48 protein-coding genes, 4 tRNA genes and 2 pseudogenes (1 of these 54 cut by a window edge) are annotated in these 57,671 nt (G+C 40.0%); 37 read left to right on the top strand and 17 right to left on the bottom strand.

The window, feature by feature from the left end; translation table 11 throughout:
• The 8 genes from ychF to dnaB all read left to right on the top strand — a co-directional run.
• Positions 1-414: the final stretch of a redox-regulated ATPase YchF gene (gene ychF / locus V7121_RS04480; RefSeq protein WP_335497293.1), read on the top strand. Its footprint begins 687 nt before the window's first position; only the last 414 of its 1,101 coding nucleotides appear in the window; the start codon falls outside the window, past its left edge; the stop codon is at positions 412-414.
• A 166-nt stretch (positions 415-580) separates the two neighbouring features.
• Complete coding sequence (gene rpsF, locus V7121_RS04475; RefSeq protein WP_335497294.1) at positions 581-868, top strand: 30S ribosomal protein S6; 288 nt, start codon at positions 581-583, stop codon at positions 866-868.
• A 63-nt stretch (positions 869-931) separates the two neighbouring features.
• Positions 932-1,453: a single-stranded DNA-binding protein gene (gene ssb / locus V7121_RS04470; protein WP_335545856.1), complete on the top strand. Its 522-nt coding sequence runs from the start codon at positions 932-934 to the stop codon at positions 1,451-1,453.
• Positions 1,454-1,505: 52 nt separating this feature from the next.
• Positions 1,506-1,745, top strand: a complete 240-nt coding sequence (gene rpsR / locus V7121_RS04465; RefSeq protein ID WP_066389897.1) for a 30S ribosomal protein S18 — start codon at positions 1,506-1,508, stop codon at positions 1,743-1,745.
• A gap of 124 nt (positions 1,746-1,869) precedes the next feature.
• Complete coding sequence (locus V7121_RS04460) at positions 1,870-2,814, top strand: YybS family protein (RefSeq protein ID WP_335497298.1); 945 nt, start codon at positions 1,870-1,872, stop codon at positions 2,812-2,814.
• Between the two features lie 25 nt (positions 2,815-2,839).
• Positions 2,840-4,813, top strand: coding sequence for a DHH family phosphoesterase (locus tag V7121_RS04455; protein WP_335497300.1), 1,974 nt, complete (start codon positions 2,840-2,842; stop codon positions 4,811-4,813).
• Positions 4,810-5,259 (top strand): 50S ribosomal protein L9, encoded by a 450-nt coding sequence (gene rplI / locus V7121_RS04450; protein ID WP_335497301.1) that lies wholly within the window; start codon positions 4,810-4,812, stop codon positions 5,257-5,259. The genes V7121_RS04455 and rplI overlap by 4 nt, the downstream gene beginning before the upstream one ends.
• Before the next feature lie 169 nt (positions 5,260-5,428).
• Complete coding sequence (gene dnaB, locus V7121_RS04445) at positions 5,429-6,781, top strand: replicative DNA helicase (protein WP_335497302.1); 1,353 nt, start codon at positions 5,429-5,431, stop codon at positions 6,779-6,781.
• A gap of 160 nt (positions 6,782-6,941) precedes the next feature.
• On the opposite strand, the gene V7121_RS24890 is transcribed toward dnaB, so the two are convergent.
• The gene (locus V7121_RS24890; protein WP_420490699.1) at positions 6,942-7,790 is read right to left on the bottom strand and encodes a nuclease-related domain-containing protein; all 849 of its coding nucleotides are present in this window, start codon (positions 7,788-7,790) and stop codon (positions 6,942-6,944) included.
• Between the two features lie 273 nt (positions 7,791-8,063).
• On the opposite strand from V7121_RS24890, the gene V7121_RS04440 reads away from it, so the two are divergent.
• From V7121_RS04440 to rlmH, 14 genes are all read left to right on the top strand, one after another.
• A complete protein-coding gene (locus V7121_RS04440; protein ID WP_335497305.1) occupies positions 8,064-9,356 on the top strand; it encodes an adenylosuccinate synthase in 1,293 nt (430 codons plus the stop codon).
• A gap of 172 nt (positions 9,357-9,528) precedes the next feature.
• A tRNA-Lys gene (locus tag V7121_RS04435) sits at positions 9,529-9,604 on the top strand.
• Positions 9,605-9,640: 36 nt separating this feature from the next.
• Positions 9,641-9,712 (top strand) — tRNA-Glu (locus tag V7121_RS04430).
• Positions 9,713-9,777: 65 nt separating this feature from the next.
• Positions 9,778-9,854 (top strand) — tRNA-Asp (locus tag V7121_RS04425).
• Between the two features lie 7 nt (positions 9,855-9,861).
• Positions 9,862-9,934 (top strand) — tRNA-Phe (locus V7121_RS04420).
• 382 nt (positions 9,935-10,316) lie between these two features.
• On the top strand, positions 10,317-11,741 hold the full coding sequence (locus tag V7121_RS04415; RefSeq protein WP_335545853.1) for a peptidoglycan DD-metalloendopeptidase family protein: 1,425 nt from the start codon (positions 10,317-10,319) through the stop codon (positions 11,739-11,741).
• A gap of 221 nt (positions 11,742-11,962) precedes the next feature.
• Complete coding sequence (yycF, locus tag V7121_RS04410) at positions 11,963-12,673, top strand: response regulator YycF (RefSeq protein WP_335497307.1); 711 nt, start codon at positions 11,963-11,965, stop codon at positions 12,671-12,673.
• 4 nt (positions 12,674-12,677) lie between these two features.
• Positions 12,678-14,507 (top strand): cell wall metabolism sensor histidine kinase WalK, encoded by a 1,830-nt coding sequence (gene walK, locus V7121_RS04405; RefSeq protein WP_335497308.1) that lies wholly within the window; start codon positions 12,678-12,680, stop codon positions 14,505-14,507.
• Positions 14,504-15,826 (top strand): YycH family regulatory protein, encoded by a 1,323-nt coding sequence (locus V7121_RS04400; protein ID WP_335497309.1) that lies wholly within the window; start codon positions 14,504-14,506, stop codon positions 15,824-15,826. The genes walK and V7121_RS04400 overlap by 4 nt, the downstream gene beginning before the upstream one ends.
• Positions 15,813-16,610: a two-component system regulatory protein YycI gene (locus tag V7121_RS04395; protein ID WP_335497310.1), complete on the top strand. Its 798-nt coding sequence runs from the start codon at positions 15,813-15,815 to the stop codon at positions 16,608-16,610. The genes V7121_RS04400 and V7121_RS04395 overlap by 14 nt, the downstream gene beginning before the upstream one ends.
• 6 nt (positions 16,611-16,616) lie before the next feature.
• Positions 16,617-17,411 carry an MBL fold metallo-hydrolase gene (locus V7121_RS04390; protein WP_335497311.1) on the top strand — a complete coding sequence of 265 codons (795 nt, stop codon included), beginning with the start codon at positions 16,617-16,619 and terminating at the stop codon, positions 17,409-17,411.
• Between the two features lie 271 nt (positions 17,412-17,682).
• Positions 17,683-18,924 (top strand): S1C family serine protease, encoded by a 1,242-nt coding sequence (locus V7121_RS04385; protein ID WP_335497312.1) that lies wholly within the window; start codon positions 17,683-17,685, stop codon positions 18,922-18,924.
• 147 nt (positions 18,925-19,071) lie between these two features.
• Positions 19,072-19,230, top strand: a complete 159-nt coding sequence (locus V7121_RS04380; RefSeq protein WP_335497313.1) for a CxxH/CxxC protein — start codon at positions 19,072-19,074, stop codon at positions 19,228-19,230.
• A gap of 101 nt (positions 19,231-19,331) precedes the next feature.
• A complete protein-coding gene (rlmH, locus tag V7121_RS04375) occupies positions 19,332-19,811 on the top strand; it encodes a 23S rRNA (pseudouridine(1915)-N(3))-methyltransferase RlmH (RefSeq protein WP_335497314.1) in 480 nt (159 codons plus the stop codon).
• A 543-nt stretch (positions 19,812-20,354) separates the two neighbouring features.
• On the opposite strand, the gene V7121_RS04370 is transcribed toward rlmH, so the two are convergent.
• Positions 20,355-21,542: an amidohydrolase gene (locus V7121_RS04370; RefSeq protein WP_335497315.1), complete on the bottom strand. Its 1,188-nt coding sequence runs from the start codon at positions 21,540-21,542 to the stop codon at positions 20,355-20,357.
• 173 nt (positions 21,543-21,715) lie between these two features.
• Here V7121_RS04370 and hprK point away from each other — a divergent pair, with 173 nt between their 5' ends.
• A complete protein-coding gene (gene hprK, locus V7121_RS04365; RefSeq protein WP_335497316.1) occupies positions 21,716-22,651 on the top strand; it encodes an HPr(Ser) kinase/phosphatase in 936 nt (311 codons plus the stop codon).
• Between the two features lie 91 nt (positions 22,652-22,742).
• On the opposite strand, the gene V7121_RS04360 is transcribed toward hprK, so the two are convergent.
• Positions 22,743-24,047 carry a purine-cytosine permease family protein gene (locus tag V7121_RS04360; protein ID WP_335497317.1) on the bottom strand — a complete coding sequence of 435 codons (1,305 nt, stop codon included), beginning with the start codon at positions 24,045-24,047 and terminating at the stop codon, positions 22,743-22,745.
• Complete coding sequence (locus tag V7121_RS04355; RefSeq protein ID WP_335545852.1) at positions 24,034-24,939, bottom strand: DUF2877 domain-containing protein; 906 nt, start codon at positions 24,937-24,939, stop codon at positions 24,034-24,036. The genes V7121_RS04360 and V7121_RS04355 overlap by 14 nt, the downstream gene beginning before the upstream one ends.
• A 263-nt stretch (positions 24,940-25,202) precedes the next feature.
• Between V7121_RS04355 and V7121_RS04350 the strand changes: the two genes are divergently transcribed.
• The 4 genes from V7121_RS04350 to arcC all read left to right on the top strand — a co-directional run bounded on the left by V7121_RS04350 (position 25,203) and on the right by arcC (position 30,363).
• Complete coding sequence (locus tag V7121_RS04350; protein WP_335497319.1) at positions 25,203-26,144, top strand: acetamidase/formamidase family protein; 942 nt, start codon at positions 25,203-25,205, stop codon at positions 26,142-26,144.
• A 186-nt stretch (positions 26,145-26,330) separates the two neighbouring features.
• Entirely contained in the window at positions 26,331-27,875 is a 1,545-nt protein-coding gene (gene fdrA / locus V7121_RS04345) for an acyl-CoA synthetase FdrA (protein ID WP_335497320.1), read from the top strand.
• 2 nt (positions 27,876-27,877) lie between these two features.
• Complete coding sequence (locus V7121_RS04340) at positions 27,878-29,323, top strand: DUF1116 domain-containing protein (RefSeq protein ID WP_335545850.1); 1,446 nt, start codon at positions 27,878-27,880, stop codon at positions 29,321-29,323.
• A 59-nt stretch (positions 29,324-29,382) separates the two neighbouring features.
• The gene (gene arcC, locus V7121_RS04335) at positions 29,383-30,363 is read left to right on the top strand and encodes a carbamate kinase (RefSeq protein WP_335497322.1); all 981 of its coding nucleotides are present in this window, start codon (positions 29,383-29,385) and stop codon (positions 30,361-30,363) included.
• A gap of 42 nt (positions 30,364-30,405) precedes the next feature.
• On the opposite strand, the gene V7121_RS04330 is transcribed toward arcC, so the two are convergent.
• From V7121_RS04330 to V7121_RS04295, 8 genes and pseudogenes are all read right to left on the bottom strand, one after another.
• The gene (locus V7121_RS04330; RefSeq protein WP_335545848.1) at positions 30,406-32,112 is read right to left on the bottom strand and encodes a PucR family transcriptional regulator; all 1,707 of its coding nucleotides are present in this window, start codon (positions 32,110-32,112) and stop codon (positions 30,406-30,408) included.
• Between the two features lies 1 nt (position 32,113).
• Complete coding sequence (locus V7121_RS04325; protein WP_335497324.1) at positions 32,114-33,010, bottom strand: alpha/beta hydrolase; 897 nt, start codon at positions 33,008-33,010, stop codon at positions 32,114-32,116.
• A 228-nt stretch (positions 33,011-33,238) separates the two neighbouring features.
• Positions 33,239-33,526 (bottom strand): annotated as a pseudogene (locus V7121_RS24885) (3D domain-containing protein); the annotation flags it as partial.
• Positions 33,527-34,113: 587 nt separating this feature from the next.
• On the bottom strand, positions 34,114-35,715 hold the full coding sequence (locus V7121_RS04315; protein WP_335545845.1) for an amidohydrolase: 1,602 nt from the start codon (positions 35,713-35,715) through the stop codon (positions 34,114-34,116).
• A gap of 85 nt (positions 35,716-35,800) precedes the next feature.
• Positions 35,801-37,633: a hypothetical protein gene (locus V7121_RS04310; RefSeq protein WP_335545844.1), complete on the bottom strand. Its 1,833-nt coding sequence runs from the start codon at positions 37,631-37,633 to the stop codon at positions 35,801-35,803.
• A gap of 326 nt (positions 37,634-37,959) precedes the next feature.
• Positions 37,960-39,402, bottom strand: a complete 1,443-nt coding sequence (locus tag V7121_RS04305) for an amino acid permease (RefSeq protein ID WP_335497330.1) — start codon at positions 39,400-39,402, stop codon at positions 37,960-37,962.
• A gap of 176 nt (positions 39,403-39,578) precedes the next feature.
• Complete coding sequence (locus tag V7121_RS04300) at positions 39,579-41,570, bottom strand: hypothetical protein (RefSeq protein ID WP_335545842.1); 1,992 nt, start codon at positions 41,568-41,570, stop codon at positions 39,579-39,581.
• Between the two features lie 15 nt (positions 41,571-41,585).
• Positions 41,586-42,812 (bottom strand): ATP-grasp domain-containing protein, encoded by a 1,227-nt coding sequence (locus V7121_RS04295; RefSeq protein ID WP_335545841.1) that lies wholly within the window; start codon positions 42,810-42,812, stop codon positions 41,586-41,588.
• A gap of 304 nt (positions 42,813-43,116) precedes the next feature.
• Here V7121_RS04295 and V7121_RS04290 point away from each other — a divergent pair, with 304 nt between their 5' ends.
• Positions 43,117-43,674 (top strand): GNAT family N-acetyltransferase, encoded by a 558-nt coding sequence (locus V7121_RS04290; RefSeq protein ID WP_335497334.1) that lies wholly within the window; start codon positions 43,117-43,119, stop codon positions 43,672-43,674.
• Between the two features lie 80 nt (positions 43,675-43,754).
• Here V7121_RS04290 and V7121_RS04285 read toward each other — a convergent pair whose 3' ends face one another.
• Positions 43,755-44,672, bottom strand: a complete 918-nt coding sequence (locus V7121_RS04285) for an aldo/keto reductase (RefSeq protein ID WP_335545839.1) — start codon at positions 44,670-44,672, stop codon at positions 43,755-43,757.
• 310 nt (positions 44,673-44,982) lie between these two features.
• Between V7121_RS04285 and V7121_RS04280 the strand changes: the two genes are divergently transcribed.
• Positions 44,983-46,527, top strand: coding sequence for a flavin monoamine oxidase family protein (locus V7121_RS04280; RefSeq protein ID WP_335497336.1), 1,545 nt, complete (start codon positions 44,983-44,985; stop codon positions 46,525-46,527).
• Positions 46,528-46,593: 66 nt separating this feature from the next.
• On the opposite strand, the gene V7121_RS04275 is transcribed toward V7121_RS04280, so the two are convergent.
• Together V7121_RS04275 and rluF are read right to left on the bottom strand one after the other, a co-directional pair.
• Positions 46,594-47,133 (bottom strand): helix-turn-helix domain-containing protein, encoded by a 540-nt coding sequence (locus tag V7121_RS04275; RefSeq protein ID WP_335497338.1) that lies wholly within the window; start codon positions 47,131-47,133, stop codon positions 46,594-46,596.
• A gap of 27 nt (positions 47,134-47,160) precedes the next feature.
• On the bottom strand, positions 47,161-47,868 hold the full coding sequence (gene rluF, locus V7121_RS04270; protein WP_420490601.1) for a 23S rRNA pseudouridine(2604) synthase RluF: 708 nt from the start codon (positions 47,866-47,868) through the stop codon (positions 47,161-47,163).
• A 299-nt stretch (positions 47,869-48,167) separates the two neighbouring features.
• Here rluF and V7121_RS04265 point away from each other — a divergent pair, with 299 nt between their 5' ends.
• The 3 genes from V7121_RS04265 (at position 48,168) to V7121_RS04255 (ending at position 51,579) form a co-directional block, all read left to right on the top strand.
• On the top strand, positions 48,168-49,355 hold the full coding sequence (locus V7121_RS04265) for a L,D-transpeptidase family protein (RefSeq protein WP_335545837.1): 1,188 nt from the start codon (positions 48,168-48,170) through the stop codon (positions 49,353-49,355).
• A 435-nt stretch (positions 49,356-49,790) separates the two neighbouring features.
• A complete protein-coding gene (locus tag V7121_RS04260) occupies positions 49,791-50,966 on the top strand; it encodes a ParM/StbA family protein (RefSeq protein WP_335497341.1) in 1,176 nt (391 codons plus the stop codon).
• A gap of 13 nt (positions 50,967-50,979) precedes the next feature.
• Complete coding sequence (locus V7121_RS04255) at positions 50,980-51,579, top strand: hypothetical protein (RefSeq protein ID WP_335497342.1); 600 nt, start codon at positions 50,980-50,982, stop codon at positions 51,577-51,579.
• A gap of 80 nt (positions 51,580-51,659) precedes the next feature.
• Here V7121_RS04255 and V7121_RS04250 read toward each other — a convergent pair whose 3' ends face one another.
• A complete protein-coding gene (locus tag V7121_RS04250; RefSeq protein WP_335497343.1) occupies positions 51,660-51,785 on the bottom strand; it encodes a DUF4023 domain-containing protein in 126 nt (41 codons plus the stop codon).
• A 160-nt stretch (positions 51,786-51,945) separates the two neighbouring features.
• Here V7121_RS04250 and V7121_RS04245 point away from each other — a divergent pair, with 160 nt between their 5' ends.
• Positions 51,946-52,896: a phosphotransferase gene (locus tag V7121_RS04245; RefSeq protein ID WP_335545836.1), complete on the top strand. Its 951-nt coding sequence runs from the start codon at positions 51,946-51,948 to the stop codon at positions 52,894-52,896.
• A 40-nt stretch (positions 52,897-52,936) separates the two neighbouring features.
• On the opposite strand, the gene pepT is transcribed toward V7121_RS04245, so the two are convergent.
• A complete protein-coding gene (gene pepT, locus V7121_RS04240; protein WP_335497345.1) occupies positions 52,937-54,169 on the bottom strand; it encodes a peptidase T in 1,233 nt (410 codons plus the stop codon).
• Between the two features lie 280 nt (positions 54,170-54,449).
• On the opposite strand from pepT, the gene V7121_RS04235 reads away from it, so the two are divergent.
• The 4 genes and pseudogenes from V7121_RS04235 to V7121_RS04220 form a co-directional block, all read left to right on the top strand.
• Positions 54,450-55,073 (top strand): TetR/AcrR family transcriptional regulator, encoded by a 624-nt coding sequence (locus V7121_RS04235; RefSeq protein ID WP_335545834.1) that lies wholly within the window; start codon positions 54,450-54,452, stop codon positions 55,071-55,073.
• 86 nt (positions 55,074-55,159) lie between these two features.
• Positions 55,160-56,044, top strand: a complete 885-nt coding sequence (locus tag V7121_RS04230; protein ID WP_335497348.1) for an ABC transporter ATP-binding protein — start codon at positions 55,160-55,162, stop codon at positions 56,042-56,044.
• A 6-nt stretch (positions 56,045-56,050) separates the two neighbouring features.
• Positions 56,051-56,848: an ABC transporter permease subunit gene (locus tag V7121_RS04225; RefSeq protein ID WP_335545832.1), complete on the top strand. Its 798-nt coding sequence runs from the start codon at positions 56,051-56,053 to the stop codon at positions 56,846-56,848.
• 15 nt (positions 56,849-56,863) lie between these two features.
• Positions 56,864-57,671 (top strand): annotated as a pseudogene (locus tag V7121_RS04220) (ABC transporter permease subunit); the annotation flags it as partial.

The raw sequence follows: 57,671 nt of genomic DNA, 5'->3' as shown, positions 1-57,671 counted from the left end.
GCGGCTGATAACGCTGAAGTTATCGTGATTTGTGCGAAAATTGAAGAAGAAATTGCTGAACTTGAAGGCGAAGAAAAGCAAATGTTCTTATCGGAATTAGGAATTGAAGAATCCGGTCTTGACCAATTAATTCGTGCTGCTTATCATTTGCTGGGCCTAGCAACTTATTTTACAGCAGGTGTTCAAGAGGTTCGCGCTTGGACATTCAGAAAAGGAATGAAGGCCCCTCAATGTGCCGGAATTATTCACTCGGATTTTGAACGAGGCTTTATCCGTGCAGAAATTGTTTCTTATGATGACCTATTAGCTGCCGGCAGCCATACCGCAGCAAAAGAAGCCGGTAAAGTTCGACTAGAAGGAAAAGAATACGAAGTAAAAGACGGCGACGTCATCCACTTCCGCTTTAACGTCTAAAATTACTAGCTCTGCATATTTTGCAGAGCTATTTTTATTAAGAATAACTCATTCCTGTGAAGGACATTGCATTTGTATTATTTGTATGCTATAATTTCAACTTGTGAGTAATTAATAATTGCTCCTTGCCCATATGGGCCGTTTAGACCAAAAGGAGGTGACTGTGATGAATAAGTACGAAATCATGTACATCATCCGCCCAAATATTGAAGATGAAGCGAAAAAGGCTCTTGTTGAGCGTTTTAATTCTATTCTTCTTGAAAACGGAGCGGAAACTGCTGAAACAAAGGATTGGGGTAAGCGTCGTTTAGCATACGAAATCAACGATTTCCGCGACGGATACTACGAAATCACTAAAACAACATCTTCAGCTGCTGCAGTACAAGAATTTTCTCGTCTTGCAAAAATCAGCGAAGATATCATTCGCCACTTAGTAATTAGAGAAGACGCTTAATATAGATCTTGGTAGAAATGTTTCACGTGGAACATTTTTCCAAATAAAAAGGAGTTGATTCTGATGATGAATCGTGTCGTACTTGTTGGCCGTTTAACAAAAGATCCTGATTTGCGTTATACACCAAATGGGGTCCCTGTTGCTACTTTTACTTTAGCAGTTAACCGTACATTTTCTAATCAGCAAGGTGAACGTGAAGCAGACTTTATTAACTGTGTTATTTGGCGTAAACCTGCTGAAAATGTGGCTAACTTCTTGAAAAAAGGCAGCCTTGCAGGTGTGGATGGCCGAATTCAAACCCGCAACTATGAAGGACAAGATGGTAAACGTGTCTATGTTACCGAGGTACAAGCTGAAAGTGTTCAGTTCTTAGAACCTAGAAACGCATCTGGTGGCGGTGGCGGAAGAAGCGACTACGACCAATTCGGTGCTCCTCCGAGGGAACCACAAGTTGGTTCTTATGGCGGCGGCAATCAGAATCAACGTCAAAATCAAAACGCGAATAAAGGTTACACAAGAATGGATGAAGATCCGTTTGCTGGTAATGGTCAAATTGATATTTCCGACGACGACCTTCCATTCTAACTTAACCTTAATTGAACGATAACTTTTAATAAAGAAAAAGGAGGGAATTTTCATGGCAGGAGGACGTAAAGGCGGTCGCGCAAAACGTCGTAAAGTGTGCTATTTCACAGCAAATGGTATCACTAAAATCGACTATAAAGATGTAGATCTACTTAAGAAATTTATCTCTGAACGTGGAAAGATTTTACCACGTCGTGTAACTGGTACTAGCGCTAAATACCAACGTAAATTAACAGTTGCAATCAAACGTTCACGTCAAATGGCATTACTTCCATTTGTTGCAGGTGAATAAGAAATAGATGTAAAAGGCAGTAAGGGTTCTCCTTGCTGCCTTTTTATTATCCTCATAAACTTGTCTTGAACCAATTATCTCGGGTAAAATAAAGATTAGTTTTGTAATATATAGGGGTGAAAGTGTGATCGATGTACGCAAGTTAACAGAGGGAGCTGTCCTCTTGGCAGCTTTTGCTGCACTGCTATTAATAACCATAAGTGTTCCGCCCTTAGGGGTAATTTTAGTCCTAGTCATACCGCTCCCATTTATTATCTTTTCTTATAAAAATAACTTGAAACTAATTGTTGCATTCGTTGTGGCGGCAACCTTTATTTCATTTATTGCCGGTTCATTAATGGGCTTAGGGATGATGCTTCTTTACGGATTTGCAGGAGTGGTGATTGGTTATTTGCTCCAAAAAGGCAAGAGTCGGACGTTTATTTTGATTGCCAGCTCGCTTACCCTTTTGGCCGGACTAGTAATTATGTATGCGTTCGTAGTCGGCTTTATGAAAATGGATATCATCCATGAACTAACAAAGGCATTAAATGAATCAGTTAAAAACTCTGAGGAAATGCTGAAAGCAATGGGAAGAGCAGACCAAATTGAAAAGATAAAAGAGCAAAATAGCTTGATGCTAAAGCAAATTAAAACACTTGCACCAAGTGGCCTTATCTTTTCTTCTATAGCTTTTACCTTTTTAATTCAGTGGCTTTGTTTCCCTATCGCCAAAAGGTTTGGAGTAAACGTGGAGCCATGGGGGCATTTTCGTAATCTTGCCCTTCCTAAAAGTCTTTTATGGTATTACTTAATTGCCTTAGGGGCGATGCTCCTATTTCATCCTCAAGAGGGTACCTACATCTATTCTGTCTTAATCAATGCTAGGTCAGTAGTAGAGACAATGATCCTCGTGCAGGGAGTTGCGCTTTTGTTTTTTCTTTTTCATCAAAGGTCTGTTGCAAAGGGACTTGGCGTGTTTGTTGTAATTCTTACTTTCATGATTCCATTGGTCCGTTATATAATAATGTTATTAGGCATTACAGATTTAGGCTTTAACTTTCGAAAGCAATTTGAAAAGAAAGAGTAAGATTCACGACTAGGAGCTGAAAATTTTGCCTGCATTTTTAGAAAAGCGGACCATTCGCTACCCTTTTTATGGGTTAATAGCTGTCACGGTGGTACTGCTCATTATCCTGTATTTATATAACTGGATATTAAGTGTAGCAGGGCTGTTATTAATGATTTTCCCCATTTACTTCATGTTTGTCGTCGATCGCCGCCAAAGAAAGGAAATGGAGGAGTATATCTCAACCCTCTCCTACCGGGTTAAACGAGTCGGCGAAGAAGCGCTGATGGAAATGCCTATCGGGATAATGCTCATTAATGATGAATATTATATTGAGTGGACAAATCCATTTCTTGCTTCCTGTTTTGATGAGGATACCTTAGTCGGCAGATCGCTTTATGATGTGGCAGATACCCTGATACCGTTAATTAAACAGGAAGTAGAAACCGAGATTATTACACTGCATGAACGAAAATTTCGTGTCATCCATAAACGTGAGGAACGGCTTATCTACTTTTTTGATGTTACTGAACAAAAAGAAATCGAGAAGATGTACCAAAATGACCGGACGGTTATTTCAATCATCTTTTTAGATAATTATGATGACTTAACCCAGGGTATGGATGACCAAATGCGAGGCAGCGTCAATAATATGGTGACATCCATCCTAAATAAGTGGGCACAGGATAATGGCATCTTTTTAAAAAGAATTAACTCAGAACGGTTTATTGGTGTGTTTAGTGAAGAAATTCTTCAAAAGCTGGAAAAAGGTAAATTTACAATTCTTGACGAAGTTAGAGAAATGACTTCCAAACAAAATGTATCGTTTACCTTAAGTATTGGTGTTGGAACGGGGGTAACTTCCCTGCCGGAATTGGGAGTGTTAGCCCAATCAAGCTTAGACCTTGCCTTGGGACGAGGCGGTGACCAGGTGGCCATTAAGTTGCCAAGCGGCAAGGTGAAGTTTTATGGCGGCAAAACCAATCCGATTGAAAAGCGTACAAGAGTGAGAGCACGAGTGATTTCACATGCCCTTCGCGATTTAATTATGGCCAGTGATAAAGTTATCATCATGGGGCATAAAGGCCCTGACATGGACTCAATTGGTGCCAGTATTGGAATCTATAAAGTGGCGCAAATGAATCAAAAGGATGCCTATATCGTCGTCAACATGCAGGAAGTGGATAATGGGGTTAAACGGCTAATGGCAGAAATTCGCCAGCAAGAGCATTTGTTTGCCCATTTTATTGGGCCGGATGAGGCGCTTGAAATCGCTAGTGATAAGACCTTGCTTGTAGTCGTTGATACGCATAAACCGTCGATGGTTATTGAAGAGCGGCTGCTCAATAAAATTGAGCATAAGGTTGTCATTGATCATCATCGCCGCGGTGAAGATTTTATCGCCAATCCATTACTTGTCTATATGGAGCCCTATGCTTCGTCAACCTCAGAGCTGGTAACAGAATTTCTTGAATATCAGCCCAAACGGGGTAAAATTGAAATGATTGAAGCTACTGCCCTGTTAGCGGGGATCATCGTTGATACAAAAAGCTTTACGTTACGAACAGGCTCAAGGACGTTTGATGCAGCCTCCTATTTAAGAGCACATGGAGCAGATACCATCCTCGTTCAAAAGTTTTTGAAGGAAGATGTGGATACATATATAAAGAGGTCCAAGTTAATTGAATCTGTTACTTTTTACCGTGATGGAATTGCGATTGCAAAAGGAACAGAAAACGACTTTAATGATCAAGTGATTATTGCCCAGGCAGCAGATACCTTGCTAACAATGGATGGAGTGACAGCCTCCTTTGTCATTTCAGCGCGCGGCGAAGGGGTCATTGGTATCAGTGCAAGGTCGCTTGGAAACATCAATGTCCAGGTCATTATGGAAAGCCTAAAAGGCGGTGGGCACCTCACAAACGCAGCTACACAACTAACGGGACTATCCATAACAGAGACAGAAGGTAAATTAAAGCTAGCGATTGATGAATATTTTGAAGGAGTGAAAAAAGAATGAAAGTAATTTTTTTAAAAGACGTAAAGGGTAAAGGAAAAAAGGGCGAAGTGAAGAATGTAGCTGATGGCTATGCTCATAATTTTTTATTAAAACAAGGGTTAGCAAAGGAAGCAAATAACGCGAATATCAGTACGCTTGATGCCCAAAAGAAAAAAGAAGCCAAGCAAGCTGAGGAAGAATTAGCAGAGGCAAAAAAATTAAAAGAAGCTTTGGATCAAATTACAGTTGAGCTTGCCGCTAAAGCTGGTGAAGGCGGCCGCTTATTTGGCTCAATTACGACCAAGCAAATTGCGGAAGAATTACAAAAGAAACATGGTATCAAAATTGATAAGCGAAAAATGGAATTAACCGATGCGATTCGCACGCTTGGCCACACCAAGGTTCCAGTTAAACTCCATCACGAGGTGGTCGCAACGCTAACCGTTTCTGTGACTGAAGTAAAATAAAAATTTTCCCAGTGCGAATTCGCCCTGGAACATGATAGAATATAAAAAGTAATCAACACGAATGTGATCGGTCTTAGCTGGTCACTTTTTTCTTTTATCCTTAGGATATGATAGTTTTTAACTTTAATAATAAATTGCATCCTCTTCATGATAGGAGGTTTTTTGATAAATGAATGATTTATATGCAGATCGCATGCCACCGCAAAATATAGAGGCCGAGCAGGCTGTTTTAGGGGCTATTTTCTTAGAGCCATCCTCTCTCGTACTTGCTTCAGAGATTCTAATCCCTGAAGATTTTTATCGTGCTTCACATCAAAAAATATTTAATGTCATGTTGTCGCTCAATGATCAGGGTAAAGCGGTTGACCTCGTTACCGTAACAGAGGAGTTATCCGCAGCGAAGCTGATTGAAGATACGGGCGGGGTTAGTTATTTAGGTGAATTGGCCGCTTCTGTTCCAACGGCAGCAAATATTGAGTATTATGCGAGAATAGTAGAAGAAAAATCATTACTTAGAAGATTAATACGCACAGCAACGAGCATTGCATCGGACGGCTATTCCCGCGAGGATGAAGTTGAGGCGCTGTTAAGTGAAGCAGAGAAAAATATTATGGCCGTCGCACAGCGAAAGAATGCTGGAGCTTTCCATAATATTAAAGATGTCCTTGTTCGTACGTATGACAATATTGAGGAAATGCATAACCGTGTCGGCGATATTACAGGGATTTCCACTGGATTTGCTGAACTGGACCGAATGACAGCTGGATTCCAGCGAAATGATTTGATTATCGTTGGAGCCCGTCCTTCCGTGGGTAAAACCGCCTTCGCTTTGAATATCGCTGCCAATGTAGCAACTAAAACGGGTGAAAATGTCGCGATTTTCAGTCTTGAGATGGGTGCTGAACAGCTGGTTATGCGTATGCTTTGTTCGGAAGGAAACATCGATGCACAAAGGCTTCGTACGGGTTCTTTAACCGATGATGACTGGGGCAAATTGACGATGGCGATGGGAAGTCTCTCAAACTCGGGGATATTCATCGATGATACGCCAGGGGTTAGAATCAGTGATATCCGTTCCAAATGTCGCCGTCTCCAGCAAGAGCACGGCTTAGGCATGATTTTAATAGATTACTTGCAGTTGATCCTAGGAAGCGGTCGTTCGGGTGAGAACCGTCAGCAGGAAGTTTCTGAGATCTCACGGTCGTTGAAGCAATTAGCGCGTGAGCTGAAGGTCCCTGTAATCGCCCTTTCCCAGCTTTCCCGTGGTGTCGAGCAGCGTCAAGACAAGCGCCCGATGATGTCCGATATTCGTGAATCAGGTTCGATTGAGCAGGATGCCGACATCGTAGCATTCTTGTATCGTGATGACTACTATGACAAGGAATCAGAGAATAAGAATATCATCGAAATCATTATCGCCAAGCAGCGTAATGGTCCAACCGGAACCGTTTCGCTCGCCTTCGTAAAAGAATACAATAAGTTCGTCAACCTCGAGACACGGTACGATGCTCCGGGGGCATAGGCTAGCCAATTTTTAATTGGCTAGCTTTTTTTATTTTAGTTGACAGTGTTTAAGGGTTGGAGGACAGGCCAGTGGAAGCTAATCGTGCCTGTTATCAGTTAAGAAAAGAGTCAAAAGTAACGAATGATAAAATCACCTCTAAATCGGCAATTTTAACTGCTCAATATTTACTATAGTAAGAAGAACGGCCATTCCTATTTAGTTTATAGTTCCTCCCCAGGATCCTCCTTATAGTCTTCTCCGATTTAATAATCCTACACCAATCATGAACTAATTTTGTAGTAATTTTTTGATCAGGAAAAAGTAGCAACAATTCAGTTACACTTCGTAAAACTGCAGACTCCACTCCCTCCGTGCAACCACAATTGCCACACACTAAGATCCCACCCATACAATCAGTAAAAAAGCAGTCACAATTTGGGCAAAGAGGTCCCTTTTTCAGTCCTTCATAATGGTAATTTGGTAGATGTGGATAAGGGGATTCTACGATATGAAGAGCAACTAATTGTTCAGCCAATTTGTAGTGTTTTTTATTAAGATTGACTGGCCTTGTGTTTAGTTTTTTCAAAAAGCGGTTCAATTGTGAATGAAAAACAAGCGATGGATTTATTGAGGTGATATATAAATGAAATTCGGGGTTAATAAAAATGAGATACGATTCAAGCGGAAAGTGATAGCCTAGGTCGTGGAGCAAAGATCGAAATAAAAGCTCACACCGTCCCAATTGGTGGACTGGATTCTTGGTTTCCCTTTTAGTACAGGTCAACCATTTATCATCTTCAACATAGTAGTCCCCTTCAAAATTTTTAACATCTAACGGGTAAATTTTATCTTGGGATATAAGTAAAGTATCAATTTGAAATTTTGAATGGTTATGCTCCAATAATAAATCATGGAGGACCAGCCACCCCTCTGACAACCCTTCCAACCATTTATCACTCTTTTGCTCTCCTTCAAACCCCTTTTTTAGCACTGTATAGTTACGAAAGTCCTCATCTGATAACTGCATGCGAGCATTTAAAGATCTTAACAAGGTAATTGTCAGTGGTTCTATTCTAGATTTAAATATCATATTCCACATCCTTTTATTATTTTAGTAAACTATAATTCTATTTTATGGAAAAAAATCCAAATACACAAGATAGATTCATATATTAATATTTTACGAACATAATATAATATTTTTATATAAATGTTCGTGTTTTGTTTGCTTTTACCCATGAAAGTTGGTAAACTTGTCTATGGAAATTAGTAAAGTGTATTTAATTTGGAGGTGCCTTATATGTCATCAGTAGTAGTTGTTGGGACGCAATGGGGAGATGAAGGTAAAGGGAAAATTACAGACTTCCTTTCTGAAAATGCCGAGGCAATTGCCCGTTATCAAGGGGGAAATAATGCAGGCCACACCATAAAATTCAACGGAGAAACGTACAAATTGCACCTAATTCCATCAGGAATTTTTTATAAAGAAAAAATTTGTGTCATTGGAAACGGTATGGTGGTTGATCCAAAGGCACTTGTGACAGAACTAGCCTACTTACATGAAAAAGGCATTACAACTGATAATTTACGGATTAGTAACCGTGCCCATGTGATTCTTCCTTATCATTTAAAATTAGATGCAGTGGAAGAGGAAAGTAAGGGTGCGAATAAAATTGGCACAACGAAAAAAGGGATTGGCCCTGCATATATGGATAAAGCGGCCCGCGTTGGGATTCGAATTGCTGACCTCCTTGAACGAGATGTGTTTGAAGAAAAACTTGAGCGTAACTTAAAGGAAAAAAACCGTCTGTTTGAGCGAATTTATGAGACAACTGGATTTACGAAGGAAGAAATTCTTGATGAGTACTTTGAATACGGTCAACAAATTAAGCAATATGTTTGTGATACATCCGTTGTCCTGAATGATGCATTGGATGATGGGAAACGCGTCCTCTTTGAAGGTGCACAAGGTGTTATGCTTGATATTGACCAGGGGACTTATCCATTCGTAACATCATCTAATCCAGTTGCTGGTGGCGTTACTATCGGTTCTGGGGTTGGACCTTCTAAAATAACTCATGTTGTTGGTGTGTGTAAGGCTTACACCTCTCGTGTCGGTGATGGACCTTTCCCAACTGAATTACATGATGAAGTTGGCAGTCAGATTCGTGAAGTCGGCCGTGAGTATGGTACCACAACAGGTCGACCACGCCGAATCGGCTGGTTTGACAGTGTCGTTGTCCGCCATGCTCGCCGTGTGAGCGGGTTAACAGACCTGTCCCTTAATTCCATTGACGTATTAACTGGAATTGAGACATTAAAGATCTGTACAGCTTACAGTTACAAAGGTGAACTGATTACTGAATACCCTGCAAGCTTGAAGATCTTAGCAGAATGTGAACCAGTTTATGAAGAGCTTCCAGGTTGGACAGAGGATATTACCGGAGTGAAAACCCTGGATGAACTGCCTGTAAATGCACGTCATTATGTGGAACGTGTTACACAACTCACTGGAATTCCGTTGACAACGTTCTCTGTAGGGCCAGATCGGAATCAAACCAATGTAGTCCGCAGCCCATGGAGACAAATATAAAAGCGGAAGCAGTTAGTTGTAGTTCGAGAATAAATTTACTTAATGAATGAAGCCCTCATTTTAGAGGGCTTCAACTCTTTTTAAAATACTTTCAAAAAAAGTATTGCAATTAGTAGTTCGTCCATGCTATTATAAAAAGCGTCGTCACAATACGACAGATTAAAACAAGTACGAGCCATTAGCTCAGTTGGTAGAGCATCTGACTTTTAATCAGAGGGTCGAAGGTTCGAGTCCTTCATGGCTCACCAAAGTTTTTTGCCTTAGCAAAATAACTTTCAATATATGGCCCCTTGGTCAAGCGGTTAAGACACCTCCCTTTCACGGAGGTAACACGGGTTCGAGTCCCGTAGGGGTCATGGCTTTTGATTGCTGGGAAGAAACTGGCAAGGACGGTTTTTTTACTGGCAATCAATTAAATTTTGGTCTGGTAGTTCAGTTGGTTAGAATGCCTGCCTGTCACGCAGGAGGTCGCGGGTTCGAGTCCCGTCCAGACCGCCATATAAGTGGCTCAGTAGCTCAGTCGGTAGAGCAAAGGACTGAAAATCCTTGTGTCGGCGGTTCGATTCCGTCCTGAGCCATAAAAAGGGAAGCTTGCAGATGCAGGCTTCTTTTTTTACCGTTGTAACCTGATTGTAATATACATCCTCTATTCTCCAACAAATCCTTGGCTCTTGTCGAAAATTGTAATAATGGACACCTCCCCCAACAGAACTACAACAAACCTGAATTTAATAGGATTCCTCGCCTGTATTAATCAAAGAAAAACAGGAAGATTCGACTAACATATTTCATGAATAGGTAGGAAAATGTCAGCGTTTATACATTTTTGTTACATTATTGAGACTATTAATCTATTGACGAAAAATTATGTTAAAGTATAGAAGGTCAAAAATTCTGGGAAATTCTTAAATAGTTAAATTAATAGATTAAGAGGGTTATACCGTGGTTTAGGGAGGAAAAATGTTATTTTTAAATAAGATCTCACGAACAAAAAAGCTAATACTCAAAACGACAATAGTTACCACCATGGCGTCGTCACTAATTGCCTTTAGTAATGGTCCAGTCGTATTTGCAGATTCATCTAAATCATCAAAAGATTATCAAGTATATTTGGACGGTACATATATTGGCAATTTTACTGATAAGGCAGTAGTCAATAAAATTATTGCAGAAAAAGTCAATGATTCTAATCTTAATCTTGGGCGGCAAGTGCAGGACATTCCGTACCAAGTATTCCCGCCTGCTGAAAATAATCTAGAAACCGTTCCTACCATCAAAAGCATCTTCCAACTGCAAACAGAGGCAGCAGCAATCATGATTGATGGTAAACCAGTTGTTTATGTTGAAAATCAAACAACAGCGGAAGAGGTCATGAAGAAACTGATTCAACAATACGTGCCTGAGGACCAACTAGCAGAACTGAAGGCCCGAAAAGCCTCAACCAATTCAACATTACCCGCATTAAAGGAAAATGAGTCTCGTTTATTAGACGTACGACTGTCGGAAAATGTTTCATTTTCAAATAAAAATATCGTTCCAGAAAAAATTCTGTCCATTGAAGAAGCCCTTACTTTTTTACAAAAAGGAACGCTCGAGGAAAAGAAATATGTGATTCAAGATGGTGATGTTCTTGAGTTAATCGCCCATGATAACAACATGAAACTAGCGGAGCTCTTAGCGGTGAATCCTCGTCTATCCAAAGGTTCACTTTTAAAGATTGGCGAGAAAATCATTCTAACCATTCCCAAGCCATTTATAGAAGTGATTGTTGAAAAAGAAGTAAATAAAAAGGAAGAAATTCCTTTTGAAAATAAAGTGATTGAGGACAAATCACTGTTAAAAGGAAAAACAAAGGTAAAACAAGAGGGAAAAACGGGAACGCGTTCTGTTAATTATAAGATTTCTGAACAAAATGGTGTTACCTTAAGCAAGACTGAAGTTAATGAAACCATTCTTGAAGAGCCAGTTGATCACATTGAAATCAAGGGAACAAAAGTAATTTCCTCTCAGGGTGAAGGCACTTTTACCTGGCCAACTGTAGGCGGATATATTTCCAGTAAGCAAGGGCAACGTTGGGGCAGGATGCATAAAGGGATTGATATTGCTAGACCTAGTAACAGAACGATTAAGGCAGCTGATAACGGCGTGGTCGTTTCTGCAGGCTGGGGTGGCGGTTATGGGAATAAAATTGTGATTGACCACCAAAACGGCTACCGCACCCTTTATGGACATATGTCATCGCTTAAGGTTAGAGTAGGCCAGACTGTTTCAAAGGGAACTGCAATTGGCGTAATGGGTGCTACAGGAGATGCTACAGGTGTACACTTGCATTTTGAAGTGTATAAAAATGGCAGCCTCGTTAATCCGCTATCCTATTTAAGATAGCTGAAAGTCTCTAGTCACTAGAGGCTTTTCTTTTTGCAATGTGATGGTCCAGCCCCATTCCATAATCCTTTAACTGGGGCTTTTGCTTCGCTAATTCCATTCTTACCATATGGTAATAGGTGAATTTATGCGAATAACATGATACAGTAAAATAGTATAGTTATGACTTCTAGTATATTTGATTAAATAGATAAAATCATAAAATGAAAAGGAGCGATGGTATGGAAAAGAAAATTCTTGTAGTCGATGATGAAAAGCCAATTGCAGATATTCTCCAGTTTAACTTAAAAAAAGAAGGATACATTGTCTATTGTGCCTATGACGGGAACGAAGCGCTTCAGTTGGTTGAAGAAATACAGCCAGATTTAATCCTTTTAGATATTATGCTTCCGTTACGAGATGGAATGGAAGTCTGCCGGGAAGTCCGGAAGAAGTATGAAATGCCAATTATCATGCTGACAGCGAAGGATTCTGAAATAGACAAAGTTTTAGGACTTGAACTCGGTGCAGATGATTATGTGACGAAACCGTTTAGCACAAGAGAGCTCATTGCACGAGTAAAGGCTAATTTGCGCCGTCACCAACAGATTCTAACTCCGCCAGATGCGGAGAATGAAACGAATGAAATTGAAATTGGCTCGCTTACCATTCATCCTGATGCCTACATTGTTTCCAAACGGGGAGAGACGATTGAGCTGACACACCGTGAATTTGAATTATTGTTTTATTTAGCTAAGCATATCGGTCAAGTGATGACGAGAGAACATCTCTTGCAAACGGTCTGGGGTTATGATTATTACGGGGACGTGCGGACAGTCGATGTAACCGTTCGAAGATTGCGAGAAAAAATAGAGGACAGCCCAAGCCATCCAACATGGATTGTTACAAGACGCGGTGTAGGGTACTATTTACGCAATCCTGAACAGGAGTAACAGAATGAAAAAGGTTGGTTTCTTTCGCTCTATACACGTAAAATTCGTTATCATCTATGTCCTTCTTATATTAGTGGCTATGCAAATTATCGGTGTTTATTTTGTCAAACAGCTGGAAGAAACACTACGGACCAACTTCCAAACGTCAATAAAACAGCGGGTTGATTTACTTGCCTTTAATATTGTTGAGGAAATGGAGAAAAAGAGAACGCCTGAAGATCCAACGCTTGAGGATGAAATAAAGAAATTTCTTAAAGATTTCGATGCAACAGGTGATATCTCTGAAGTTCGGGTGATTGACAGCAGTTCTTTGAAAATAATAGCTACTTCCTCTTCAAATCAGGGAGTGGTTGGACAACGGACAACCGAGCTGCGTATAAAACAATCAATGGTCCTTGAAGAGGACCAAAGTGCCATCCTCATCGATGATCCACAAAAGGGCCATCGAATCTGGGTACTCTCAAAACCGATTATGTCTGGTAAAAAGGTAATTGGTGCCATCTATTTAGTGGCCAATATTGAGAGTGTATTTGAACAAATGAAAACCATTAATAGGATATTTGCTACAGGTACGGCCATCGCCTTATCGATTACAGCGGTTTTGGGCATTTTGTTAGCTCAAACCATTACGAGGCCGATTGCCGATATGAAGAAGCAAGCCATAGCAATGACCAAGGGGAATTTTTCAAGAAAAGTAAAAGTGTACGGCAATGACGAACTTGGGACACTGGCTGTTACCTTTAATAATTTAACGAAAAAGCTTCAAGATTCACAGGCCATGACTGAAGGGGAACGTAGAAAACTTTCCTCTGTTTTGTCTTATATGACTGACGGCGTGATTGCTACTGACAGGAAAGGCCGCGTTATATTAATAAATGACCCAGCAGCGGAAATGCTGGATGTTTCACGTGAAACAGTGCTGAGTCAGCCAATTGTTGAGTTACTCGATTTGGATGATACGAATTCCTTTGAGGATTTATTGGAGGAAAAGGATTCGATTATTCTTGATTATAGTACCAATAAAGAGCGCTATTTTCTCCGTGCGAACTTTTCTGTTATTCAAAAAGAGACAGGATTTGTTAATGGCCTAATTGCCGTTCTCCATGATATAACCGATCAGGAGAAAATTGATGCAGAACGACGAGAGTTTGTGGCTAATGTTTCACATGAACTACGTACACCGCTAACGACGATGAGAAGCTATCTAGAGGCGCTTGCTGATGGAGCATGGCGGGATGAGGAAATTGCCCCAAACTTTTTAGAAGTAACGCGGACAGAAACAGAAAGAATGATCCGCCTTGTAAATGATCTGCTTCAGCTGTCAAAAATGGATAGTACCGATTATAAACTGACGATTGAGTGGGTGAATTTCGTCGATTTCTTCCACCGCATTATTGACCGTTTGGAAATGTCTAAGAATCAGAATGTTACGTTCAAACGAAAACTTCCTAAGTATGCCATCTTTGTTGAGATAGATGAAGATAAGATGACACAGGTTTTATACAATATTATTTCCAATGCCTTAAAATACTCTCCAGAAGGCGGCCAGGTCACTTTTTCGCTTAAAGAAAAGGATGATAAAATTATTGTTAGTATTTCAGACCAAGGTGTGGGGATTCCAAAAGAGAATATTGGAAAAATATTCGACCGTTTTTATCGTGTCGACAAAGCACGAACCAGAAAATTAGGCGGTACAGGACTTGGCCTGGCAATCGCAAAAGAAATGGTTAATGCTCATGGCGGGGCAATCTGGGCAACAAGTGAGGAAGGAAAGGGAACGAAAATCTCCTTTTCACTCCCCTATGAACGTTCTGAAGAGGATGAATGGTCATGAGATACGAAAATATAAAATCAGGTATTTTAACCTTTTTAGTCTTGGTTAGTATCCTTTTAACTTGGAATCTTTGGACCTACCAACCCAATTATGAAACGATGGATAAGGGGAATACAGTTGCGGAGGTTACCTTAAGTGAAAAACAAGAGGTCCAAAAAATTATTCGCCCTGACCAAGTGTTCTTTCATGATAAAGGCCAGCATTTTGGGACCAACCATGCATCTGAGCTTGAAAAGGTCAGCGCTGAAATAAACAACTGGGTTTTCTTTGATGTCAAAAGATATACAGATGAAGTGAAAGATTTAAAGAAGTTAATGCATGGCAGCGGCAATACTGAACTTGTCTTTCCAAGCGAAGTTCCGATTGAGTTATATCGCAGTGTATTAAACATTGAAGGTAAAAAAATTCCTTCATTCAATTTCAATCGAATCATTATTAATATGGGGAAATCAGCGAAGGAAAATGGAATTGTCTATTTTGTCTCGACTGAAAACCAGCAAGTCTATATTAGTCACATTTCATCTGCTAATCTAAATAATTTTAACCGTAATTTTTATAAAAAAGCAGCGCAGTATCCACGTTATTTCGCCTATGAAGCTTCGAATAAGCGGACGATTTTCTTACCACATACAGAAACAGACATGACGTCCTATAAATATTTGCCTTTGACTCTTGATTCGGAGGAATTCAAAGAAGCGCTTTTCGCAAATCCTAGTTTTGTTGAAAAAAGCTTTGTCCCATCCGGGGAAGAGTTTACGAATGCTTCTAGTAAAATGACGGTAAATTTTGAAAGTAATATTCTCCGCTATGTCAATCCAACAGTGGAGGAAAATTTTATTAATAGTTCATATGATTTAGTTAAACGAAGCATCGATTTTGTGAATGAACACGGCGGGTGGACAGATCCATATCGCTATGTGGAAAAAAATGAACTGAATCATTCGGTCACTTTTCGTTTATACAGCATGGACGGCCACCCGGTCTTTAATGGAAACGGACTTGCAGAAATAAGTGAGGTTTGGGGCAGAGATGAAATCAGAAATTACACAAGGCCCAATATTTCCTTGGAGCTCCCGTTAACCACGGAAATGAAAAAGGTGACTCTGTCATCAGGACATGCTGCATTGAATTTTTTACAAAACAAAAAGAACTTTAAATCTAGTCTGCTTGAGGATATTGTATTAGGGTATCGCATGGAAAGGGATAACGATGAGAATAGGCTGATTGTTTTAGAACCTGCCTGGTTCTATCGCTATGATCATTCATGGAGACAGATAACCATGGAAGATCTGGGAGGTATGCAGCATGGACTGGAGTAAGATTAAAACCATTTTTATTTTAACGTTCTTAATTTTGGATGTTTATCTCTTATTTCAATTCATGAAAATTCGCGATGCAAATAAATATGAAATCATTACGCCCGCCTCGTTTGAGGAAAAACTGAAGGCAGATGAAATTGAGTATGTCGACCTGCCTAAAGATCCTATAAAGGCACAGTATCTAAGTGCGAAGCCGAAGACCTTTACCAAAAGTGAGCTGGCAAAGCTGAAGGGTCAGACAGCCGTCCTTAGAAGAACAGGGACAAGCCTTTTTGCTACATTAGAAAAGCCAATACAAATCACAGCTAAGTTTGAGCCTGCAGAACTGTCCGCGTTTTTAAAGGATCATATTCTTTCTGGTGAGGACTATCAGTTTGGCGAGAAAAGTGAAAAAGATAAAACCATCACGTATTACCAACTCTCAGAAAATTATCCGTTGTTTAAAAATATTAATGGAATGATAACTTTTAAGGTCGATGGGGATAATCAAATTGTTTCCTATGAACAGACCTATTTGGAGTGGATGGATAATAAGGGAGCGAAGGAAGAGATCCTAGCACCGTTAAAGGCCATTGAAACCTTACATCAGAAGGGGATGTTGAAGCCAAAGAGCAAAATAACCAAGATAGAACTTGGCTATGCGACGCTCATTCAACTAGCGGCATCACAAGTATTAGCACCAACCTGGCGCTTTGAAGTGGATGGTAAGGAGAGCTTGTTCGTGAATGCCTTTGAAGGGCAGATTATACAATTTAACAGCGATGACAAAAGTAAAGTGGAGTGAAATCGTATGTCTTTAAGTTATAGCATTCTAGCAAGCGGGAGTACAGGAAACGCTCTTTATGTGGAGTCAGATGAACATTCGTTTCTTGTTGATGCGGGGTTTAGCGGCAAACAAATGGAAACTCTGTTTGGGCAAATTGATCGTGATATTAGTAAGCTTTCCGGAATATTTGTGACCCATGAACACAGTGACCATATTAAAGGGATTGGCGTTTTAGCCCGTAAATACCATTTGCCCGTGTATGCGAATGAAAAAACGTGGCGGGCGATGGAGCACAACGTTGGCGCGATTCCAACAGAACAAAAATTTGTTTTTAATATGGAAACTGTGAAGAGCTTTGGTTCGGTTGACATTGAATCATTTGGGGTATCTCATGATGCAGCAGAGCCCATGTTCTACGTATTTCACCATTCAGGAAAAAAGCTCGTCCTCATAACGGATACAGGTTATGTGAGTGATCGGATGAAAGGGACCATCTCAAATGCAGATGTTTATATTTTTGAATCGAACCATGATGTGCAAATGCTGCGAATGGGCCGGTACCCGTGGAACATTAAACGAAGGATATTAAGTGATGTGGGCCATGTGTCCAATGAGGACGCCGCATTGGCGATGAGTGAAGTGATCGGTGACCAGACAAAACGAATTTATCTTGCTCACTTAAGCATGGATAATAACATGAAGGATTTAGCCAAAATGGCAGTGTCCCAGACCCTTGAAGAGCGCGGTCTGATTGTCGGAGAACAGTTCGGCCTTTATGATACTGACCCGAAAACACCAACAGCTTTAACAGCTGTGTAAAATAATTGTAAAAGAATGAAGAGCCCTTTAAATTGGGAACTTCATTCTTTTTTTATTGCACTCTGTTGTTTGGAGCGGAAAGCGAAGTGCCTGGAGTGGAAATCAACAGACACGTTCAATATAGCCTTTTATTAAAAATCTATGAACAAAGTCGTAAGTTTTTATGAATACAAGGTTATTATTTAGTAAATTTTAGTGGGACGAGTATAATTGTAATTATAAGCCAAAATAAACGATAGCAATCTCTTCGGAAAGTGAGGAATGGTGCAAAGTGGGTTATTATGATGATCATTCACAAAACCGCTTCAGGGAACAGAAAGGAAATCGAGGTGGGGTTTTCCTGGCCAGCATTGTTGGGGCAATCCTTGGAGCCATTTTAGTTATTGTTGCTATTCCAGCCTTATCAAATCGAGGGTTCCTCCCCTATCAAATTGAGACAAATCAAAACAATGCAGTAGAATCGACTACCAATAATAATCAGAATCAAGAGGTTATCCAAAAACAGGTTGCCTATGATGTGAATACAAATACAACGAAAGCAGTTGAAAAGGCTGCTGATGCGGTTGTTGGAATTAATAATATCCAGTCCACAAGCTTTTGGTCTGATGAACAAGCAAGTTCAGACGAGGAAGCGGCCGGAACAGGTTCTGGAGTTGTCTACAAGAAAGCAGGAGGCAAGGCGTATGTTGTTACGAACCACCATGTGGTCGAGGGCGCAACGAAGCTAGAGGTAAGCTTTAGCGATGGCTCAAAGATTCCAGCGAAGCTGCTCGGCAGTGATGTATGGACGGATTTAGCAGTGCTTGAGGTTGATGCGGCAAAGATTAGCAAGGTTGCTGAATTTGGGGATTCTGATAGCTTAAAAATGGGCGAGCCCGTCATCGCAATTGGAAATCCGCTTGGTGCAACCTTCTCCGGTTCGGTCACACAAGGAATTATCTCGGGATTAAAGCGGACCATTCCTGTTGATATTAATCAGGATGGTTTAATTGACTGGAATGCAGAGGTTCTGCAAACAGATGCGGCTATCAACCCTGGAAACAGTGGCGGTGCCTTGATTAACATTACAGGTCAGTTGATTGGGATTAACTCCATGAAAATTGCCGAAAATGCCGTTGAGGGAATTGGTTTATCGATTCCAATTAACTCTGCCCGTCCAATCATCGATGACCTTGAAAAGTTTGGAACAGTTAAACGTCCCTATATGGGCGTTGATTTAAAATCAGTTTCTGAAATTCCTGCCTACTACCAAGAAGAAGCGTTGAAATTACCTCGAAATATTAATTATGGGGTAGCTTTACGACAAGTCGTTCCTAACTCTCCTGCAGCACAAGCAGGCTTACAAGAGTTGGATGTAATCGTTGAGATGGATGGAGAAAAAATTAATGACGTCATCGATCTTAGGAAGCATTTGTATCAGAAAAAGAAAATCGGTGAGCAATTGGAGATTAAATTTTACCGTGACGGTAAGCAAAAACAAACAACCTTAACATTAAGCGGCGAAACTCAATAATTCTCTAGAAAACAGGAAGGTGAGCAAATCACCTTCCTGTTTTTTTCTGTGGTATTATGGATAAGGTGCTGTGTAAACTCGTATGGCAGAATGTTATAAAGTAAACAATAATAGTAACTAATAAGGATAGAAAGGTTGACGAATAAAATGATTTATAGCTGTGAGGAACATGTGGATATTGCTTTAGATGAGATTGTCGATAAATTTGAAACTTTTCCGGTTTTATCAAAAATAGATGGGGATAACTTATCAACACACTGTGAATATTGTCAAAATCAAGCGACATATGTTGTGGCGAACAAGTGATTCCATACAAGATGTGGATAAAAAGTGTGAATATGTGGATAACTTCTGTGGATATCTTGTTTGTAAACTGTTTGTAATCAATTTGAAAAGGGCTGGGGATTGTGAATATCTCAATAATTACGGTTGGCAAATTAAAAGAGAAATATTTAAAGCAGGGTATTGAGGAATATTTAAAGAGACTATCAGCCTATGCAAAGGTCGAGGTTATTGAGGTGGCGGATGAAAAAGCACCTGAAGAATTAAGTGAGTTAGAAATGGTCCAAGTGAAGCAAAAAGAAGGAGAACGAATTTTAGCAAAGATTAGCCAGGATACATATGTAATTGCTTTAGCAATTCAAGGAAAGTTAGCTTCTTCTGAAGAACTGGCTGATTCATTAGATAAACTCGCAACCTATGGAAAAAGTAAAATCGCCTTTGTGATAGGCGGATCGTTAGGTTTGAGTAGTGAGGTAATAAAAAGATCAAATGAGCAGCTATCCTTTTCGCGCATGACCTTTCCCCACCAGTTGATGAGGCTGATTCTGGTGGAGCAGATTTACCGGGCATTTCGGATTAATCGTGGTGAACCTTATCATAAGTAAAGGCTATTAAGATATCGTTTCAACTTCAAAAAGGCAGAGCTAAAAGAGCGAAGATGTGATCGAAGCTGAGCCAACTTTGGATAGAGTATAGCTTAAAAAGCAAGATTATGTCCGAAGTTGTGTAAACTTCGGACAATGAAGAGCATAAATAGCAAGTTTGTGTCCGAAGTCGTGTGAACTTCGGACAAGGAAGAGCGCAAAAAGCAAGATTATGTCCGAAGTCGTGTGAACTTCGGACAAGGAAGAGCCGAAAAAGCAAAATCGTGTCTGAAGTTGTGTCGACTTCAGACACGGAAGATCCAAAAAAGCAAGATGGTGTCCGAAATCGAGAAAATTTGAACAGGGTATAACAAAGAAAGTTTTAATGGTGTCGGAAGTTATACTAATCTTCTATTAGCTAAATATAAGATATAAGTGCCTGTACTCCCCGTATTTAGTCGAGTTCATCGACATAATTCGGGGAGTACAGGTACTCTTTTTGGTATCCTAAGATGGTTTTTGTGAATGGATGAGGATAGGAGTCTCCCATCCTCTCTCCAACCGCTAATCCAGATTGTAATATCCACAAACGACTATACCAACTGCTTTTGCTGCTACTAAAAGAGCATCTTCATCAATATCAAATTTAGGATGATGGTTAAAGTATGGTTTTTCAACCCCTTTTGGTGTACAGCATATGTAGAAGAAGCATGCGGGGAACTTTTGTGCATAATGTGCAAAGTCCTCTGATGGGGCCATTGGTGCGAACTCTTGAACCTCGGCAATGTCTTTGTCATTTGCCCTTTTCAAGTAAGAAGCAACCATTTCCGTCACTTCAGGGTCATTGAAAAGTGGCGGATAGTCCGGTGTATAGATTAACTCACAAGTCACATTGAATTCCTCTTCAATTCCCCTAGCAATACGGCGAATCTCACGTTCAATTGTTTTGCGTGTTTCTTCTGTCATTGCGCGAACATCGCCTTCAATTTCAATGCTATCCTTTATGACATTAAATGTTCCCTTTCCATCAAATGAACCTATTGTTACCACGCCCATATCAAATGGGTTTAAACGGCGACTTACAACGGTTTGAATAGCTGTTACAAAGTGTGCACCTGCTACAATTGAGTCATTAGCCAAATGAGGAGAAGAACCGTGTCCTCCGACACCTTGAACTTTTAACTTAAAGTACGCACGGCCTGGGAATACATAACCACTGTTATATCCTATTAAACCAGATGGTCCAAGTGGTAATAAGTGAATCCCTACAATGGTATCTAAATCATCTAATAAACCGGACTTAATCATGCAAATTGCTCCACCTGGTGGAACTTCCTCCGCTGGTTGGTGAATAATTTTAATGGTCCCAGGAATCTCATCTTTTAATTGAATCAAACAATCTGCCAGCACTAACAGGTATGCTGTATGTCCATCATGGGCGCAGGCATGCATAACACCAGGATTTTTTGATTTGAACGGTACATCTGTTTCTTCTTCAATTGGGAGTGCGTCAAAATCTGCTCTCAATCCAATTGTTTTACCTGAGGTTCCACCATTAATGGTGACAATAATACCATTTCCTCCACCAACTTTTGTATCAACATGAACATCTTTGCCTTTATAAAAATCTTCAATGTATTGGCTGGTTTCATCTTCTTGGAAAGAAAGCTCGGGATGTTCATGCAAGTGACGGCGTATCTGAATGATCTCGTCCTTCCGTTCTTCAAGCATTTGCATTAAATTATCTTTCATTATCATTTCCCCTATTTTAATATATGTGGGATGATTCTTCCGTTGTTGTAATAATTGTTCCCCAAATCACCAGTTTTGTTGTGCGAATTCTTATTCCTTTCAAAATTCAATGACGATTCCAATAATCTTAAGTATAATTCAATGTAAAAGGGCTATTAGGACGTGAGTAGGAAATGAAGAAAATTACAGTAGAAGACTTGGCTCAAAAGTTTTCATTGAAGGTGTTAGCTGGTGAAGGCCAACTGCAAAAAACGATAACTCAATCACGAGTGCATCGTCCAGGCCTCGAATTTGTTGGTCATTTTGATTTTTTCCCGACAGAACGAGTTCAAATATTAGGAAAAAAGGAAATTACTTATTTACATAAATTAAGTAAAGAGGAACGAAAAATTCGAATCGGAAATATTGTCCATTATCATCCTCCCTGTTTTATTGTAACGGCAGGCGAGGAAGGACTTACTTATTTAATGCACCATTGTACTGAGCAGGGTATTCCTTTGTTGCTTACAAACAAGCCTGAAACAACTTCTGAGTTTATCACCAAATTGGATGCGTATTTAGTAAAGGAATTGGCACCTGAAACGACGATACATGGAGTTTGTATGAATGTGTCTGGCATTGGAATCTTGCTTCGTGGAAGCTCGGGAGTAGGGAAAAGCGAGACTGCGCACACATTAATTCGCCGAGGACATCGGCTTGTGTCGGATGATATCATTGTCCTAAAGAAGCTTAGTCCGCAAACCATTTTGGGGACCCATGATGGGAAAACCAAGGAATTTTTGGCTCTCCGTAGTATCGGGTTGTTAAATGTGGTTCGCTTATACGGGCGTAAAGCCTTTCAAGATGAAACACGAATTACCCTTGATATTCATTTAACAAAATGGGAAAAGGACGCCTTATATAATGATTTGGATCAAGAATTCCATTATACAGACTATATGGGTGTTAAAATTCCATCAATGGAGATCCAACTCCAGCCCGGACGTGATGTGGCAGGGTTAATTGAGGCAGCAGCAAATAATTGGTATTTAAAGCAGCAAGGATACAGCGCCGCAGAAGAATTCAGAAGCAGGATTGAAGCAGATATTATGAAGTCAGGCAGGCAATAACTTGAAACCGATTGATTAGAAAAGGCTGAACTGGAATTATAAAAGCCATTCCCTTTTATAGAAAGAGAACGGCTTATCTTAAAGTTTTTGATTATACAGCCTTTTTCATTCCAGGGTTAGAGTTGGAACCTTTGACAAGCATGCTGGCAATCCCATAGAAAACTGCAGCAGATACAAGGCCAACAACAGCCACTGAAAGATGTGGTGCGTAGTAGTTACAGTATAAAGCGATGGCGGAAGAAAGAATCCAAACCACGAATGCCATCGGTCTCCAGTTTACTAAATTAGCAGATTCATTCTTACGTAAAACTAGGCGGTCCATAATCATAATCGCTCCGATTGGTGGAATGATTACTCCAAGAAGAACAAGCCAGTTGAAAAAGTGATTATAGATTCCAGAAACGGCAACGATTAAACCAACGACACCAATGATAAGCGTGATTGGTCTCATTTTTTTACCAGTCATGTGTGACCAGCCAACAGCACCGTTATATAAGCAGTGTGTTCCTACAGAACCTAAATTGATAAAGACAAACAGGATAGACAAGATGGTAAGCAATGGACCATGCCCTGCTAATACAGACATGAAATCCCCGCCAGTCGAAGTAGGATTTGGGATTACTCCAGTTGCGACAACAATTCCCCCGACAAGCTCGGCAATAAAGTTTCCAATTGGAAAGGCGAAGATGGTTGATAGTGCTCCTTCACGGCCATTTTTAGCCCAGCGTGTAAAGTCTGCTGTCATAGTTCCTGAGTCAGCAAATCCGGCGAATACTAACGTAACAGCCGCCCCAAATGACATTGCATTTGAAACGTGTGGATGATAGCCTAGAATATCAGAATTACCATCTTTCATTGCCATAACAATCGCAATAACGGCAATGAGAATGTAAAATGGTGCTGCAATCCAGCCTAAGATCGATAATGCTTTAATTCCGACATAAGTTACTGCAACATAGAGAATACCACCGAGGACGGTCATTACTAGCAAACTAGCGCCAAATGATCCGTGCATCGTAGCACCGGTAAGTCCAACTTGCAGGGCAAACCAGCCGATTACGACAGTAGAAAGTAATCCGGAAATAATATAATAACCTGAACGACCGAATGTTTTTTGGGCAGTTAAAGAAAAGTTTAACCCCGTACGGCCGGCATCATAGCTTAATAGGCCTACCATCACGAAAAGGAGAAGATTACCTAGCAGCATAGCTAAGGCACCCGCTTTAAAGCCAAGTTGTGCAGTGATTAATCCCCCGATTACTGCACTGGTTAATACCATTGGAAAACCAAACCAAACAGCTGCAACGGATGATAATTTTTTACGGTATTCCTTTGGAACAGAAGTGTGTTCAAATTCCGGATCCAATAGCTTTTTATCAACATTAGTGGTTGACATGAATATTCCTCCTAGTGGAACTTATTTTTAGGATAGTCTCCAAGCCGCTGACAAGCCCAAGCGATATGTCTGTTCCAGATGAAGACCCAATTTGTAATACGTGTTGTAAAGCTTTAATTAATTCCTTTTCTTCACCGTACATGGCTAAACAGAGCAAGTGTACAATCGATTCCCTTACCTTTCCTACCGACGCCATTTTTAAGGTCATATAGCTAATTTCATTGGTTAAATGCTTTGCCTTTAAGATAACCCTTTCGCAAAACTCTTTTAGGGAGTAACATGGGCAATTAAGTAATTGAAATGTGGTCATTAATCCTGTTAAGTAGTCATCTCCAGATGGAGTTAACCCTGGTCCAAGTCCAATTAGACTTAAAGCATGATTTACCGCTTCAGACTCATTATTGTTTACAAGTGAGCAAAGAAGAGAATAGGACCTTTCTTCAAGCATTTTTGCCATTTCAACTTCAAAGGGATTTCTTGTTTGTGAATCCTTCTTCATCCCGCCACTTTTTCCGTTAAATTCAATGTACCCCTTCATGATGGCTAAATTGTAAATTAGTCGTTGTTCGTTTAGAGGATAGCATGGTAACGAGCATTCCCACCCTTTAACGTCTTCCAATCTAATGACCATTTTATTATCAATGGAAAGTGTACTTTTCTGGATAAACACTTGATCATTTAATTCAAGATGGTTGTTTGAGAAACAATTTATATCAATGATGAGTGAATTTGGTGCGTTATCCAATCTGTTACATGCCAAGGTGTATAACTCGCCCGACTCTCGGCACTTAATATTTACCGTTTTGCTAAAAATGGTATGAATAAAACCGTCAAACTTTAAATCTCTAATTGCTTGAAGAAACGCAACATCACCAGATAGAGCCTGTATCATTTAAATCACCTCTTTACCTGGATGTTAACAGTGCTGGTGGTGAAAGGTCCCCCCTTTTTATATCACCTAGGTTTCATAATAAATCGCTTTCATATGACCTTACATGCTTATTGTAAGAGGGATTGCTTTTGTCGTCATTGTATAAAAAAACTAAAAATAGAAGGTTTCCATTAGGCACTATGTACAAGGTGAATGGATTTAGTTGGTATATTATAATAGATAATAAGGAAACTCTATTTTAGTATTAGAACAGGAGTTAATACATGAATAAAAACCACACGGTTGTAGTGAAAAATGAAAATCTCCATGCCTCATTTAGTAAAAACTATCAACCTATCCTGTCGATTGAATCTGGTGATTCTGTACAATTTCAAACGCCGGATATTGATTGGGGATATACATCAAAAAACGGCCAAAGGGTTCACTATACATCGAGGGAAAGTGAATCAGAATGGGGACATCCGCTAATAGGACCAATTGCGATTAATGGTGCGGAACCTGGAATGACGTTAGAAATCAAAATAAATGAGATTAGGCCTGGTTGGTATGGCTGGAATGGTGCAGGCGGTAAAAATAATTGGCATAATCTTAAACTGGGGTTGGTCGAGTATGAGGAAAGATCAGTAAATTGGCTGTTAGACGTTGAAAATTGCAAAGGGAAATGCCAATTTCATAACCAATCATTTTCCGTTAATCTTCAACCATTCATGGGTGTAATGGCAACGGCACCAAGTGAGGATGGAGTGCACTCAACGATACCGCCAAGGTATTGTGGTGGTAATATCGATTGTAAGGAGCTAACAAAGGGCAGTATTCTCTACCTTCCAATAGCAGTGAAGGGCGGACTATTTTCTGTAGGTGATGGTCATGCTGCACAAGGGGATGGGGAAGTTTCAGGTACCGCCATTGAATGCCCGATGGACTTGGTGGACCTTACCTTCGTTGTCAGGGAAGACATAAATCTTCAATTGCCTAGAGCCAATACCCCAGTGGGCTGGATTACATTTGGCTTTCATGAAGATTTAAATGAAGCAGCCATCATCGCCCTGAATGAGATGCTGCAATTAATCCAAGAAATCTATCAGGTTGATAAACATGAGGCAACTGCCCTTGCAAGTGTAGCAGTAGATTTAAGAATTACCCAAATTGTTAATGAAGTAAAAGGGGTTCATGCGGTATTGCCACATGATTCAATTATTAAATAGTTACGGACAAAGCTGGACACTGAGTGTTCAGTTTTTTTGCATATATTGGAAATAGAAAGGATTGTATATAATGCCTAACTGATTAGAAGTTTTTTTGGATTGGTTATACAATGACGTTTTTATAGCCCCCTTCTACAATAATCTTGTAAACCTTTTTCAAGATATAAAAAATTGGAGGGTAAAAAAATGCCTATTAAAGTGGTATTTAAGAAAAACACATATATTGATTCGGTATCCTTAATGACATTATCGAATCGTGCAAGTGATATCGAAGGCGTAGAACAAGCAATGATTGCCATGGGTACGGATATGAATAAAGAGGTAATCAAAAACATTGGTTTGAATAGCCCAGAAATTGAAGGTGCGAACAGCGGCGACTTAATGATTGTTGTTAAAGCGTCTACTGAAGAGCTTTGTGAGAGCGCATTCATCCAAATTGAAGAGTTATTTACAAAAAAGGCAAAACCAAAAGAAGCGGGTGAAGTGAAATATCCAACGATTTCTTCTGCTGCGAAAAGCATTCCAGAAGCAAACTTAGCGGTAATTTCCGTAAGTGGAGCGTATGCAGCAAGAGAGGCCAGAAAAGCATTAGATAATGACCTTCACGTTATGTTATTCAGCGATAATATTAGTCTTGAAGATGAAATTCAACTGAAGAACCTTGCACATGAAAAGGGCCTATTATTAATGGGACCTGACTGTGGAACGGCTATCATCAGCGATGTTGCATTATGCTTTGCCAATGCAGTAAGAAAAGGAAACATCGGGATCGTTGGAGCGTCAGGAACAGGCAGTCAAGAGGTTACGGTCCTCATTCATAATTTAGGCGGCGGGATTACTCAATTAATCGGAACCGGCGGAAGGGATTTAAGTGAAGAAGTCGGCGGGATTATGATGCTAGATGGAATTAGAGCTCTTGAGAAAGACCCAGCTACAGAAGTCATTGTTTTAGTTTCTAAACCACCACATCCAACCGTTGAGAAGAAGGTTTTAGAAGAAATTAAAAATTGCACAAAGCCAGTTGTAGTTTGCTTTATGGGCGGTAAGAAGGATGCTGCCGTTGAAGCTGGCGGTCATTTTGCAAAAACAACGGAAGAGGCTGCATTTAAAGCGATTGAACTTGCAGGTATTCAAAACAGTCACTTTAACAAAAGTGAGTTAAACCTTAAATTAGTTAAAGAAGTTCGTGCAAAGCTGAACCCAGAACAAAAATATATTCGTGGTTTATTCAGCGGCGGTACGCTTTGTGATGAAGCGATGCATGCAGCAATGGAAAAATTTGATGATGTCTACAGCAATATTCAAAGGGATCCAAAATTCCGCTTAAAGGATTCAAAAATCAGCGAGGGACATACATTTATCGATTTCGGTGACGACCAATTTACCCAGGGTAAGCCACATCCGATGATCGATACGTCTACTCGTTTAGCAAGATTTCAACAAGAAGCGAAGGACCCGTCTGTCGGTGTAATCGTCATGGACTTTGTCTTAGGCTTTGGTGCGCACGAAGACCCTGCCGGAGCATTCTTACCGGCCATTATTGAAGCGAAGCAATTGGCTGAAGAAGAAGGAAGACATTTAGAAGTTGTCGGATACGTGCTTGGAACAGAATTAGATAGTCAAAATATTGAGGAACAAAAGGATAAATTAGTAGCTGCAGGTGTAACACTTGCGAGCAGCAATGCAAACGCAGGATTATTAGCAAGCGAATTTGTTGTGAAAGGAGCTTAATCATGAGCAAAATTAACGATCTTTTTACTAGTAAATTAAACGTCATTAATGTAGGAATTGACCTTTTTAAAGAAGATATGGAAAAGCAAAGTGCTACCGTAACACATTTAGAGTGGACACCACCAGGTGGGGGAAACCCTGAACTAATAGAGGCGCTTGATAAACTTGAGAATCCTGATGTTTTGGAAAGAATTGAAGCAGCTAATAAATTAGCCGTTGAGAGAATCATAAATTCTCACCCAGTTCTTGTTGGTTATGATCAAGCAATAAATGTTGTTCCAGGCATGACAAAAACAACGATTCTTCATGCAGGTCCCCCTATTACTTGGGATCGTATGAATGGACCAATGAGAGGTGCCGTAACAGGTGCCATTGTGTTTGAAGGCTTAGCCAGTACGGTTGAGGAAGCGGCTGAGCTAGCTGCATCTGGTCAAATTACCTTTTCACCATGTCATGAGCATAACTGTGTAGGATCAATGGCAGGCGTAACTTCCGCATCCATGTTTATGCATGTTGTTGAAAATAAAACGTATGGCAACATTGCTTATACAAACCTATCGGAACAGCTTGCTAAAATTTTACGGATGGGCGCAAATGATGAAACGGTTATCGCACGTCTTAACTGGATGCGTGATGTATTTGGTCCAATGTTAAGAGATGCAATGAAGCTTGCCGGAGAGATTGATTTACGCCTCTTGCTTGCCCAGGCTCTTCATATGGGCGATGAGTGCCACAACAGAAATGGTGCGGGAACATTATTACTTATGCAGGCCATCGCTCCTTATCTATTACAAACTGATTTCACAACAGAACAGAAGAAAGAAGTATTTGACTTCATTTCCAGCTCTGATTATTTCTCTGGACCAACCTGGATGGCTGTTTCTAAATGTGCTCTTGATGCCGCACACGGGATTGAAAATAGCACAATTGTTACAACCATGTGCCGGAATGGTACTGATTTTGGTATCCGCGTCAGCGGTATGCCTGGATTTACCTGGTTTACCGGTCCAGCGCAAAAGGTTATCGGGCCTTTATTTGCGGGATACAAGCCGGAAGATTCCGGTTTAGATATCGGTGACAGTGCGATTACTGAAACATATGGGATTGGTGGATTTGCGATGGCGTCTGCCCCTGCCATTGTTCCGTTAGTAGGCGGGACTGTTGATGAAGCGATTGGCTACTCAAAGAAAATGACTGAAATTACTACAGCAGAAAATTCAAATATCACGATTCCATTGTTAGACTTCCGTGGAATTGCTACAGGTATTGATATCCGTAAGGTTGTTCAGACAGGCATTCTTCCGGTTATTAATACAGCGATAGCTCATAAAGAAGCTGGAATCGGGATGATTGGTGCAGGTATTACGTATCCGCCGGCAGAGGCTTTTGAAAAAGCCTTGCTAGCAATAGCGGAAAGAATGACAAACAAAGAGCCCCAGTTGGCATAAACAAATAAACGAGCCGAGACCCCATTTTATTGGGGTCTTGTTATCAGGAGGAGAACAGCGTGGAAAAACTAGTAATTGTAGCAATCGGCGGCAACTCATTAGTTAGAGAAAACGGCCGCGATTCCGTTAAGGATCAGTATGAAGCAGTTTGTGAGACAGCTACACATATTGCCGATATGGTTGAAGAGGGCTTTTCCGTTGTTGTCACACATGGAAACGGACCACAGGTTGGCTTTGGTCTGAGAAGATCAGAAATTGCAACTGAAATTGCTGGGATGCCATCTATACCATTGGTCAATTGCGTAGCCGATACCCAAGGGGGAATTGGCTATCAAATCCAGCAGGCATTAACAAACGAGTTTGCTAAAAGAGGCCTCAATAAAAAAGTGGCTACAGTGATTACCCAGGTGGAAGTAAGTAAGGATGATCATAACTTCCTAAATCCAACGAAACCTGTTGGTTCATTCTTTACACTTGAGCAAGCGGAAGAAATGAAGACGGAACATCCGGACTGGATCTTTGTTGAGGACTCCGGCCGTGGCTACCGCCGTGTCGTTCCATCACCAAAACCAATTGATATTGTCGAGAAGGATGCGATTCAATCCCTGATTAACGCAGGTTTTGTGGTAATTGCTGTTGGCGGCGGCGGAGTTCCAGTCGTGAAAACAGATGATGATTCCTATACTGGTGTCGATGCGGTGATTGATAAGGATTTTGCAACGAGCCTTCTTGCTGAACAGCTTAATGCCGAGACCCTAATTATTACGACCGGTGTTTCTCGAGTTTGTATCAACTTTGGAAAACCAAATCAAAAGGCACTTGAAAAAATTACAGTCGAAGAAACAAAGCAATATGTTCTTGAAAATCATTTTGCGAAAGGCAGTATGTTACCAAAGATCGAGGCAAGCCTTAACTTTTTAGAAAGTAATGGGAAACGGGTCATTATTACGGACCCAGAAAGCCTTAAGGATGCCATTAATGAACAAGCTGGCACCCATATTTATGCCGCCTATACACCGTGCTTGCAGTCAGCTTTATAGATTGCAAATAAGCCCCATATTTGGTGAATATGGGGCTTATTTTTATTTGGTTTGCTGTAAATTTGGTAGTAACCGGTAGATTTTCAGTGCTAACTGAATTTGTAACAGCTCTTCCGCATTTTTTAGATCCGTGCTTAATATTTCTTTTATTTTTTCAATCCGATAGATCAGTGTATTACGATGGAGAAAGAGTGTTTTTGCCGTTTCGCTCAAATTATGATTACGTTGAAAGTAACTTTCTAACGTCGTTAAGTACGCAGTTCCGTGCAGCTTATCATGTTCGTATACCTTTCCAAGGCTCTTCATAAAGAAGTCTTCTAATTCATGACTTTTAATATTAGAACCGAGAAGGTGGTAGACCGAGTAATCTTCAAAGTGAGCAATTCCCGTGTTGTTATCGAATTGCTTCATCAGTCGGATCGCCTCATGAGCTTCCGAAAAGCTTTTATGGAGTGTGGTAATCGTTTTATATTGACTGCCTATTCCAATAAGGAAGGTTGTATCGCTAATCTCCTTCGAAAAGAGTGAATGGAGTTCATTGGCAAATATCTTTGCTTCTTCTTTTGCCTTTGAAGGAGTAAAGTCATTTTTACCGACAAGGATGATCACCCGATTATTCCGATAAAAGGATGTTATATCTCCATTAACTTTCCGGGATACCTCATAAATAAAGTTTACACATTTCCGTGCGATATTTTCCAATTTATATTTATGTGCAATCATATCATCATTTTTCGTTAGTATTTTAGAGTGAATATCAAGCACAATACAATAATACATATAATCAGATTTTAGTCCATGCAAGTCACATAGCGTTTGGATGTTATCATTAGATGTTATTTTTCCTGTTAGTAAATCGTCGAAGAAGTCCTGTCTAATTTTTAGTTTAATTTCCTCAATATCTCGTGCTTTAATCCTTTCGAGAGCCATCATTCTCGAGGCATCCATTAACACAATATAATCTAATTCTGTCAATTCACTTACCGTTTGCCAGACAACAATATATCCGTAAATATAATCAGAAACAGCAACTGGAAGGATGCGGCACTTTATTTCTGCCCCATTTGTTTGATAGTTTCGCTTGATGGCCTTCTTAAATTCGTTAATATTTAGAGGAATTGAGTCTGTAAATTCCTTCGAGAAAACAGTTCTGCCTTTTTCAAGGGAAAAATAATCAGTAAGCGGCAATTTATTATCTTCGAGATCAACATGATGCAGTAAATTCCAGTCTCTGTCTAGAAAGAGAATCGGATTATTGATGATTTTCGCTAGTTCTGAAGAAATTTCATCAATTCCACCGCCTTCTAGTGAGATTCTAAATAATTTATTGTGCATGTCTAATGATTTTCTATTTAATAAGTCATACGCACCAGCTGCTTTTTCATTAATAATCGAAATCACCTGTGATAATGTATATTCAAATGGCAGCTCTAAAAGTGGAAAATCATATTGATTAGCAAGATCAATCATATTTTGGGGGATTTCATCAAAGTATCGCTTCATCTTGATACACAATCCAGAACAATTAATTTCAGCAAGCTCCTTGATAATCCGATTCTGGAGGTCTACATTATCCTTAAAAATATAGCCTGTCGATAAAAGCAGTTCATTAGATGTAAGCCAGTCAAAAGTATCGGGATTTTCCATAATGTTGACAATCGATACTTTTTTATTGATCCCTTTTTCACCCGCTACAATCTTGATACCTTCAATAGATTTTATTTGGAGCAAATCCTTAACAGTCAACATGTTATTCACCTTCAGCTAAATGTTTCTTCAGAAATTCGACAACCTGTTTCAGAGCATTTTGGACAACAGGATTTTGAAGGTCTTTATCAAAGACATGCTCTCCGTTTGGTATAGTAATTAATTTTGCCGTGACGCCTTGTTTTACTAGAGCAGCGCGCATAAACACGGATTGCTCGTAAGGAACATCGACATCCTTTGTCCCATGTAGGAGTAATGTAGGTGGGTAATCCTTTGTAATATTTTGAACTGGGCAAAATTTATCTAACTGTTCCTTATGTATGAGTGGATTTATTCCTGTGATTTCCTGGATCCACTCACCTGACTGCCGCGCATATAAGTAAAGTAAGAAACGTTCCTCCACTGAACCTTCTGTAATAATCTGATTTGATGCGAGTCTCTTGGCTGTTTCTTTTGGGACAATTGCCTTTTGACTGTAAAATTTACTTGATGCTGTTGCCCATTTTCCGGTAATATCGCCGTAACCATAAAAGGAAACAATCGCACGTGGCTTATTATGATGGAACATCCCTGTACATAGAGCAAGAAACGCGCCTGCTGAGCTTCCAACCACAGCAATTTTTTGTGGATCAATGGAAAACTGTTTTGGCCCTTCCGTTTCAATCCATGTTAAGGCATCTTTAATATCCTCAATGATGTCTGGAAGTTTTGTTTCCGGAGCAAGCCGATAGTCGATAGAGAAAACTGAAAATCCATTTTCAGTATATATTTGTACCATATCCATTTGAATCTCTTCTCTAGTCCCCCAAAGAAGTCCGCCGCCATGAATATAAACAACCACAGGTGCATTAGCCTGCTTGGTATGATAAAAGTCAGCCTTTAACGTAAAATTCTCTTTCTCTTTATAAATAACTACACTCTTCAATCGAATCATTCCCATTCAATATAGATATCCTATAAAGGTTATTGTACCCTTTTTCCTTTATTGAGTCAGGTATTGTACTATCAAAATGCAACTCAATTGAAAGCTACCTTCACAAAAAATTTGAATTTATAAAACATAGAAAGAACACAAAATAAAAAACACTGCATCCCCTTTTTCACATAAAGGATTTGCAGTGTTTAATTCGCCAAGAGATACTTAAGATGGGCTCGAGTCATCCGCATCTTAGTTCAAAATTGTTACTGTTAATTTTTTTACCCCGAAATCCATTGCATCCTGTTCTGATGGAATAAAGACATCAATTCGATTTCCTTTGATGGCGCCGCCAGTATCTGCGGCAACCGCTTCGCCAAATCCTTCTACATAAACCTTACTGCCAAGCGGTATGACGGAAGGGTCAACAGCGATGACCTTTTTATTTGGATTGTCTTTGATATTTACACCTGTTTTTGTTATACCTGAACAGCCTTCACAAGAGGCTGTATAGGCTGTAGCTTTTACGGTAATTTCCTTTACGCTTGTACTGCTGGTTAATTTCATTATAGGTGCGCTTTTCTTTTTTGCCAGTGCATGAGCAATTACAGGTTTTGCCGACACTGGGAATGGTTCAGAAGTGACAGGCACGGCTGGATTTACCGGTAGATCTGTCTCTAGCGTCGTTGCATCTTTTTGGTTTGTATCTTCTGTTAAATTATATTGATCCCAAAGGTTTTCTGGGTTTTTTTCAGTAATGGTTGCAGCTTGTACATTCGCACTCACAGTTCCTGAGAGCACAGCAACTGCTATGAAAGTTATAAGTTTGTTTAGCATTCTTTTACCCTCCCTGTTCATTGGATGCTAATTTTACCTAATCGTAACATGGATTTTTCTGAAACAAAGGACAGGGAGATGTTAAATCCTTTACATCTATGGCAATTATATTGCAATAGTATTTCTAAAATTATTGAATAATCAGAAAACGTGGTGTTTCCAAAATAAATCTTAACCAAAAGTCAGATGTATCAACTCTGTATTCATCCTGATAAATGTTACAATAATGTTACAAACTTACGTGCGGCTATTGAAATAAATCCATTAATTTCCCCTAATCCCAGCGTTATTTACCTATGTTTTTCAAAAACTAACTCTCCACCCATATAAGTTTTGGAAACAGAAACAGTATCAATCTTGTCCAAATCCATATCAAATATATCTTTCTCAAGCACAATAAAGTCGGCATGATGATTGACCGCAAGTTTTCCAACTTCAGGGATCCTAGTGATTTCCTGTGCTGCTTTAGTGTATAGAAGAATGGCGGTTGCTACATCGATTCGTTGTTCCTGGCCCGTATCAGCCCCATTATACGCCTGACGTGTAACAGCAGACTTGATGCCAACAAAAGGATTGACAGGATCTGCCCAAGCGGTCGCAGGTGCATCAGAGGATAACGCGACTTTCACACCTGCATCAAGCATGGATTTTATCGGGTAGGTTTGCTTAGTGCGCTCCTCGCCAAGGTTATTATGATAGCTTTCAATTTCCGCAAACATAAAAATTGCTTGGGTGACAAAGGCAATTCCCTTTTCTGCAGCACGCTTAATCGCTTGGGTGGTTGGCATTGCTGCATGTTCAATTCGAAGTGACGGTCCATCGGAAAGCCAGTTCTTCTTTGTATCAAGGGTTTTTAGGATTAAATCAATGGCCTGTCCCCCCATTGCATGGACAACCAGTTGGATCTGATTTTGTTCGGCTGCTTCTGCCGCAGCGGTCAATTCTTCTTTAGAAGTCGTTTGAATTCCGTAATTTTCCGCTTCCCCGAGAAATGGGGTATATACCCAGGCTGTTTTACCAGAGACACTCCCGTCTGAGAATAGTTTTATTCCACCGATGTGAATTTGATTTTTACAGTTAACTTGGTCTGGTTTTAGGTGCGGTTGTTCTTTTAAATCCTCCCACATATAGTAAAGAACCGTCCGTTGTTTTAACCCTTTTTTAACTGCGGTTTGATACAGGTTCAAGTAATCTGTTGGCCCTGTTCGACTCGAAAGATCAGTAATGGCTGTAATGCCATGAGATAGGAGGAACGATCCTAATTCGGCAAGTGAAGCCGCATTCTCTTCAAGCGATTTTACGGGCATTATGCGGGTGGCGAGTTCTTTTGCATTTTCACGGAGGATACCGGTTGGTTCACCAGTAGAATCCCGATCAATTTCCCCTCCTGGGGGGTCTGGTGTTTCTTTGGTAATCCCAGCTAGTTCTAATGCCTTGCTATTAACAACGGCGATGTGAGTACAAGTTCGTGAGATAAAAACTGGCAGGTCTGGAGCAGCTTGATCTAAGTCCCAGCGTGTTGGTGTTCTTTTTTCGAGTAATTTTCCCTCATCAAAGCCCCAGCCCTCAATCCATTGATCGTTCCTGCTCAATTGATAGACTGTCTGAATTTCTACAATTAAATCGGCAATTGAGTTGACAATGGGAGGCGTACAAGCAATTTGGGTCGAGGCATTGGCGAGCCACAAAGGGTGTAAGTGGGCATCGATAAAGCCTGGCAGCACACGCTGGCCCTTCAAATCTATACAATTCCCTTCGATTCTCTTCAAAGCTGGTTGTTCCCCAATCCACGAAATTCTGCCATCACGTACAATCATGGCACTTGCATGGGGTTGCTCTGGATTTGAAGTAAATATTTTACCATTGATAAAAGTCTGCACCGATTGCACCATTATCTTTTTTCTCCCCTTCAATCGATTAAATGAAAGCAAATCCCCACCCTTACGATAGTAAAAGAGGGATGGGGGTGCTCCATTTTTAGTCTGGAACTGGGTAGTGAAAAGCATATAAGCAATGAAGAAAATCTTCAAATGGCAGGGAAGACTCCCCCTCTTTTTCTCCATTACCAGTAACACTAGTTTTAATGGAATTCCCCCAAACTTGAAGGCTGTCATTATTCGGATTATAAAAATAGACACGTAAGCAGCCGGACTGGTCATGACCGACTCTTTGGATAAGGACGGCATGAGCGCCAAGCGGCTGACCAGAATGGTTGTAAATCGTGATTCCAGCTGGCTGCGGAAGCCCTGCATTGACAGTTGGATTGTTTGCAGGGTGGTAGTACTTCAGGAATTTAGCTGTAAACTCAAAGTCACTGTAAGAATCAGAAAATTGGGTCCAAATCCCTTTGAGATGAAAGGCTGGGTTAATCCATTTATGAGGATCCTGACCGCGTCCTTTAGCAGCCTTTAACATTTCAAAATAAATCGCATCAAGGTGAGGAATCAGTAGTAGAGAAACAGTATCAATATTGTCGGTATCATCCATTGAAAGGTGCGGCAGCAGATCTGAGGTAAGGGAATTTCCTTCAAAATTCATCGTTACTTTTCCGTCCTCCAAGAAGGAGGTAAACATTTTCAACAGCATGACAGGTTCTTTTTGTGACCAATAACTAAGTGCCCTTGTTGATTGGCAGGTTGGGTTGAAACCTTGCCCAATTCCTAAGGGCTGCCCTAGAACGCTGACTATTTCAGATAGTAAAAGAGAACGGATTGTGTGGATATCAGTTATTTTATGCACTTCTGCTAGTTTGTTTTTGACCCCGCAATGAAGGGGAACAGTATTCAGCTTTTCGATTTCCTTAGTAAATTCCCCCGTAAAGATATCTCGCTGCAGCAATCGAATCAAACCATAAATGCTTCGTCTAGTTTTCATGGTTACTGAGGAATCAATAAGTGAGGAGACAAATGGTAAATTCACACGCAAATTTTCCCTTGCTGTTTCATCCACACAAAGCATGGCTGGAAGCAAGTCTTTTCTTTCTTTATTTATATAAAGAAGAAAGAGTACATGAAAGGGTGAGACAAGCCCTGTTTGGTTCATGGAAGAAAGCAACTGGTTTGCTTCACGGATTAATTGTAAATCGTTGCTAGTGCTCAATTTTTCCTGATAATTCTCAATGGAAGAGTGGGCAGCAAGGTCAGCTGGAGAATAAACAGCATTTTCATAAAGACTCAGGCTGGAATCTGCTTCTTCAAGGCCACCTGCTAATCTTTTGGCACTGGCAATTAACTTTAAAATTTTATCTGTGACAATAGGTCTTTGAACGGCTAGGTTATCGACTTCTTGATAGAGATTTTGGAACACCAACGGCGAAAAACAATGATCGGCGATAAAACCTAAAATCTCCGAAGCCTGCTTATCCTTGTAAAGCTGCAAGACGCGATTTTCTTCTGTTTCCCTCATTAACAGCAGGTCTAAGTTCAATGCCATCACTCTAGTCAAAAAATCAGTCGCTTCAAAGGCCGTCATTTCTGGATGATGGTAATCACCTCTGGCAATGGCGAGGATTCTCAAATTACTCAATGCTTCAGCTGTTGCCATGATTCCACCCGCATGGAGGGTCCCTCGAACAAGGACAGGGTTCAGTTTCTTGACATTCTCCCATGGCTTACCAGTAAATACCCCAGCCCCATCAAAGAGATGAGAATACTTAAAGAGCTTGACTAATCCATTCGGTTCGGTGAGAAGGGCTGCGGCTTCTTCAAGGACAGCTGGTTGAAATAAACTTTTATGTTGAATGGAAGCTTGCGATAAATGGTTAAATGCCTTCTGAAACGAATTCTCCGAAGAAAATAGAAAAAGTCCCATATGTCACTTCCCCTCATTAGGATATTTCCTTAACAGTATTTTATTGAGAAAATTTACAGAGAATGACAAAACAGCAGAAAAAACAAAAGGGCATTGTTTAAACCGAGGAGTAATGATGATTTATCCTTGTTCTTTAGCATCAGTTAAAATGAATATTGTTGATTACAAGGATGTTACAATTTATTAAATATTCTATAAATTAAAATGAATATTGATTAATGTATCATACGATGGCAAGGAATTCAAATGAAAATTATTATTAGCATGAAAGCACGAAGGATGGACAAAAAAAGAACACTTGGAAACTCTCCAAGTGTTCTTAAGTATTAAATAACCATTTTTTTATTTTCAGCCAGTTCAATTTCATGTTCAAGCATAACATCTTGCTCCCGCGCCTTTTTAATTTTGAGGTGGTAGATTAAGTAACAGGCACCTACAAACGGTACACCAAGGTAAAGAGCCAGTCGTTGAGCAGGATCAAATGCTAAGCTGACAAGGACAGACACGTTTAATAATAAGCCAACAATTGGTAAAACAGGATATAGAGGGGTTTTGAATTTGAGATCGGACGTTTTCCCACCTTCACGAATAAATCTTCTACGGAAGGCAATTTGTGAGGCTGTAATCGAGATCCAGCCAACTTGAGCACCTAAACCAGCTACAGAAAGGAGCCACATAAAGACGGTTTCTTCAGCGAAAAATCCTGATAGAAGCGATAAAAGCGCAATGCCAATCGTAAAACAAAGAGCATTGATTGGTACACCTCGTTTATTTACTCTTGTAAGAAAAGGGCTGGCCATTTTTTCTTTGGACATTGCATACAGCATCCGCGTCCCAGCGTACAGACCGGAATTGGCTACAGATAGGAGTGCAGTAAGAATAACAAAATTCATAAGATCGGCAGCATATGGAATTCCAATACTATCAAATACAACAACAAAAGGACTTTCAATAACGCCAGCTTTTTCCATTGGGATTAACCCAGATAAAACAAATATGGCTAATACAAAGAAGAAAAGGGTCCGCCAAACGGTTTGTTTAATCGATTTCGGAATCGTCTTTTCTGGTTCTTCACTTTCCCCTGCCGCAATCCCGATTAATTCGGTTCCTTGGAAAGAGAAGTTAACGGCAATCATCGTGGTTACTAATGCGGCAAATCCGTTAGGTAAAAGTCCATGTGAGGTGAAATTTGAGAAAAATGGCGCGCTATGGCTGCCGCTCATATCAATTAATCCAAACATAGCAGCCCCGCCAAGGCCAATAAACATAAGAATTGCAACAATTTTAATACTTGCAAACCAAAATTCTGCTTCTCCAAACGCCCGTGCTGAGAGCGCATTTAGTAAGAATAATAGAACAGCAAACACAGCACTCCAAATCCAAACGGGTGCATCTGGAAACCATCTCTGCATAAGCTGGCCGGCAGCCAAGAATTCTAAGGCAACGGTCACAGACCAGCCAAGCCAGTACAGCCATCCTAGTGCGAACCCGGTTCCAGGACCAATAAATTTCGTTGTATACGTTTGGAAAGACCCTGATACTGGCATCGCTACAGACAATTCACCGAGGCAAAGCATTGTTAAAAACATAATAAAACCGCCAACGATATAGGATAGAATCGCCCCAGCTGGACCCGCTTGGCTAATGGTAAAGCCGGAACCTAAGAATAGTCCTGATCCAATAACTCCACCTAATGAAATCATGAAGATGTGCCTTGTTTTCATGGTTCTCTTTAACTCATGTGACGAATGGTTTTCCCGTAAATTCATAAAAATCCCCCTTTTTCCCATAATTAGTAGCTGATTTTTAATATAAATGCCCAACCTTATCCTCCACTTGAATCTTGCATGGTCCCCCCAGGCCATATAATCGGAAAAGTAAAGAGTCTGATGTCCTGATTATCGTTTTACAAGATTCAAGCTAGAAAAGGATAAATCTAAATTAATTAAGCCCAGACATAGTTTCTGCCCCAACTGTCTTTTGCAAGTGCTTGTACTTCTTCAACAAGGATGTCTTCAACCATATAGGTATCTCCTTGTTCAAAAGGATTGTAATGGAACGCGTACATTCTTGACACAAAGTCTTGGAACGGAAGGGAGGATTCGCCTTCTAGTTCACCAAAGCCTGACACACTTGCTTTGATGCCCTGGCCCCAATTTTGGCCGCTATCGTTGTTTGGATTGTAGAAATAAATTCTGAACTCCCCGTTTTTGTCTTTGTTAATCCGTTGAATGGACACGGCATGGAGACCGAGCAGCTCACCGTGTACATTGGTAATGAAAATACCGACCGGATTTGGGTAAACCAGTTTAAAGCCTTCATTATAATCTGGATGATGGGTAGCATAGAATAACTTGACGAATGCTGGATAGTTGGTAACCTGAAGGGTCATTTGGTCAATGGCATTCAGGAATCCTCTTGGAATCCACTCTCCGTAAAACTCAGGATTAACCCACTTGTGGCCATCTTCTCCCCGTAATAGAGTTCGCTTCATCATCTCGTGATAAATTTTATCCAGATGTGGGACAAGTACGGTCGATACGGGATCTAAATCTGGATCCATTTTACTGGCGATGCCATCAATGAGAAGACTGGAGTGAATGACCTCTCCTTCAAATGCCATGCTGATGCTATGATCACGGGCGGCACGAGTAATGTAATCCATTAACCGGTCGATTCCATGCTGAGCCCAAAGGGAGATGGCTCTTGCTGACTGGCAGGTAGGATTGTGGCCTTGACCAACACCTAGCGGTTGTCCAAGAACACTCACAACGCCAGCGATTAACAGACCATTCATACTAATTCCGCCATGCTCCATTTCAGGCCGTGCGAGTGCTTGACGCACTTGAGCATGGATGGGAAGATCGAACAAAGTGCTTAGCGAATGTGCTAGGGATTCCTGTGCCAAAATTCCGCGGTCCAGCATCAAGGCCAGTCCATAAATAGCTTGGCGTGTTTCAGGATAAATAGACACTTGAATGATGTCATGGATAAGTTTTTTATGGGCATTAAAGCAAGCAATCCCTGTTTCAGACAAACCAATTGAAATCGGAATAATATGACTATTCTTTCGATTAAGGAACCTTAGGAGTACCACATGATAGGAGGAAACTAATCCTGTATCTTTCATCGCTCCCGCAAAAATTTTTGCTTCCGCCTCAATTTCATCATCATAGGCATTCTCTAATCTCAATCGGTATTCTCTTTGATTGGCTGCATCCTTGCTTAACGGTGTTGGAGCATAGGCAGCACGTGTAAATTTAAGCAGTTCAGCGGCAGTTTTTTCATCAATGCCAACCTCAACTAATTGCCCAGACATGTCAAGCATATTTAAAATTCGTTCAGTGTTAATCGGACGTTGCACAGTTAATCGGTCAATTTCCTGGACAATTTTTTCTGCGATTGCCTTGAACGAAAGCTCCTTGCCAAGGTATTGGAACAGACGATGTGCCCGAACCATATGATCGTCTAACAGTGTATTTCCTTCTTCTAACTGCAGTGGGAATAAAAGATCGAGATTAAGAGCAAGAACCTCGTTCAAAAAGGCGCTTGCCTCACCCTGACTGAAATCCGAATGGAGGTAATCCCCTTTAGCAATCGAAAGCATCCTCATTTCGCTTAATAATTCAAGAATGGAATTCACGCCTTCTTTAAGTCGAAGCGATCCCCCCACAAACGATGGCTGCATTTTAGTTGGATCTTCCCATAATCCCCCATGGAAGACACCAGCCTGATCAAACCGATGGGCATTTTGATAAAGTACAATAAGCCCTTCATCTGAACTAGCTAGCTCGATTGCCAATTGGAAGACCTCTGTTTGATATAAACTTTTTGCAAAAGGTTTTGCCTGCTCTAGCTTGTCAATGGCAGCTTCGAATTTACCTTTTAATGCTGATGTGTGTTTATTCATCCTTTTCTTCTTTGTGGTTGTACTCATCCTTTTATGACCTCCTTATAGGTAGAAATTATAATCCTCATATTTTTTCATTAGGGTTCTCATCACATCGCTGTCTTTCCCGAAAAAGAAAATCGTGCCATAATGGTTCCCAAATCCTACCCGTTCAGCCACTTTGGATGTAATCGGAATGAACATATCATGCTTATCAAAATAAGGATGGTTTTTCAGCTCTTCAGGAATATCCAATTTGTTCACTTTTTTAACATTTGGATAGACCATCAGACTGCCGGCAATTCCTTGTGCCGAAACCACTTCAACAGGGAAAAATGCCTCCAATTGTTCCTGGGTCGTATCGGGGTCGCTGCAAAGGACTTGAGCCTGAAAAGGACTAAATCCATAAGCTTTTTCCATCAATTCGAAAATATGACCGCCTGGAACACGTGCGGCTACTTCTCCAAAATACAATGTTCCATCGGGTGCAAGGAAAAATTCTGGATGAATAATGCCATAATCAATTTCAAAAGCGGCTACAAGCTTTTCAATTTCTACCGTGATTTGCGGTCTCCATTTTTCAAGTGATGGCGAGGCAGGAATAAAATTAGAGTGACCAAGCTCGACATATTCGGTGATATTTAAAAACATCGCTTTACCGTTGTGGATAAATGCTTCACACGAAAATTCTTGTCCTTCCAAATGGCTTTCCATCAAAAGCGGAAACTCTGAGTCATCAATTTTGTCCACATCTCTTGGATCCCTAATCATTCGGTGCCCGACCGTACCTGCTTTATCAAATGGTTTGACATGGATAGGGTCATTGGTCTCACCATCGATTTTTAGCAAGGTCTCATTTACACGCTTGAAGAACCAATAAATATCGTCCTTTGAGTAGGCTTCTTCAAAAATTCCTACACGGATCCCGGCTAGTTGAGCTCTTCGCTTCATCAGGCCCTTGTCACGTAAGAGCAATGATTTCTTGAAGATACGCGGGTCATTCCGAAATTTTGCATTGAGCGTACCAGCCCATTCTACGGTTTCTTCATAAATGGGAACGGCTAGTTTAGTAGATTTTTCTTTCAATGTTTCATAGAGTTCGTCCGCTCTTTCAATTGGTTGATCAAATTGCCATGGGACAAATGGAATTCCATTTGCTTCAGCAAAAGCAGTAAACTCAGGAGGACCAACCACTACATATGGACGCCCTAGTTTGTCAATTGCTTCAATTGCTTGCAGGCTCCAGCCTAACAATGCTGTAACTCTCTCCTTGCTTTCTACCATTTCCATAAGAATCCCTACCTTTTGAAGTATGTAATGTAAAATAACCATCCTCATTCTATCAAAAAACTATTTTACAAAAAGAAAATTCAATTTACATTATTCGACGTCAACTAGTTTAAATTCACTAATATTTGGATACTTTAAGATAATTTCGACAAAAAAATTATTTTTTTCCCATTTTTATGTAGTAAAAGCGCTTTATTTGATGGAATATTTTAAATTGATTCGACAAAAGTCTCCGTTCAAAAGTTTTGCTTCAGGATTTAGAATAGATTTTGTTATGCAATAGATAATAAAAGGAGGCGAATGTATGTACGATTGGTACAGTAGGTTAACAAGTTACTTTCCTGAAAGGGAAATGAAATCAAAGCAGCATTTTGAAGTACTATTTCAAGAAAAACTAGAGACCTATAAATTACTAGAAGGCCCAGACCATATGGTTATCTATTTAGACCAACCAGATTACATATTTATCGACTTTATCTTAGTGTTCGGCAATAGTCGTGGAAAAGGAAGAGGCAGCATGGTTCTTAATGAGCTGAAGCAATGGGGGAAACCAATTATCTTGGAGGTTGAGCCAGCAAATTTGAAGGATCCTGACTCGGAAAAAAGAATTCGCTTTTATGAAAAGCATGGTTTTGTGAAGCAGGATTCAATTAGCTATGAACGAATTCATGTGGTCACCAATGAGTTGAATAAAATGGACATTTTTTGCTGGTCACCAATACATAGAAATGAAGACTGGGTATTTGATCGAATAAAAAATGCCTATGAGGAAGTACATGCCTATAAAATTGAGGAACTATATGGACGGAAACCTCAGCATGTATCAGAGGTACTCTGGTTGAAGGAACCTGTTTACCAGTAGGAATTGTAAAAAGATTAACGAACTAATAATATCAAAAAACAAGGCACAGCCATTGCCATGCCTTGCTTTTTGAAGTGCACTTACGGAAGAATATTGCCGGCAGCTCGGTAAATTCGATACCATTCCTCACGAGTCAGTCGAATGTCACTTGCCTTACAGCAGTCCTTTAATCGGTCGATATTCATTGTCCCAATGACGGGCTGCATGTGGGCTGGATGACGTAACAGCCAGGCAATGGCGATGGTTGTATTGCTCACTTCATATCTAGCGGCGATCTCATCAATTTCCTGATTCAATTCTGGGAACTTCTCGTTGCCAAGGAATACCCCTTCAAAGAACCCATACTGGAAGGGTGACCACGGTTGAATCGTGATATCATTTAATCTGCAATAATCTAGTATACTTCCGTCCCGGCTTATAGCTGAATCATTTTCCATGTTGACATTGATTCCATTTGAGATCATTGTCGCATTGGTAATACTCAATTGTAATTGGTTTGCCACAAGTGGTTGCTTCACGTACTTCTTTAGAAGTTGGATTTGCATTGGATTTTGGTTGGATACACCAAAATGCCGTACTTTTCCTGAGTTTTCAAGGAGGTCAAAGGCTTCTGCGACTTCTTCAGGCTCAACAAGTGCATCTGGGCGGTGTAAAAGCAGCACATCAAGATAGTCTGTTTTCAACCGTTTCAATATATCGTCAACGGATTCATAAATATACTCTTTTGAAAAGTCAAACATTCCCTTGCGAATTCCGCACTTGGATTGAAGGATAATCTTTTCACGAATATCCGCATTCATGTGGATGGCATCCGCAAAAATTTCCTCACAAGTTCCTCCGCCATAGATATCTGCATGGTCGAAGAAGTTAGCCCCCTCTTCGATAGCGGCTTGGACAAAGTGTTCTGCAGCAGGCTTGTCAAGCGAATTAATTCGCATGCAGCCAACAGCGATAACTGGCACTTCCAAGGAACTGCTTCCGAGTTTAATGGTTCTCATCGTTTATTTCCTCCCATTTTTAATCGTGATGAATGATTTCAATATGTAGATGGATGATTTGAGTAATTGCTTCTAACTTCATACCCACAATCAGTGAAGCCATTCTTCGTTTTCCTTCCTATTTTGACATAAGTGATTGGTAACAAGCAATTTATACAAAAATCATTTTGCTGTATAAAAATATACAAGCTGCCGGCTTCTTGCCTCAAGCAAAATTTAAAACGATGCATATTTTATTGATAATTACTTTTTCACAATAGTGTATCAATTATTTTGCATTTTTATTTTTGCATTAAGGGGTTGGAATTTATTGGCGCGAACACCATTAGCAAGTATACTGCAGATATCATTTGTGTTAGCAGGTACTAAAGTAGAAAGGCAATTAAGTATTGGACAAGCTGCATCACAAGCTAATCAATGTTTTCATAATGCTCAGCTTTCCAACGAAAATGTTAGTAAGGATGAGCCCGTGAGTTCTCGAATTGTCGTTGTAGGAGCGGGTTTGGCTGGTCTCACTTGTGCTTATCGCCTTAAACAAGCGGGAATTACTGCAACCATTTATGAAGCCTCCGATCGGGTGGGAGGACGGTGTTGGACAAGGAGAGGGTTTTTCAAAGACGAGCAAATTGTGGAGCGTGGCGGGGAATTAATTGATTCTTGCCATATGGAGATTCTAGAACTCGCTAATGAATTAGGTTTAGCATTAGATCATTTAATCATGTCAGAGGACTTCAATACCAAGCCATTTTACTTTTTTGATCAAAGCCCTTATTCCTTTGATGAAGTTACTAATGATTTTATTAAAATCCTCCCAAAATTACAAAAGGATCTTAAAGAGGCAGGCGAAACGACCCTATATAATCGCTATACTCAGCGGGGGTTTGAGCTCGATCATATGTCGATAATAGACTACATTAACGAAACAGTACCTGGTGGCATTTATTCAAGATTTGGGAAATTATTAGCACTTGCCTATTCCATTGAAAATGGAGCAGACGCTAATGATCAGAGTGCACTAAATCTCCTTTATTTATTAGGATATGCACAAAAGGAGAACTTTCTGATGTATGGTGACTCAGATGAATGCTTTCATATTAGGGGTGGGAATGATCAGCTTCCTGCTTTATTAGCAAAAAATCTCGATGGACATATTCAATTCAATTCCCAACTGATAAAAATGGAGCAAACGAAGCAAAACAACATCAGGCTCATTTTTCGTAATAAGGAAAAGGAATGGGAGGTCTTTGCAGACAAAGTTATTCTTGCGATCCCTGTTAGTATTTTAAGAACGATAGATTATCAGAATACGAGCTTTCGCCCATTAAAAAATATTGCTATTGAAGAGCTTGGGATGGGCATAAATGCAAAGCTTCATGCCCAATTTGTCAATCGATTTTGGAATGGTCTGGGAAATAATGGCGAAACATTTGCGGATACGGGCTATCAACAGACCTTTGAATCAACAAGGGCACAACGTGGAAAATCAGGTATTCTAGTTAATTTTACTGGAGCAGAAACAGCGGCCAAACAGTTTGCATTTACCGGTAAGAAAATAAAAGAGAGGACAAAGGAATTTTTGGACAGGCTAGAACCTGTATTGCCTGGGAGCAGGAATCAGTGGAACGGTCTATCTACTGTAGACCACTGGCTGAGTAATCAATGGACCAAAGGGGCCTATTCGTATTGGAAGGTAGGGCAATATACGAAGTTTGCCGGAATTTTAGGAGAACGTGAAGGCAATGTCTTCTTTGCCGGTGAGCACACCTCGATAAAATATCCAGGTTATTTAAATGGCGCTGTCGAGACGGGCCAGAGGGCTGCATCTGAGATAATCAATGATTTAAAAAGTAATTAGGAAGATAAAAAGGCTGACATGAAAGGATTTCTGGTTCCTATTTTTTGTCAGCCCTTTTGTTCACATCTAAAAAATATCTCTTAGTTCACTATCGGAATAAATCGAAATGAGGACGACGGCTTTGCTGTCGCCAATATTTTTAACAAAATGGGGTACACTTGCGTTCCAGCTAAAGGAATCGCCTTCTTCAATGATCATTGAGTCCTCACCTTGCTCTGCCAAGACCTTTCCCTCTAACACCAAATGGCATTCTTCTCCTTCGTGGGCATTCAATTCCCCCATAGAGGCACCGCAGGGGAATTCAACTAGCATCATTCGTAAGCCTCCATTGGAGGTTAAGTGTTCTATTTTTAAATTGTTAAAGGTAGAGTATGTTCGTTCAGTCTTTCTAACAACGCGCATGTGCTCCTTTTTTTCTAATAATAGATAAGGTAAAGGAACCCCAAGAAAGGATGAGATTGTTTGCAATGTGTTAATTGAAGGCGAGGTGTTATTGTTTTCTACATTGCTGATAAATCCTTTTGATAGGCCAGTACCCTCACACATTTGCGCAATCGTGATTTTTTTTCGATTTCGTATTGCACGAATTTTTGATCCTATTTCCACATGAGCCACCTCGAGTGTTTCTTGATCTTACCATTCTTTAGGCTGATAGTTTAAGTCAGCAAATAATTGATTTTTTTCCTTCTTCGACAAGTCTCGCCACTGACCAATTGGCAGGTTTCCTAAATGGATGTTCATGATTCTAGTCCGCTGCAAGCGGACAACCCCATAGCCAAGGCTAGAGCACATCCGGCGAATCTGGCGATTTAGCCCCTGCGTTAAGATGATTTGAAATACATATTTTGATAATTGTGTGACTTTACATGGCAGTGTTTTTGTATCAAGAATTTCCACTCCTGCCGCCATTTTCTTTATAAATTCGGGAGTAATCGGTCGATCGACAGTAACTATATATTCCTTCTCGTGTTTATTTTCAGCACGGAGGATTTCATTTACGATATCTCCATCATTCGTTAGCAGAATAAGACCATCTGATTCTTTATCCAGGCGTCCAATATGGAAGATTCGTAAGGGATGATTAACTAAATCAATGATATTTCCTTTGATATGTCTTTCCGTTGTACTAGTAATACCAACAGGTTTATTTAAGGCAATATAGACATAATTATGAGCGACTTTTATGGGGCTGCCGTTAATACAGACCTCATCGCCAGGTTCTACCTGGCTGCCCATCACGGCCACTTTTCCATTAATGGTCACTCTTCCTTCACTCACTAACTTATCTGCTCCTCTTCGAGATGCCTTTCCCGATTCGCTTATAAATTTATTAATACGCATGATACACACCCTTAAGTGGAGAATTGTAATTTTACCATACCCAACTGCTCTCTTTTTTTCAAGTCCTTCGGTACCTGACACCAGAGAGGAATCAAAACAGTCACCACCCAACGATTTTGTGTGGTTTGCTAGAGAAACGCTGGGAAACTGATGGATTTTGTCGAAGTAATACGGAATTTAATAGTATTTTTCTAATAATATAAGAAAGTATGGCTTTTTTCTCCCTGATTTTTGACAAAATCCTCCGATAACCTATGTTACGTTTGATAATAACTTACATATATATTGGGGAGATTGCGATGAAGAAGCTATCGATTACTTTTGTTCTATTGTTCAGTTTATTCCTATTTACGAGTCATGCAAACGCAAGTGGCGGTTCACAATTAATTATTATTAACAAGAAGAACAATACTCTTGCATTTTATGATGATGGAAAACTAGTAAAAACATTTAGTGTTGCCACGGGAAGAACAAGGTCGCTTACTCCGGAAGGCACATTTAGAATTGTTACTAAGATCGTTAATCGACCCTATTATAAATTGAAAATTCCAGGAGGAGACCCGCGCAATCCTTTAGGTAAGCGGTGGATGGGACTAGAAGCAAGAGGCACGTATGGTGATACTTATGCCATTCATGGCAATGCCAATGAAAATTCGATTGGAACCTATGCAAGCTCAGGCTGTGTACGTATGCACAATTCAGAGGTTATATGGCTCTTTAGTCATGTTAAAAAGTATACATTGGTTATTATCACCCACTCGAGTAACAGCTTTGATTCGATTGCTAAAGCAAACGGATACGGCAGTGGCTGGGTGGAGCTCAGCGGTAACAAATATTATTATGCTGACGGTGAAGCAAAAACAGGTTGGCAGACAATTAAAGGAAAAAGATATTTCTTCGATGATGCTGGGATCATGCAGATTGGCTGGCTTACCCAGAATGGGCAAAAATATTATCTAGATAACAAAGGTATTATGAAAACGGGGTGGCTTGATAAAGGAGGAAAGAAATATTTCCTTGATCAAACTGGAGTAATGCAAACGGGCTGGATTGCTGATAACGGGAAGAAATATTACCTGGACAACAAAGGTGTGCTGATAACTGGCTGGCTATCAGTCGATGCAAATCGGTATTATTTTGAGAACAGTGGAGCGATGAAAACTGGCTGGCTTGCCAATGGGGGAGAATGGTATTATCTTGATAACACTGGAGTCATGAAGACAGGGTGGATCAACTCTGAAGGTAGATGGTATTTTCTCAATGATCATGGTGTCATGAAAAATACGCAAGAACTAGTTAATAACAGTCAGTGGGATTATCTCGATAAGAGTGAAGACAGCGGATTAGATTGGTCTAATTTATTAGAAGAAAAATACAAACTAAACAACCAGGAATCGGTTGTTACAGGATGGTTGAACTACAAGGAGAAATGGTATTACCTCTATGTAAGTGAAGGTATGGTTGCCAGTTCCGCTAATGAAGGGTAGGGGACCTTGGACATTCACACCCTTAACGTGAAATTTAAAGAGCACCTTTAGGGGTGTTTTTTTTAGGAGGAATAAGTAATTACTTTGCTGTTTTTAAATAGAGTAAAATTATGGTAAGTATACAATTTTGCATACACGTTTACGTTTTTGTGTGCTTGTATACAAATTGTATACAAGATGTTTACGTTTTTGTAAACAAGTATACAAACCTGTATACATCTTGGGATTACGCAATGTATACGGGTTTGTCATCGTTGTATACAAAAGTGTATACAACAGACCGAAGTTTACATAATGTTTACATCATTACAGTTATATTTTTTTTGTTTAGAAATCATTGAAGAATCTCTTAATCTTCTATAACCTTAAAGAAGGACCTAGAATTACATACAACTTTTAAAAAATAAATCTATTAATTGAAAAGGAATGATATTTATGACTAAATCCAGAGTTGCAGCTATTGATGTTGGGAATGACTCCATTAAGGCCATTTTTGGGGAATTAGAATATGAATTAAATATTCCTAACATTATTGCAAGGGATACAGAAGACCGCCCGGTTATTGGTATTGAGGAACTTGATAATAAGAATCCTTTGGATGGAATCCATATTAAAGTCCACTCCCCTGCTTTGAAAGAGAACAACGGAATTTATCGGATTGGTAATTTAGCTACCAAAAGTATTAATGCCATGGAGCTTGATCCTGGCAGCAGCAAGTCTGAAGAAGACCAAACCTTAATTATGCTGTTTGCTACTTTAGCATTAGATGCAGTAAAGGAAGACCATTTACATGCTTTCCCACGGAATAAAAATGTCATTGATGCAAACTATACACTTGGAACAGGTCTGCCCCTTCGCGAAGTAAAGGAAGGTAAGGATGTAGGATACCGTTCTAAATTAGTTGGATCCGTTCATCAAGTTGAATTCCTTGTCACTCCGAAGTACCAAGGATTAAAGGTAAATATTAAATTTGATGAAATCAAAGTATATCCGGAAGGATTCGCTGCCTACATTAATCTTGTAATGGATAATAGCGGAAAAATTATCAATAAGGACCTTATTGATAAGCGCATTTTAATTCAGGATATTGGTGGATTATCAACAGATATTGCCGTCATCAAAAACCGTAATGTTGATGATGATAAAGCACAAGGGTTTAACCTTGGGGTGTCTGAATCATTAGAAGCAATCCGTGAAGAAATTAGATCGAAGCATGGTGTTGAACTAGATAGCCGCCGTGATGTCGTCGAGATTATCACCAAGAAAAGCGACCGTAATCATATTATGGTCAAAGGAAGCCGGACAAGCGTTCATGATATTACAGACCGGATCTTACTTGATCTAGCCAAAAAGCAATATCGTTTATTGCGTAATGTATGGCAAAGAAACTCACAAACCGAAATTTGTTACTTTGTTGGTGGCGGTGCCAATGTATTAAAGGAATATCTCAAAACGTTAAATAACAATTTAGACGGTTATAATATTGACTTCTTTGAAGATGAGAAAGAAAGTATTTGGATGATGGCCAATGCTTACTATAAGCTCATCATTGACTTTGTTCGAAAACAAGAGAAACAAAAAGCGGCTAAAGTTGAACCTGTAAAAAGCTAAGTAAGGTGATAATATGAAAAAAACAGCCTCAAATGAGGTTCAGCGGGGCCAAGCAATATCCTTCCGTGTCCCCTCTGATACACCTGACCATATCTTAAAGCATTTACAAAAGTTAAAGGATACGGAGAGAAGAAATTTTTCCAGTAAGATTGCTGAGTTTGTCATGCAAGGTGTTGGTAGTTCATTATCAAGGGAAAAGGAGACCATCACCATTCCCCTCCCCCAGAAGTTAACGAAGGCCCAGCGAAATTGGTTAAAGCATGAGCATTCAGAAGCCTTATTGGGAAGTATCCTTTATCAGTTAATTTCTGACCCCGTGCGGTCAACCGCACTGCTTGCTTCATTAAATAGTCATTCGCTCGATATCGATGAGGCCTTGTACCTTCAGGAAGAGGTATTTACCGAGGAGCTTCATCAAGATAGCAGTTTGGGGCAAAACGCTGCGGCACAAGAGGATGCCCCCTCCTCTCTCGATATCAATGAGATGGAGGATGACCTCGAGGCATTTGATTGGGAGGGTGCCCGTGATAAGCAGCCGGTCATGGAGGAAGATGAAATAGAAGAAGATATTGATGACTTACTGGGTAGTTTTCTTGCTAATATGAATAAATAAAAAAGGTCTGACCCCACGTGCCGCCTAAGGTAGCTGTGAGGTTGGCCCTTTTTTGTGGTCTAGCCCTTGCGCTTTTCTAATTAATGCTGTTTATTCGGCATTCTTTGGCTTTTTTGACTTGTTGCTTGGCGTTGTTTATTTTTCTGATCCTTTTCCTGCTTTTCATGCAGCTGTTCTACAAACTCATGTGTGTTTCGGTTATCCATATCGCCTAACCTCCTTGAAAAATCGAACCAATGTTATTTTGCCAACCAAGCCTGAAAATATTCTGGTAAAAAGAGTTAATCTTACCTATTCGAACATAAGTATAAATAAGAAAAAAGTACAAAACTAGTAAACTATTAATAAGGATAAGGTGGTGAACCAATGGAACTGCCTGATAATATGGTTACGGCAAATGGTAAATTAAATGAACAGGTTGTTCTGAAAAAAGAAATTCTCTATAAAGGGATGAATGGGAAATTTGTTGAAAGATTCTATCTAACGCCTGAAAAGAGCTTTATTTTTAAACCACTAACGAACGATGGTCAAATAGGGAAAGAGGTCTGGGTTCATGAACACATTCTCTCCCTTTTCCCAGATGTTTATCCGAAAATTATTACCTATTCAATAAGCGAACACACCGAACTTAATTGGATGATCTTTGAGGATCTTGGCTCACTTGTTCATGAGTTTAATGAAGAAACTGCAATGGACGTCATTAAATGGATGGCTTGGTGGCATTCCATCCCGGTTGAGAAATTAGGAAATGTCCCGAAAACGGGACTAAAGCCGAAAATAGAGGATATCATGTCTGAAGTTTTTTTAAAGAAGGTTGAAGTATATCGCCTATTAGCTGCGTTGGATGTCACGTGGGATAATATCGAAGGCATTTTCCACCACCTTAATATTTGGAAGCTTTCCAAAAAAAAGGTATTATCGCATGGCGATCTACATACCGGAAATTTTGCAATCGTCGCCAATGAATTAAAGATTTTGGACTGGGAACACACACATCTTAATACACCGCACTGGGACCTCTTCCATTTGATTGACATGGCCCATCCCCTCTTTCCTAAAAAAATGACAAGTCAGTTACGGGAGAGCATTTTGGCGTCCTATCTAAGTCAGGTAGAGTATGAGGTTGACCGTGCGGCATTTATCAAAGAGTACTATTTATTCGCATCGGTATTCTCGATTTGGATGATTTTATTGATTCAGAAGGACTTGGTGGAGAACGGTGGGAAGTGGTCTGAGGCGCAGCTAAATAACCAGCTTGATGAAACTATTTCAAGTTTACAACAGTGTATAACAGCCTTATCCAATCTTGGAGAATAAAAAGCTAACCCAGCAATATGACTTGGGTTAGCTTTTTTTATTAAGCCTTCTGTTCGGTCAATTTGATAATTTCAATTACTGCGTTTGTGGCCTTGATCATATTATCAACTGAAATAAACTCAAATTTGCCGTGGAAATTTTCCCCGCCTGTAAAAATATTCGGTGTCGGCAGACCCATATAGGATAACTGTGAGCCGTCCGTACCGCCGCGGATTGGTTTAATAATTGGTGTGATTTCAAGGCTCACCATCGCCTCATGGGCAATATCAACAATTTCCATTACCTGTTTAATTTTTTCACCCATGTTATAATATTGATCGTTCAATTCTAATTGGATGTTGTCGCTGCCGTATTTTGCCTTAAGTTCATTGATGATGTTTTCCATCAACGTTTTGCGCGCCTTAAAGCTTTCCATGTCATGGTCTCTAATAATATAGTGTAATTTCGTTAACTCGACATCGCCATTGAACGCAAGCAGATGAAAGAAGCCCTCGTAGCCTTCGGTGTGTTCAGGTGCTTCCTGTGCCGGGAGCTTACTATGTAATTCCATCGCAATTTTCATTGAATTGACCATTTTGTCTTTGGCAGAGCCTGGGTGAATATTGTTTCCTTTGATGGTCACCTTGGCTGCCGCCGCGTTAAAACTTTCATATTCTAACTCGCCAAGCGGGCCGCCATCAACGGTATAAGCATGGTGCGCATTGAAGGCCGCAACGTCAAACTTATGTGGTCCACGGCCAATTTCTTCATCTGGAGTAAACGCAACGCGAACCTTACCGTGTTTAATCTCTGGATGTTTAATCAAATATGCCATTGCTGTCATTATTTCTGTGATGCCAGCTTTGTTGTCTGCGCCTAGCAGTGTCGTGCCGTCAGTTGTGATTAAGGTGTGGCCCTTATATTCAGGAAGGCTCGGAAAATCCTTCGGTGACATTACTACTTTTAGTGCCGGGTTTAGGACGATCTCGTTCCCATCATAGTTTTCAACAATTTGTGGGTTGACGTTTTTTCCCGTAAAGTCAGTGGCGGTATCAATATGGGCAAGGAAGCCGATTGTCGGAACTTGTTTGTCTGTATTCGCTGGTAAGGTCGCCATTACGTAGGCATTTTCATCAATCGTTACATCTTGCATCCCAATTGATTTCAATTCCTCGACAAGCATCCGGGCTAAAGTCCATTGCCCCTCGGTGGATGGACAAGTTTCACTTTCTTCATTGGACTGTGTATCCACTTTGACATAGGAAGTAAACCTTTCAATGAGTTCGTTTTTCAATTCCACTACACTCCCCTTTTTGAGTTGAATTCATAATTATCATATCATTTTGAGAGAACGGTTACACATTTTTCAGGGCTTTTTAGTGTGTTCTGGGGTTACTTGCTGATAATTTAATACATCCTGTATCGTAGCACCTCCCTAAAAGCCATACTATACCTCAACTATCTTTTCGTATATTTGTTAAAATATAGCTTGACAACTATTGACCAGGTAAGTCAACGGGAGTACAATGTGGTTGACTGATGTGGTCAATAACCAAAAAAGGAGGGCCGCGACCATGTTTTCAAAGTTCTTCAACCTAGAAAAAGAAAAACAAGATCGAATCATAAATGCTGCTATAAAGGAATTTGCCGACAAAGGATATGACCGGGCCTCGACCAATGAAATTGTCAAAGAAGCAGGTATTTCAAAGGGGTTGCTGTTTCATTATTTTCAAAACAAAAAGCAGTTGTTCTTATTTATATTTGATTACTGTTATGAACTTATAATTGACGAATTTTACAAAAAGATTAATCTTCAAGAAACTGATTTCTTTATGCGTATGCGCCAAGCGATTATGGTCAAAGTGGAAATGCTCGCTATCTATCCGGATATCTTTAAGTTTATCCAGGAGATATTTTTGGAGGAATCCCCTGAAATCAAAGTAGAGTTTGATAAAAAGAAGGCGGAGCTGACCCACATCAATATTGAAAAGGCGTATGAGGGAATTGATTTTTCAAAATTTAGAGAGGATGTCGACCTCAAAAAAATGATCAAGATGATTAGCTGGACGTTTGAAAAAATGAGTGATGAGGCGCTCTATAAAGCGAAATTATCGCCAACCCACGACATTGATTATCAAAAGATCCAAGTAGAGGCAGAAGAGTACTTTGAGGTAATGATTAAATGTTTCTATAAATGAGGACTTACCATTAGGCGTAAATAGAGGTTTAGGCGATCAATGCATTTGTAATAAAATTTTGATTTGTAAATTAGGAGGCTGTCACGATGAATGTCATTGAAATTAACAATCTTACCAAGAATTATGGGAAGTCAAGAGGGATAACGGACATTAGCTTTCATGTTGAAGAAGGCGAGATTTTTGGTTTCATTGGGCCAAATGGTGCGGGTAAATCGACAACGATTCGGACCCTGCTGTCATTGATCTACCCAACAAGCGGCAGTGCCACTATCTTTGGCAAAGACACGATTCAATTTGCGCCTGAAATTAAAAAGGAAATCGGTTATTTACCTTCAGAAGTTTTTTACTATGACAATATGAAGGTGAAGGACCTATTAAAATACTCAGCTAGCTTTTATAAAAAGGATTGCAGTAAGAGAATCAAAGAATTGGCGGAAATTATGGACCTTGACCTCAATAAAAAAATTGATGACCTCTCCCTGGGAAACAAAAAGAAGGTAGGGATTGTTCAGGGATTGCTCCATGAACCAAAACTGATTATCCTTGACGAGCCAACTAGCGGCCTAGATCCGCTGATGCAGCAAAAGTTCTTTGAGCTTTTGGAAGAAGAGAATAAAAAAGGTGCAACCATTCTCTTTTCATCGCACATCCTCAGTGAGGTTCAGCGCTTATGTAACCGCGTCGCCATTATTAAAGAAGGTAAGATTGTTACCGTTGAAAAGATTAGTACCTTACAAGAAAACAACTATAAGAAGTTTAAAGTGGAAACGAAAGCACCGCTCGACCCGAACCACTTCAACATCAGCGGCGTCAATAATTTAGAAGTAAAAGAAACGATAACGAGCTTTTTATTTAGAGGAAATATTAATGATATCATGAAAAAAATTGCCGACATTGAATTAGTAAATCTATGGATAGAAGAGCCTGACCTTGAGGAGATCTTTATGCATTACTATGAAAAGGAGGCCTAAGAAGCTATGAATATATTTTTTCATGAGTTAAAGGCATATCGGAAATCGACGTTCATCTGGTCAGTATCGTTAGTGCTAATTATTGCCCTTTTTATGTCGTTCTATCCCGCATTTGCTAAGGATGCAGAGAACTTTGAAAAAATCATGGAGGGATATCCCGAGGCAATCAGGAATGCCATTGGATTTAACCTCGGCAATTTCTTTACGATTCTCGGCTTCTATTGCTTCCCGTTGTCATTCATTACTTTGTGTGGAGCGATTCAAGGAATGAATCTTGGCACAAGCATTGTCAGCAAGGAAGTCAGTGAAAAAACCGCCGATTTTCTATTAACAAAGCCGGTTACGAGGACATCGGTACTTACATCGAAACTGTTGTCAGCCTTTGTCTCAATCGTCATGACCAATATCATTTACCTGGTAGCAACCATATTCATGGTATTTCAAGTCAAGACAGATGATTTCAGCATGAAAATATTACTGTTGCTTTCTCTGACGCTATTTTTTATTCAGTTAATTTTCCTTACTATTGGGGTGATGATTTCTGTGATTGTCCCTAAGATTAAATCTGTATTATCTGTATCACTAACAACCGTATTTGCGTTCTACTTTTTAGGGATGTTTAGTAGTACAACTGGTGAGGAAGCGAAGCGTTATTTATCGCCGTTTAAATATTTCGACACGGCTTTTATCATCAAACATTCCAGTTATGAAGGATCATTTTTGCTAGTCAGTATGATCATTATTATTCTAGCCATCACAGTGAGTTATTTCGTTTATGCTAAAAAGGATATCCATTCTGTTTAAGAATTCGGCTTGCTAATGGAGGGTTTGATTATGAATATATTTTTAAAAGAACTGAAATCGTATCGAAAGTCGCTCACTTTTTGGAGTATCGGTGTTTTCCTAATGGTTGCTTCAGGTATGGCAAAATATGCTGCTTACTCCTCATCAGGCCAATCGATTAATGATCTAATCGCTGATTTGCCTAGATCGCTAAAGGCTGTCATGGGTTTCGGTGTCGTCGATTTATCAAAGATTAGCGGTTATTATTCATTACTATATATTTACCTGTTATTAATGGCGACAATCCATGCGGCAATGCTTGGGGCATCGATTATTGCGAAGGAAGAGCGCGATAAAACCGCCGAGTTTTTATTTGTCAAACCCGTTTCGAGAAATACGATTGTTGCCGCGAAGTTATTAGCTGCCTTTACGAATATTGCCATTTTTAATTTGGTCACCCTGGTTTCAGCCATAACACTCATTGAGAAATACAACAGTGCAGGTGAAGCAGTTAATGGTGAGATTGTCCTGACACAGGTGGGCATGTTTATTTTACAAGTTTTGTTTTTAGCCATCGGTAGTGCCCTTGCGGCTGTAAAAAAGAAACCAAAAACAGCACCATCTCTAGCAACGGGCATTCTGCTCCTTACGTATATGTTATCGATTGCCATTGATTTAAACGAGAACATAGAATGGCTGAAATATATAACCCCGTTTAAATATTTCGAAGCGAAGAATCTTATGTTAGGGAGCGGGCTTGAACCCATTTTCATTACTTTATCAGTAATACTAACTGCCCTGCTTTTAGTTGCTACCTTCATTTTTTATAAAAAGAGAGATTTGA

The organism is Neobacillus drentensis, from assembly GCF_036962125.1.
In the GTDB taxonomy this organism is placed as follows: Bacteria; Bacillota; Bacilli; order Bacillales; family Cytobacillaceae; genus Neobacillus; species Neobacillus drentensis_B.
The sequence above is the reverse complement of the archived record's forward strand: the minus strand, read 5'-3'. Positions and strand labels throughout refer to the sequence as shown.

Excerpts from the sequence above, each read along its gene's own strand:
- rpsF (WP_335497294.1), top strand. The coding sequence starts at position 581 with ATGAATAAGTACGAAATCATGTACATCATCCGCCCAAATATTGAAGAT.
- ssb (WP_335545856.1), top strand. The coding sequence starts at position 932 with ATGATGAATCGTGTCGTACTTGTTGGCCGTTTAACAAAAGATCCTGAT.
- rpsR (WP_066389897.1), top strand. The coding sequence starts at position 1,506 with ATGGCAGGAGGACGTAAAGGCGGTCGCGCAAAACGTCGTAAAGTGTGC.
- rplI (WP_335497301.1), top strand. The coding sequence starts at position 4,810 with ATGAAAGTAATTTTTTTAAAAGACGTAAAGGGTAAAGGAAAAAAGGGC.
- dnaB (WP_335497302.1), top strand. The coding sequence starts at position 5,429 with ATGAATGATTTATATGCAGATCGCATGCCACCGCAAAATATAGAGGCC.
- V7121_RS24890 (WP_420490699.1), bottom strand. The coding sequence starts at position 7,790 with ATGCAGTTATCAGATGAGGACTTTCGTAACTATACAGTGCTAAAAAAG.
- V7121_RS04440 (WP_335497305.1), top strand. The coding sequence starts at position 8,064 with ATGTCATCAGTAGTAGTTGTTGGGACGCAATGGGGAGATGAAGGTAAA.
- V7121_RS04415 (WP_335545853.1), top strand. The coding sequence starts at position 10,317 with ATGTTATTTTTAAATAAGATCTCACGAACAAAAAAGCTAATACTCAAA.
- yycF (WP_335497307.1), top strand. The coding sequence starts at position 11,963 with ATGGAAAAGAAAATTCTTGTAGTCGATGATGAAAAGCCAATTGCAGAT.
- walK (WP_335497308.1), top strand. The coding sequence starts at position 12,678 with ATGAAAAAGGTTGGTTTCTTTCGCTCTATACACGTAAAATTCGTTATC.
- V7121_RS04400 (WP_335497309.1), top strand. The coding sequence starts at position 14,504 with ATGAGATACGAAAATATAAAATCAGGTATTTTAACCTTTTTAGTCTTG.
- V7121_RS04395 (WP_335497310.1), top strand. The coding sequence starts at position 15,813 with ATGGACTGGAGTAAGATTAAAACCATTTTTATTTTAACGTTCTTAATT.
- V7121_RS04390 (WP_335497311.1), top strand. The coding sequence starts at position 16,617 with ATGTCTTTAAGTTATAGCATTCTAGCAAGCGGGAGTACAGGAAACGCT.
- V7121_RS04380 (WP_335497313.1), top strand. The coding sequence starts at position 19,072 with ATGATTTATAGCTGTGAGGAACATGTGGATATTGCTTTAGATGAGATT.
- V7121_RS04370 (WP_335497315.1), bottom strand. The coding sequence starts at position 21,542 with ATGAAAGATAATTTAATGCAAATGCTTGAAGAACGGAAGGACGAGATC.
- hprK (WP_335497316.1), top strand. The coding sequence starts at position 21,716 with ATGAAGAAAATTACAGTAGAAGACTTGGCTCAAAAGTTTTCATTGAAG.
- V7121_RS04360 (WP_335497317.1), bottom strand. The coding sequence starts at position 24,047 with ATGTCAACCACTAATGTTGATAAAAAGCTATTGGATCCGGAATTTGAA.
- V7121_RS04355 (WP_335545852.1), bottom strand. The coding sequence starts at position 24,939 with ATGATACAGGCTCTATCTGGTGATGTTGCGTTTCTTCAAGCAATTAGA.
- V7121_RS04350 (WP_335497319.1), top strand. The coding sequence starts at position 25,203 with ATGAATAAAAACCACACGGTTGTAGTGAAAAATGAAAATCTCCATGCC.
- fdrA (WP_335497320.1), top strand. The coding sequence starts at position 26,331 with ATGCCTATTAAAGTGGTATTTAAGAAAAACACATATATTGATTCGGTA.
- V7121_RS04340 (WP_335545850.1), top strand. The coding sequence starts at position 27,878 with ATGAGCAAAATTAACGATCTTTTTACTAGTAAATTAAACGTCATTAAT.
- V7121_RS04330 (WP_335545848.1), bottom strand. The coding sequence starts at position 32,112 with ATGTTGACTGTTAAGGATTTGCTCCAAATAAAATCTATTGAAGGTATC.
- V7121_RS04325 (WP_335497324.1), bottom strand. The coding sequence starts at position 33,010 with ATGGGAATGATTCGATTGAAGAGTGTAGTTATTTATAAAGAGAAAGAG.
- V7121_RS04315 (WP_335545845.1), bottom strand. The coding sequence starts at position 35,715 with ATGGTGCAATCGGTGCAGACTTTTATCAATGGTAAAATATTTACTTCA.
- V7121_RS04310 (WP_335545844.1), bottom strand. The coding sequence starts at position 37,633 with ATGGGACTTTTTCTATTTTCTTCGGAGAATTCGTTTCAGAAGGCATTT.
- V7121_RS04305 (WP_335497330.1), bottom strand. The coding sequence starts at position 39,402 with ATGAATTTACGGGAAAACCATTCGTCACATGAGTTAAAGAGAACCATG.
- V7121_RS04300 (WP_335545842.1), bottom strand. The coding sequence starts at position 41,570 with ATGAGTACAACCACAAAGAAGAAAAGGATGAATAAACACACATCAGCA.
- V7121_RS04295 (WP_335545841.1), bottom strand. The coding sequence starts at position 42,812 with ATGGAAATGGTAGAAAGCAAGGAGAGAGTTACAGCATTGTTAGGCTGG.
- V7121_RS04290 (WP_335497334.1), top strand. The coding sequence starts at position 43,117 with ATGTACGATTGGTACAGTAGGTTAACAAGTTACTTTCCTGAAAGGGAA.
- V7121_RS04285 (WP_335545839.1), bottom strand. The coding sequence starts at position 44,672 with ATGAGAACCATTAAACTCGGAAGCAGTTCCTTGGAAGTGCCAGTTATC.
- rluF (WP_420490601.1), bottom strand. The coding sequence starts at position 47,868 with ATGCGTATTAATAAATTTATAAGCGAATCGGGAAAGGCATCTCGAAGA.
- V7121_RS04265 (WP_335545837.1), top strand. The coding sequence starts at position 48,168 with ATGAAGAAGCTATCGATTACTTTTGTTCTATTGTTCAGTTTATTCCTA.
- V7121_RS04260 (WP_335497341.1), top strand. The coding sequence starts at position 49,791 with ATGACTAAATCCAGAGTTGCAGCTATTGATGTTGGGAATGACTCCATT.
- V7121_RS04255 (WP_335497342.1), top strand. The coding sequence starts at position 50,980 with ATGAAAAAAACAGCCTCAAATGAGGTTCAGCGGGGCCAAGCAATATCC.
- V7121_RS04250 (WP_335497343.1), bottom strand. The coding sequence starts at position 51,785 with ATGGATAACCGAAACACACATGAGTTTGTAGAACAGCTGCATGAAAAG.
- V7121_RS04245 (WP_335545836.1), top strand. The coding sequence starts at position 51,946 with ATGGAACTGCCTGATAATATGGTTACGGCAAATGGTAAATTAAATGAA.
- V7121_RS04235 (WP_335545834.1), top strand. The coding sequence starts at position 54,450 with ATGTTTTCAAAGTTCTTCAACCTAGAAAAAGAAAAACAAGATCGAATC.
- V7121_RS04230 (WP_335497348.1), top strand. The coding sequence starts at position 55,160 with ATGAATGTCATTGAAATTAACAATCTTACCAAGAATTATGGGAAGTCA.
- V7121_RS04225 (WP_335545832.1), top strand. The coding sequence starts at position 56,051 with ATGAATATATTTTTTCATGAGTTAAAGGCATATCGGAAATCGACGTTC.